Origin of the sequence: Bacteroides sp. 1001136B_160425_E2 (genome assembly GCF_015559655.1) — a bacterium.
Taxonomy (GTDB): Bacteria; Bacteroidota; Bacteroidia; order Bacteroidales; family Bacteroidaceae; genus Bacteroides; species Bacteroides luhongzhouii.
Genome location: NZ_JADMQH010000001.1, coordinates 288,358 through 346,028 on the forward strand (window position 1 = coordinate 288,358; position 57,671 = coordinate 346,028).

Below are 57,671 nucleotides of genomic sequence, written 5' to 3' on the forward strand. Positions count from 1 at the left end.
TTGTAAGACATGGCTGTACTATTAAACAGTGCTTTCTCCCAATCAGTATTAGGATAACGATCCCATTCTTCCGCATTGGCAGGATGACGATACTTATCAATAATAGAAGTCGGAGTATAGTCATTCCAGCCATTAGGATTAAGGCAAGCCTCGCGTTCAATAGAGTTATTCAACAGATAAAAAGTATCGTATGCATCATACTTCTCCGGTAGTTTGGATGCCACCTTAGCTGTTACATTAGCTTTGATTTGCACACTAGCTTTTCCTTCCTTACCACGTTTGGTAGTTATAAGAATTACACCATTGGCACCCTTCACACCATAAACAGCCGTAGCTGAGGCGTCTTTTAACACTGAAATATTCTCTACAGACGAGATATCTACCGAACTCATCTCACGTTCAATACCATCCACCAATACCAAAGGCTCACTATTATTCCACGAGCTCTGTGTACGAATGATAATCTGAGGATCTTCCGCACCAGGCATACCAGAAGAAGCAGAAGTAATAACTCCCGGCAAAGATCCTGTCAGTGCCGAACCAAGACTAGTTACACCACCGGCACGTTCCAACGTCTTGCCACTTGTCTGCGTGATAGCACCAACCACAGATGCTTTTTTCTGTTGTCCGTAACCTACAACCACCACTTCTTCCAGTTGTTTGGTATCATCTTCCAACGTCACTCTAATGAGACCTTTAGAAACCACTTTTACCTCCTGTGGTTTCATTCCTACATACGAAACAATAAGAACTGACTTCTCACTGGGCACGGTCAACACAAAATTGCCATCTATATCTGAGATCGTACCTACTGAATTATTACCTTTTAAAGTTACCGAGGCTCCAATGATTGTCTCACCATTACTGTCAAGAACCGTTCCCCTCACCGTTATCCCTTTCTGTGCTGATGCTGTTACAAAACTAAACAACATAAGGAGAAACAGGTAAGGAATTTTTTGAATTTTCTTCGTTACATTTTTCATTACCATTAGTTTAAGATGTTAATTAACTACATTGTTTTCTAATCATCATTCTTTTTTAATTGCATTAGCTATCATTATAAATATCGCCCATGGTTGCTAGTATTAGATTTATATAAAAAAAATAATTATTTGCAAGTAGCGTATAATCCAATTGTAGTACCGGTAAATCCACCAGCCGTTGCTGTAGAGAGATAACTGGAATCTACATCTTTACAAAGCAGTTTCCAACTTTTTTCGCCATCAACAGAATAATAGAAATCATAACCAATACCTTGAGAAATCAATTTTAAATAAATTTCATTCGTATCTGTTATTATTTCATCAGAAGCCAATGTCTGTTCCTTTTCACCAATTTGTTTCAGAGAAATATTTTTATTCTCACCCACTTTATTCAAGCAAAAGAAATATTGATGCGTCTCATCTTTAAACAACAGCATTCCGGCTGTTTCCTTATCGTTAGAAGGATTGAACAACATACGGGTAGCACATTCAAATTTATGATGTTGTAACCGACGGCAGACAAATGCCGGAGTTTTCTTTTCCGTAGCGCTAATATCTGCACACTTCAAGGTCAGATATCCGGGCGTTTCCGTCAATGAATATAAATCGAATGCAGAAGTTCTCAAAGTCATCCAAGTCATGTCGAGTATAGGAGAATCAAAGTTCTCTATTAACTCGAAATTACCATAAGTAACTGTCGTATCTCGTTTCACCCCTTCACGTCTTATAATCATAGGTACTAAATCATCGCCTTGTGTCATGTACGGGAACCCGTCTTCACTCCATTTCACCGGCATCATAAATGTTTCACGTCCCAAATTCTCAAACTGATTATTGATAGGGCGACAAGCCAGAAAAACAGCCCACCAATCTCCCTCTTTTGTTTGAATCAAGTCTGCATGACCAGCACAAGTTACCGAATTCGGACGATCAGAATTTAAATGTCTTTGCGTCAGAATCGGATTATTTTCCCATGGAAGAAATTTACCCATCGGAGAATCACCACGGAAAATCACTTCCGAATGCCAGTTCCCCGTTCCACCTTCGGCGGACATCAAGAAATACTTTCCATTTATCTTATATAAATGAGGGCCTTCTATCCAAATTGGTTTGTCTGCCGGTTGAGCTCCTTTGTTTACTAGAATTTTACGGGGACCGATCGTCTTATCCGTCTTCACATCAAACTCTTGTATACGTATGGTACGATGCCCACTATATTCAGGCTTATTATCCGGAGCCTCATCATTATTAACAATATATGCCTTACCATCTTCATCAAAAAAGAAAGAAGGATCAATTCCTCCGACTTCCGGCAACATGACAGGCTCTGACCATTCACCAAACGGATCTTGTGTCTTAACAAAGAAATTCCCGGCTCCCACATTGGTAGTCACCATATAGTAGGTCTTATTATGCGGATTATAGGAAATAGCCGGAGCAAAAATACCGCCACTCACTTTCTGTCCTTCCATCTTCACTAATTGCGAAGCACGATTCAACACATGCCCTATCTGTTTCCAATTCACCAAGTCCTTGCTGTGAAAAATAGGAACACCGGGAAAATAAGTGAATGTAGATGTTACCAGGAAATAATCACCTTCTCCATTTGTGCAAACACTAGGATCGGAATACCATCCCGGCAAAATAGGATTATAAAAATAATCTTCACCTGATAGAGGATTGGAAATATAAAAATCATCATTTCCTTTATAAGAAAAATAATCAAAGAGAGCCACAGATTTTCCAATAGTCGGTAATTGTTGTTCTTTCTTTGAGTTACATGACATCATTGCTATCCCCAACATAAATATGGAGAGCCAAACGATTGACATTGATTGTATAACCTGTGTATTCTTCATAATACTTCTTATTTTCTTTATAATCAAATATGAATTACTGTTCTTTCCTGCAAAGATATGCCAGCTCATAAAACTACAGACATAATTATGTTACGGGCTTCTTTTCCCAAATAACATCTTCATTTTCAATGTTACATCTATCTTTCCTCTTGTAGCGCACCCAAACAATCACACTGATTATCAACATATTACAATCTTACTTTTTTTTATAAAAAGCTATTCAAATCCCCAATAATCCAGATTGAAAAGTTTGTTTCCTTTCTCTCCTTTAAAGCAGAAATAAAGATCATGTACACCCTTTGCATTCTTTATCCGGCATGACATCTGTTTATATATATCCAGTCCTCCTGTCGGTGATATACTGACACTGCCTATTACCGGACCTTCTGTGCTGTCCAGACGGATTTCTATCATTCCGCCTTTTTCAACACAAGCTGCGCTTACACTGAATTTCTTTGCTCCCTTCTTGCCAAAGTCGACACCACGCACACACAGATATTCATTATTATCGATATCGGTTATATACAAACCACCATTCTTATGATTTTCAGCTTTAAGACCATATCCCCAAGCCATCGTTTCAGCTTCCACTCTACGGTAAGGATTAAAGTTTTCAATCTGTTCCAGTTTCGTCTCCTGCCAATAAGGAACTTCCTGAATAGTTCCATCCGGATTATAATGCATTTTTGCAACAGACGTGGAACGACGTTCCTTATGATCCAATGTTTCCAAATGAAGCAAATCATAATTTAGGCCAAATACATAAGAGCTACCTTTATAATCGATAATTCCAGGATGATTTCCTCTACTCCGCTCTGTTGGACGCATAATATATCCTTTTGTACTCCATGGTCCGGTAGCTTTGTCGCTCATGGCATAGCCAATCCCTTCCGGGCAACAAGTTGAAGCGAAAGCCATGTAATAATGCCCGTTCCGTTTATACACCCACGGACCTTCCTGATAATGTTCCGGTTTATTTTCTACTTGTACAATTTCCCCCGAATATGAAATCATATCCTCATTCAGTTTCACATAATAAACATTCGGATTGCCCCAATACATATACGCTTGTCCGTCATCATCAATAAATACGGTCGGGTCAATGTCGTACCAATGCTCCTTCTGCCAAACCAACGGTTTGTTCAATGGGTCTTTAAAAGGACCGTAAGGAGAGTCGGAAACCAATACGCCAATACCATTACCGTGAATCGGACAATACATATAAAATTTGCCATTACGTTCGATGACTTGTTCTGCCCAGGCACCGTTATCACGTTTCACCCAATCAAAACTCTTCAGAGAAGCGACCGCTCCATGATCGGTCCAATTGACCATATCGGTGGAAGTATAAAGTAACCAGTCCAACATTTTGAATCCTTCGGCATCATCCTCATCATGAGTTGTATAAAGGAAAACGGTATCATTATATACCATCGGAGCCGGATCAGCGGTATATTTTGTCTGGATAATAGGATTTTGTGCCACTCCTGAAGTGGCGGCAGTCATCGCCAACAGGAGTAATACACCCCCAAAATTCAAGTTTTTCATATTCTATCAGTTTAAACAGTTATTTGGTTATTAATACTCCACCATTGCAAGGAATAGATAGTTGCAATTCTTGTTTCTTTCCTATTCCTATTTGTTTTACGCTACCCTGCAATGCCTTATCATCACTAAATAGTCTCACCTTTTCTCCATTGGAGAACATCGGCAAATTAACTTTAAGTTTCAGTGTTTCCTTCTGCGCATTTACTCCGGCAATATACCATTTGTCGCCATGACGACGGGCAAGAATAACGTATTTACCAGGATAACCGTCAATGAAACGTACCTCGTCCCAAGTCGTTGGAACCTCTTTCATAAAATCAATAGCCCACGACGGAGCATCGGTCAGGTTATTCGGTGCCAAAGCAAAATGCTGTACCGGACTCTGAAATAGAACCGCCGTAGCCAGTGCGTAGACATCTGATGTCACCCGCCGGCTTCCCCGTGGAGCATTATCCGCATTATAATATTTGTTCAATGCACTACCTCCAAAATCCATGCTACCCACAGTGTTACGGATAAACGGATGCAAGGTGGCATTAAAAGCCTCATGATCACAACTGCCTTGAGAAAAATGAAGATTTTCACTAGCCAATACAGCCTCACTCGATGCGAAGTTAGGATACATACGTTCCCAGCCACGAGGCAAAGTACATCCATGGAAAATAACTAAAAGACCGTACTCATTTGCATCCGACAAGATATCCTCATACAACTGCATGGTCATTTGCTTGTCACCTCCGAAAAAGTCAACTTTTATTCCACGGATACCAATGCTTTGCATCCATTTCATCTCCTTACGTCTGGCTATCGCATTATCCATAATACCTCTCGGAGTTTGCGGAGCATCATTCCAATACCCATTCGAATTATACCACAAATAAAGAGCTACCCCTTTGTCCTTCCCATATTTAGCCAATTCTTCAATTTTATCACGTCCTATTTGTTTATCCCACAAGGCATCCACCAACACAGACTGATACCCCATTGCTGCCGAGAAATCAATATACCGGAGTTGCTCTTTGTAATTAGTACTTCCATCCATACCGATAATCCAGCTCCATGAACCCCTGCCATACGTATACTCTCCTTTTGCAGGATAAAGCGGTTTTACAACATCAAAAGGAACCGTTGTCTCCACTATTGGAGCCAAAGTCTTGCCCACAGTAATAGTACGCCAAGGCGTCTCGCCCGGTAATGCTATCCCCGGAGAAACCGTACCATTCCCATTTGCTTCACCTTCTTGCGGAAATCCAATGGTATATGTCCCTACTTCTTGTCCCAACAGACGGCTCGCACAATATCCGCCATTTACTCCCGTTTCGGAAACAAGCGCCCAACCGTTATCTCCATTACGGAACAAACAGGGAAATGTATATCCTTCTCCCCAGCCATTTTTCCCTGCGACATCATCTGCCGTATAAGACGTCTCATAACTTGGAGAAGTACGGGCAAATCCTCCCATCGGTTTACTTTGCGGACAAAGGAAAGTGGTGGTTCCGTCAGGAAATGCAAATCCTGTGACTTCTTGCTTAACCACGCAACTTAGTGTCTCACCTTGCGGATACATCTTATATTTAAAAGCAACATCGTTATTACTTATGCGGAATATAACATCATAAATTGTTTTCCCTTGTTGTGTAAACGAAAATACAGCTTCATTTGCCACATAACGAACCTTGCTCTGCTTAATAGAAGCCAACTCGTATGTTTCATCTATTTTATTTGTTGAAACATTTTTCTCTAGCGACATCCCCGATGAAAAATCTCCTATATTTGCTATAATCCCTAATGGAGATGGCTTCAAAAAGAGAACATTGTCATAACTAACAGAATAAGAGGGTCTTCCATCCATATCTGCGACTGTTACTACCAACTTTCCATCAGGACTTGTTATCTGTTTATTTTCTGCACTTGCAACGCTACTACCCAATAGCATAGCCATTACTATAAAAAACTTCATCATATTTCTACTTTTTAGATTCTTTTCTACTGACATAATCACACATTCTATTACAATCAAAACTTTACAGAAATCGCTTTCCCATTATAATCGACGTTTTTTTGAGTCCCGTCCTGAAGAGTTACAGTAAACTTACGGTTCTTCAACATTCCCTCATACGCACCTTTTCTTGCCCCTATCCTCAATTTACGAGATGCATTATTCCAAGAGATTGGAATTTCCGTATAAGCTCCTTTTTCGTAATTGTAATTATCAAATTCATCTTCATATAAAATGAAGTTTCCATTCGCACCCGCATACACCTTCAATTCAAGATGATCCCACGGTTTTTCAGTTGCATACTGAACTTGTGGACCGACAGGAATAATACTACCCGCTTTTACATACAATGGAATAACATCAAGTGTCGTTTCTTTAGTAATTTCCTTTCCGCCTTCATGTTTCTCGTTCGTCCAGAAGTCATACCATAGCGTTCCTGCCGGTAAGTATATTTTAGTAGATTTCGTTTCCATGAAATCCACAGCAGCGTCAGTTTTTGTTTTTTTCGCTCCATCTCTGTTCCATCCTTCTTCTTCGGAGACTTTTACCACAGCTTCCGGTGTATATTGTGCATGAGCAATCGGAGCCACAAGGATCGATTTTCCAAACATATATTCGTCATTGATATCCCACACCTTTCTGTCATCTACAAAATCCATCATCAAAGCGCGCATAAAACTCGATTGGCGATTGCTCACCTCCCAAGAAGTAGAATAAATATAAGGCAACAGAGAGTAACGTAAACCTATCATCTTCTCGATAGCATCATATACAGGCTCACCCTTCTTTCCGAACTTATAGATTTCCCTATAAACATCCGTCCCGTGCGAACGCATCATCGGATTGAACGTTCCAAACTGCAACCAACGCACATAAAGCTCCTGATACAATGGATTTTTCGAAGCACTATCATCATTCCAGCTTTTATTATAGTGTCCTGCAAAAAAGCCACCAATATCACTGTTCCAATGAGGCATACCACACAAAGAGAAGTTTAATCCGGCAGGAATCTGATTTCTAAAACTCTCCCAGGTGGAAGCGACATCACCACTCCATACATTTGCACCATAACGTTGTTGCCCCAAGAATCCCGAACGGGTTAAAATAAACACACGTTTGTCCGAAGTCACTGCACGCTGATGGTCGTAAACCCCTCCGACAGTCATCAACGGATAAGCATTACGCACCTTACGGAACGAGCCCAGATAGGTTTTGGTATCCATATCCTCCGGCTTCCAGTCCAAATGATCGGGTTCGGTAGAGTCCATCCACCAGGCATCCATTCCCAACTTGAAAATTCCATCATTCAGATATTTCCAATAAATATCACGCGCTTCGGGATTGTAAGCATCATACACCCTTACACCGGAAGGATATTCCATGTTGGGGGGCCATGACTCCAATCCCGATTGCGGCCAGGTAGTGAAGCTAAACAACATCCCTTTTTTGTCCAATTCTCTATAAGGTTTGGTCATCGGTCCGAATGACGACCAGATAGATATAGCCATGTGTGCGTTCATCGCATGAACATCCTCCATCATCTTTTGAGGATTATTGAAAGTCGGATTCTGAAAATCCATCGCATTCCACAAATAGTTATGCCCCCAATATTGCCAGTCCTGAATAATGCCATCCAAGGGAATACCCAATTCACGATATTTACGAACAACGTCTACCACTTCCTCCTGGCTCTTATATCTTTCTTTACTTTGCCAGTAACCATAAGTCCATAAAGGAAACATCGGTGCTTGTCCGGTCAAGCTGCGTACCTGTGCTATTACACCATCGGCATTCTTCCCATACATGAAATAATAGTCCACACAGTCACCTACTTCAGAGCGGAAAGATGTTTCAGTTTCGTTATCTGTAAAAAGAGTCGGCGAATAGTTATCCCAAAACACACCATATCCTTTAGTAGACTGGAAGAAAGGTGACACATCTTCAACATTTCCCTGTATCAGATTTTTAGTCATGTTCCGCTGAATCATCTTTCCATTTTGCAATTGCCCCAAACCATAGATGGCTTCCTCCTTATCTAATACAAAAGGTTGATAAACCTGATAAGTTTTTGTCCCTGCATCATCGAAATCGATAAACTGCACATCGGATTTCTCTGTCAATAGCGCCTTGCCATCCTTTGAGAAAAAAGAAACAACTCCCGTCCCGGCGTCCACACTGACACGTAGTTCACTAGTGTTCAATACAATCTTATTATCTTGTATGTCAGCTTTGAAACTCATCTTTTCAGGTTTGGCAATTACAGAAAGACTCTGTTTTTCATAGGCAACACCTTCCGGAGACTTTATTACTCTCGCCACAGCAGGCGCAAAGAATTGTACTTCTATATCCACTGCATTCACAGTAGTCTTGATACCGGACGATGTTTTCTGATAGTTTTGTGCGAATAAAATATTTGTGTTGAAGCATAAACATATGCCCCAAAATAGATGATGTATTTTCATAATTATAGAATGACAAGGTTTCTAATTAATTACCAGCTGATGTTGCATACAAGCCAATCATTGCTCCTGTAAATCCCTCTGCTACGTTTGTAGAAAGAATATCACCGGAAACGGTTCCTCCTAAATTTATAAAACTCTTTCCATCAGTCGAATAATTAAAACGATAATGATCTCCATTGGCTGTTACTTGCAGTGTCACAGGTCTCTCTACCTCTATCTTTACCTCTCCTAGAACACTTGTTTGACCTTTTTCAGTTCTTTGCAGTATCAGATAATAGTCTTTTCCCTTTTTAGTAATACCGAAGACATAGTGATATCTTTCATTCTGATAACATGTTATACCGGCAAAATCTTTCTCATTTTTCGGTTTGTACTCCATGGTCGCTGCCGCTGTAAATTGATTATGCTGCTGACGGTAGAACAAGGTAGAAGTAGGTTTCACTTCATTGATATTTGAGGTAAAAGGGATGATCCGCAACCCTTTATCGGTCATATCAACGAAATCTTCACGAGGACCTCTAAGACCGATCCATCTAAAGTCTAATGTCTTATCGGAGAAATCATCCTTAAAGACAAAGTTGCCACTAGGCAAATAACCGTTTTTCCCTGTTTGGTTCTCTACTCCCGAAGGCATCTTCAATGTAGGTTTCATAGGGATAAGCCCATTCTCGAAAACGGGAAATGTTCCGCTCCAGTCCACCGGAAGAATAAAGGTTTCGCGTCCGGTATTCACTCTGTTCTTCTCATTGGGGCGTATTCCTAAAAATACACCATAATATTTTCCGTCGGGTCCCTCCACTAAGTCTGCATGACCAGCCCAGTCTACTTTATTCGCTCGGTTTGCAGGAAAATAACGTTGAGTTAAAATAGGATTATTATTTGCCGGAAAATAAGGTCCTTTCGGATGATCACTTACAAAAATGACTTCGCTATGCCAGCCTCCGGTTCCTCCTTCGGCACACATTAAATAATAACGTCCATCTTTCTTATAGATATGAGGAGCTTCAATCCATATCGGCTTTTCTTCTATATTGACGCCACCGTTTACTATGATCCGGTCCGTTCCCGGAACCACTTTATCATTCTCCACATCATAATCCCATATTTTTATGACACGGTGTCCCGAGTAACGCTCGTTTGCTTTAGCAGGAGCATCATTATGTACCACGTATGCCTTGCCATTATCATCAAAGAAAAGAGAAGGATCAATACCTTCAAATTGAAGTTTGATCGGATCACTCCAGCCATTCTCCGGATTCTTTGTCTTTACCACCATATTTCCAAAGCCACCGGAAAATTGAGTCGTTATCATATAAAACGTATCATTATTGGGATTATATCTTATAGCAGGAGCATATACCCCTGCACTAATACCACAATCTTCAACCTTTAATTGTGACGTTCTGTCCAGCACATGACCGATTTGTTTCCAGTTGACCAGATCATTAGAATGGAAAATAGGTACCCCGGGAAACATGGCAAAAGATGAGCACACCAAATAATAATCATTCCCTTTCCGTGTTATACTCGGATCGGGATAGCAACCCTGCAAAATAGGATTATAGAACTCACCCGGCTTTAAAGGATTGTTTTGATAAATAGCATCCTCCCCCTGATAAATAAATTGTGTAAAGACAGGAGCATTTTTCGTTATTTTACCCTTGCCACTCATCTCCATATTAAAAAACAACATAATAAATACGACAAGCCCCACGGATTGCCAGCCCGACAAAATCAATCTTAATGTTCTCATATTATCACTTTTTATTTTCTATAATTTTCTGTTCCATAGTAGTGTTTGCAAATGTATCGATTCGGTTTTATCATATATGTACAATCATGATACAGGCATCTATATACAGGTTACATTTATCACAGACATGTAACATGATTCTTTTCTGATGTAACAAAAAGCCCCAAAACAGAAAAATGGTAAGATAAATGACTACATTACCTATTATTTCAGCACTTTTATCTCCATCATGTAAAAGATTGAATATCAAGCATTAGCAAATATTCATTTTCCTTTAAAAGAAAGCCCCCGTTGGTTTAAAAGAAACGGGGGCTTGGTTTAAAAGAAACGACCCGTTCCTTTTAAAGGAACAAGGTCGTTCTTTCTTTATTCATTCAATAAATAAATCCGGATTGTCTATCTGTAAAAATAAACAAAATTCCAAAGCGGTATTACTGTACGTTCATTACAATCGTTTTCAACTTATTTCTATCAGAAGTTCCTCCATACAGTAATTCATAAGTACCTGCCATCGGATGCATGGTATTAGTCGCCTCATCAAACCATTCGAAACTCTCATGTGTAAGAGGAATGGTTACTGATTTAGTTTGCCCGGCAGGAATGTGGACACGCTTGAAAGCACGCAAGGTATAACGGGGACCGTCTTTATCTGCCGGAGATCGCAGATAAACCTGAACCACTTCATCCCCGTCTCGCTGCCCTACATTACTCACCGGAACAGTCAACATAACAGTTTCTCCATTTCCAATCGTATTCTTACTTAGATCAGCCTCACCATAAGTAAACGTAGTATAACTCAACCCGTGACCGAATGGGAAAAGTGGTTGCTGTTGCATATATCGATAGGTACGCCCCTTCATGGAATAGTCTTCAAAGTCCGGCAATTGATTCACATCCTTATAGAAAGTGACCGGCAGGCGTCCACCGGGATTATACTCTCCCCAAAGAGCATCAACGATAGCTGTACCACCCGCCTGTCCCGGATACCATGCCTGCAGAATCGCTTCACAAGTAGTCGTTTCGGGCACTAGTCCGATAGCTGAACCGGAATAATTGATAAAGACAACCTTTTTACCAGCCTTCTTCAAAGCTTTCAACAAATCACGTTGAACGTCCGGAAGTTCAATATCCGTACGGTCACCACCCTTAAATCCGGGAACTTCTACCGGCATTTCCTCACCTTCCAGACTTGGAGAAATTCCACCTGCAAAAAGAATTACATCAGCATCCATTACTTTCTTCACTGCAAGGTTCAAGTCGATCCCGACCTCTTTGCCCAGATCAAAATCAAGTGTAGCCCTTTCATTCCGTTGTTTGAATAAAATCTCGATATGATACTCTTTTCCAGCTTTCGCCTGTAACGTATAGAGGTTCGTCGGATTCTTAACATATATTTTCTGGGCCACTTGCTCACCATTTATAATAAGAGTCACTTCACCATCCAGTTGGAAACGGAAAGCAACATCACCGGACTGCGAAGGACGAAAGACAGATTCATAACGAGCCGAGAAATTAGTAATTTCCACACCGGGCGCAAATGTAGTAGCCCCTGTTGTCGCAAAATGGAACGGAGTGGAAATCTGATCGGTAGCAGCCACTTCCCCTTCACGATCACGATTATTCCAATATTCTGCCAAGAAACCGGGTTTACCATTTATGCTACATTCATCAAACAGGCTTTGGAGTGTCTTTCCGTCCACACGGTCACAACCCGGTTCGTATATGATTTGTCCTTCCGGTAGTTTGGCACGGACAGCTTCCAATAAGGTAACCGTATGTGCCGGAATACCGTTATAATTTCCCCACTGCATCACGGAGTCATTGGCATTAGGTCCCATAATGGCTACTTTCAGATTGGTATTCAGAGGCAGGATGTTGTTTTTATTCTGCAAGAGCACCAATGATTCACGGGCCATACGCAAAGCCAATGCCTGATGTTCCTTACTATTCAACACAGAGGCTGGAATTTCCGACCAAGCCGGTTGGTCGTCCATTTCTCCCAGTTCAAAACGTGCTGTCAACAAACGTTTCAATGAAATATCTATTTCTTTTTCGTCAATCAAACCGGCTTTTACAGCATCCGCCAGTGAAGCATATTCACCTCCACATTCAAGGTCTGTGCCTGCCCGCACAGCAGCGGCCGAAGCGTGTTCCTTGTCCGGGTGAGTCCCATGCGTTCCCGGTCTATAGAAATCGGAAATCGCTCCACAGTCAGAGACTACAATGCCTTTGTATCCCCATTCATCCCGCAATATTTGCATCAACAGGCGATTACTGCCACAACAAGGCTCTCCCTCAAAACGATTGTAGGCACACATCACTTCCTTTACATGCGCTTTCTGTACCAAATCTTTAAAAGCAGGCAGATAGGTTTCCCATAAATCCCGGGGATCTATATTCTCCGCATCAAAACTATGCCGGTTCCACTCCGGTCCTGAATGAACGGCAAAGTGCTTGGCACATGCGTGCAGCTTATCATATCCGGCATCTTCCGGTCCTTGCAAGCCACGGACTACAGCCATTCCCATTTGTCCTGTCAGATAAGGGTCTTCCCCATATGTTTCTTGACCACGTCCCCAACGAGGGTCACGGAATATATTGACATTCGGTGTCCAGAATGTTAATCCCTGATAGCGTTTCAGCACGCCACTTTCACCGAAAATACGCGATTTTACGCGAGCCTCATCGGAAGTGGCATTGAACACTTCATATAATAATGAATCATTAAAAGAAGCTCCCATACCGATAGACTGGGGAAAAACAGTAGCCAATCCGGCACGTCCCACACCGTGCAACGCCTCATTCCACCACTCATATTCTTTAATTCCCAGTCGAGGGATAGCAGGTGACGCATTTTGCATGATTGATACTTTTTCTTCCAAAGTCAACCGGGGCAACAAATCCTCCGCCCGTTGTTCCGCCGTTAAAGAAGTGTCCTGGTAAGGCAGCAATTGCTTACATGCCGAAAACGATAACACCAAACAAACACCCATAATCGGTATCCAACCTCTTTTCATAATATTATACTTATTAGTTATGATTAATTTGGAAACAAAAATAGCCTATTTCCTAATAAAACAATGTTTTATTGGTTACAAATACATATTTGTGTGTTACATTGACGCATCACAGAACGAATAATCAAAAGAGTCCACATCCACATAACCGCCCACGGAACGTGTAGCATAGTTAAATATGGCAAACTTACTGCCCATGAACATACGGGTGTAGTCAAATTTCATCTTAATAGGCAGACCGACAGGTAGCCATGTTTTCCCATCAAGACTATAAGAAAAACGAGCCTCATCCCGTCCATTGGTAAAGTCACCTTCCACACGCAAGTAGACAAGCTCTTTGTTAAGAGGTATACGGGCTTGTTCGGTCATATCCACACGGCTAATGGCACGCTTCGTTTTCTCAAACACACTTTTCTGTTCACTCATCACAAGAGACAGTTTATTTCCGTTCTTTTCAATCGTAAGCACACCGCTGTCACCATTAAAAGCCGATAATCCTGCACGGTCACCATCTTTCATCCCCCCCAGAGAGAGACTGACAGTGCCCATGCATTTCGGTCCTACCATACGTTGGGTCAACGTATTGGGAGCAACAAACAGGTTATCTACCACACGAGAGGTTTTCAAACGCAGAAATCCGGGACGGTCGGTAAGACTCCATGCCTGATCGACGGGGTTATGATTCCACTGCCAATAGAGGGAAAGCCCGGAAGCGGAAAAATCATCCGAACCGCAGATACCATCCATTGACATATACGATAAAGTGGTATCATTCGGAATGTGCCCGTCCTTGTCTCCCAGCATAGGCCAACCATCTTCCGTCCATGTACAAGGCATGAGACACGGCACACGCCCTACGCCACCACGATCTTGGAAAATGAGTCCGTACCATTCACCGTTTTTCCCGTCTACGATGCATCCCTGACCAACACCGCCATGCCCGTCAAACTCCGTTTCAAGAATGACACGCTTTTCGTAAGGTCCGGTTATCTTATCGGCACGATAGCACACTTCACGACGCAGACGGCCGGGAATACTCCAATCCATAGAAATCATCAGCAAATAATATTTCCCATTATGCTTGATGACGGAACTACCTTCCAACAGACCTTGTTCGTCAGCATCCCGTTCAAATATTTGCTGATTGATGCCACCGGGAAGTACATCGGTCAAATCGGGTTTCAACTCCGTAAGCTGTCCTGTACTGTGAAAGAGATACACCCGCCCGTCATCATCAAACAGAAGCGAACCGTCATGAAAATGCGGGGGACGAGAAAGAAGTTTCCAGGGACCGGCCGGATCTGTCGCAGTATAGACAAACCCACGTCCGGGCGCGCCATTGGCTGTAAACCATACATAGAATTTACCGTCATGATAGCGGATAGATGATGCCCATTGTCCTTGCCCGTAAGCAGTGCCTTCGAGCAGATCATAACGGGGGCCATCGTCAATGCGAGGAAATACGTAGCTGATAGTTTCCCAATGTTTCATGTCCGGCGAACGCATGATAGGCGCTCCCGGCATCAGGTGCATAGTAGTGGAAACCATGTAAAAGTAATCACCTGCGCGACACACCGACATATCGGGCACGTCAGCATAAAGAATAGGATTACGGTATTGTGCTCCGGCTGATAGCGGGAAGAACAATGTAAAAAGAGTACACAGTAAAATAGTGTTGATTTTTGTTTTCAGCATAATCATCGTTTTTTATTAACTGGCTACATTATCTATTATTTGAAAACTAATTATTTAAAATGTTCCTTGTTATCTTCCACATCACAAAAATAGAAAATGCAAACAGATATATTGCCCAAAGTATGCTACATGATTTCTTTGTGATGCTACATATCGAATGAAGAATGTTACATCTATATTTACTCATGTTACATCACCCTATCTCCCAAAGAGAGGAGACTGTATTCAGCCTCCTCTCACTTATTACATACCCGAAACAACAGGTATCAACAACTATTCTTATTACAAGAACTTATCAGAACTCAACCAGTATGCGGAACACCTTTCCCGGATTAGCCGTCCATTCCTGCATAGCTTCCAAAGCTCCTTCCGGTTTGGCAATCTTCGAAATCAGTTCTTCTACCGGACAGTTCCCTTCTTTCATATAATTGATAACTGCACGGAAATCGGCAGGTAACGCATTTCTGGAACCACGGATATCCAGTTCTTTCTGAACGAAATATTTCGTTTGGAAAGCTACTTCGCTCTTGGCATAACCAATGCAAACCACACGTCCTGTAAAACCGACTTCATCCACTGCCATCACGTAAGTGACAGGGCTGCCGACAGCTTCAATCACCACATCGGCACCGAATCCCTCCGTTATCTGTTGCATCCGTTCGTGTACATTCTCCGACTTGGAGTTAATCACATGAGAAGCACCGACCTTTCTCGCCAGTTCCAGTTTCTCGTCATCCAAGTCGACAGCAATGACCGTTGCACCTCTCAAAGCAGCACGCACAATGGCACCGATACCGATCATGCCGCAGCCAATAACCATCACAAACTCATTATCGATTACCTGCGCACGAGATACCGCATGGAATCCGACACTCATCGGTTCAATCAACGCACAATCGCGAGGAGAGATATTACCAGCCGGAATAATCTTCGTCCAAGGTAAAACTGCATATTCGCACATCACTCCATTGCGCTGTACCCCTAACGTTTCATTATGCTCACAGGCATTGACACGACCATTACGACAGGAAGCACATTTACCACAATTGGTATATGGATTCAATGTCACGTTCATCCCTTTTTCGAAGCCAGCCGGAACATCCGGACCGATTTCCTCAATCACTGCTCCTACCTCATGCCCGGGGATTACCGGTAACTTCACCATCGGGTTACGTCCCAAAAAGGTATTCAGGTCAGAGCCACAGAAACCAACATACTTGATTCTTACTAATACTTCACCGGCACCAACGGTCGGTTTTTCCAGTTCAACCACCTTCATTTCGGAGGGATTGACAATTTGAACTGCTTTCATTGGATATGTTTGATAAATAAGTTTATTAATCGATTACTTTATAACCTTTCCAGCCATAATATGCACAGAAGACAAAGCAAATCATCGGTACACAATAGGCCATATAATAGATATGCTCATTGGCATGCATGAAATAAGCCGTCAACTGTGGCAGGCAGGCATTGCCGACAATCGCCATTACCAGAAATGCCGAACCGCTCTTTGTCTGGTTCCCCAGTCCTTTTAACGCCAATGAGAACTGCGTAGGATACATAATAGACATAAAGAAAGAGATGGCCAACATCGCGTATAGCCCGATCATACCTCCCCATATCATCACTACCCCGCACAAAAGAATATTCATCAAGGCGTAAACCAGCAGCATATCCTGTGGACGGAATTTCACCATCAATCCGGTACCGATCCAACGCCCCAGAAGAAATGCGAGCATATACAATCCGAAGAAGGTAGTCGCTGTATCTTCCGGCAATCCGGCATAAGCACAACAGTAAACCAGGAACAGACTGTTTATCGCCGTCTGTCCGCCGTTATAGAAGAATTGCGCGATCACTCCCCACCGCAAGTGTGAGTGCCTCAATACACTGAAGTCTATCAGTTTTTCTTTCCGGCTGCCGTCTTTCGTTTTACCCGAAGAGATCGTTTTACCGGAAGAAGCCGCTTCTCCTTCGTCCCCAATCTTCGGCAATTTTGAAAAGACGAAGATGACAGCTATGCCAATCAACAGTATAGCCAATATCAGATAAGGAAGTTTCATTGCATCCGTTTCCAGTTGGATATAGGCCTGCCAGCCTCCCGGATAATCTACAGGAAGGGTATCTCGCGTGTAATGAGTTCCGCTAAGAATGAGCTTACTCAAAAACATGGCAGCGATAAAAGCTCCGAGTCCATTGAAAGACTGCGCCAGGTTCAATCGGCGGGGAGCGGTTTCGGGTGCTCCTAAAACCGTCACATACGGATTGGCAGCTGTCTCCAGGAAGCACATTCCCGTAGCAATAATAAAGAAGATACAGAGGTAAGCCCAATATTCTTTTAAAATGGCGGCGGGAAAGAAAAGCAGGCCTCCGATTGCAGCTAATACCAATCCGAAAATAATTCCTGCCTTATAGCTGTAACGTTTCATAAACATAGCTATGGGGATTGGGAAAATAAAATAAGCCAACCAGTAGGCAGTCTCGGTAAAGGAGGCTTCAAAGGTATTCAGTTCACATGTCTTCATCAATTGCCGGATCATCGTGGGAAGCAGATTGCTGCTTATCGCCCACAGAAAGAAAAGGCAGAAAACTAACGCTAAAGGTATTGTATATGTATTCTTTTTCATGGTATAAATCCAGTTTTACGATAAGGTTGTTTTCTCCATCATTCGGACATGTTCTTGATGTAAGGAAGTACGGGGAGATCTGTAAATCCATAGAAGTTCCGGGCATTTTCTCCCAAAAAGAGTCTTTTGTCCTCTTCCGTCAACTCGGAAGACTTCACCACAAAATCGTATGACATCTTGTAGGTGATTGCTGTAATGGTGCGCGGATAGTCCGATCCCCACATCAGTTTCTCCATGCCAACTAAATCCGCCGCTTCCCGAATGGCTTTCACTGCTCCATTGAAAGGATAAAACTCATCATTGAAAAGCCAGGTGATTCCTCCGGATTCAATCATCACATTGGAATGACGTGCCAGGCTGATTTGTTTTTTCCAGTCCGGACGTGTGACCATTCCGAAGTGTCCGATCGCTATCCGCAAATTCGGACATTCCTGAATAACCTCTTCCATCTCGGAAACCTGTGTTGCTCCGTCAGCCAAATCGATGGAGAGCATGACATTCCGTTCTTCCATATGATGAAACATCTGCATCATTTCTTCACTATTCAGCATTACCCGTCCCTCTTTTAACAACAAGCGTTGGGCAGGTATTTTTATAGCCTTAAAACCTTTGGCAATAAGCTCTTTCGCCTGCTCCAAAAATCCAGGTTTGCGAAACTCACACATTCCGCAAACAAAGAAACGGTTGGGATAATGGGAAACGACTTCCGACAGATAATCATTCTGAATACCGTCAATAAACTCTTGGGTAATAACAGCCGCAGCCACTTGCGCATAGTCCATATTCGAAAGAAAAACTTCCGCGCTATTCACACCGTCTACCATAAAGGGCGGAACCATTTGCCGGATTTCTCCCATAAATTCCGAACGGCCATTTTCCAAAGTCCGGATAGGCAATCCGTCCACAACAGTATCCTGCCGTAACCACAGATGGGCGTGTGCATCAATAATTGTATAGTCCATACGAATGACTCTGTTTTATGAGTTTGCCCAACTTACACGTTTCTGCTCTCCGATGATCTCCTGCACTTCCCGAACGAGTTCCCAGTCAATAGGTTCTTCGATGAAAGAGATGTTCTTTTTCACATTCTCCGGATTAGTCGTACTAAATAAAGTCGTTGCTATACGGGGATTGCTGACGGAGAACTGCATAGCCAGTTTCTCAATCGGATAATTCTTAGCTTTGCAATGTTCCATTGCTTTACGGCAAGCCTCTACCAATGGTTTGGGAGCCGGATGCCAGGCAGGAACACCACGTTCACTCAACAGTCCCATTGAAAGCGGAGAAGCATTAATCACACCGATTTCTTTGGATTCGAAGTAGTCCAGGAAGTCTGCTAATTTATCATCACACAGGCAATAATGGCAGAAGCTAAGCACAGATTCAACCGTACCGCTTGGTGAATGGTCGATTACCCATTTCAGGTTTTCGAGTTGCAAGTCGGTAATTCCAACGTGTCCTACCACTCCTTTTTCACGCAGCTCGACTAAAGCCGGCAGAGTTTCACTTACAACCTGATTCAAATCGGCAAACTCCACATCGTGCACATTAATCAGGTCGATAAAATCTATATTCAGACGTTCCATGCTCTCATACACACTTTCTGTCGCACGTTTTGCAGAGTAATCCCACAGGTTCACTCCATCTTTTCCATAACGTCCCACTTTGGTAGAAAGATAATAACGGTCGCGAGGAAGATCTTTGAGTGCCTTTCCTAAAACAGTTTCCGCTTTATAATGTCCGTAATAAGGAGACACATCGATAAAGTTCATTCCTGCCTCAACAGCAGTAAACACAGCCTGGATGCCTTCTTTTTCTTTCAAATCATGGAAAACTCCTCCTAAAGAAGAAGCTCCAAAACTAAGAGATGATACTTTCATCCCTGTCTTTCCGATTTCATGGTATTGCATACTTTTAGGTTTTAAATCATTTTGTATGCGGCAAAAATAGGTCAGTAATAGTTTCAGTGCAGCAGAGAGCGGTCGAAAAACCAACGTAACGGTTTACGTAAAAAATATTGCTTCAGATGCTTTTAATTTTCCGGGAATGTGCTTTCTTTGTAAAAAGAATCTAAGTTGCAGACTTTCAAATGGAAAACCGGAAACATACTTCACTCAAAGATCTCGCCCAAGCATTGGGGGTGTCGATTCCTACTGTATCCAGGGCACTAAAAGATAGTCCGGAAATCAGCCGTGAACTTTGCGCCAAAGCAAAGGCACTGGCTAAAGAGATGAACTACCGTCCCAATCCTTTTGCCATGAGCCTGCGGAAGAATGCACCACGTATCATCGGAGTGATCGTCCCGGATATTGTCACTCATTTCTTTGCATCGATTCTGAATGGAATAGAAAATATGGCTATTGCCAACGGGTATTTCGTGATTATCACGACCTCGCATGAGTCTTACGAGCACGAAAAAAGAAATATTGAGAATCTGGTCAATATGCGCGTAGAAGGTATCATCGCCTGTCTGTCTCAAGAAACAACCGATTTCTCCCACATCTCCGCCTTGAAAGACATTAATATGCCACTGATCCTGTTCGACCGTGTTTGCCTGACCGACCAATTTTCATCGGTGATAGCAGATGGGGCCCAATCCGCACAGATGGCTACACAACATCTCTTGGATAATGGAAGTAAACGGGTAGCTTTTATCGGAGGAGCCAATCATCTGGATATTGTAAAGAGAAGAAAACATGGCTATCTGGAAGCCTTGCGTGAGAATCGTATTCCCATCGAAAAAGAGTTGGTAGTTTGCCGGAAGATTGATTATGAGGAAGGCAAGATTGCCACAGAAACTTTACTGTCACTTCCACAGCCTCCGGATGCTATTCTTGCCATGAATGACACATTGGCTTTCGCAGCAATGGAAGTTATCAAAAAACATGGCCTCCGGATTCCGGATGATGTGGCAATCATCGGGTATACGGACGAGCAGCACGCTAATTATGTAGAGCCGAAATTATCTGCAGTGTCACATCAGACTTATAAAATGGGAGAAACTGCCTGCCAACTACTTATCGATCAGATAAAAGGAAATAAGACTATCAAGCAGGTGACGATTCCGACACATTTGCAGATTAGGGAGAGTAGTATAAAAAAATCAAAAATGTAATCTTCTGCAATATAAGCAAGAAGGAACAAAACAAAAGGAATAATTCCTTATATACTTTTAGAAAAACGATATTGCATAATCTCTAAGAAGGCAATTCCGTTATTATTATGAAAAATATAGGTGTTGTATCATTTAGACCCAACACCTATATTCATATTTATTATATTGTTATAAGATTATCTCTCTACAATCTTCTCTAACCTAACATTATATACTAATGCCGAATAAGCTTGGAGAGAACCATCATTACCAGTGCCTGAACCATAACCACTCTGATAGGGGATATACAAAGTCCAAAAATCACCAGCTACCATATGAATCAACGTATAAGACCAACCGGAAATAACACCATTCAATGTAAAATTTGCCGGAGAATCAAACTCTGTAGGCTCTGTTCCTGTATAAGTCTGTTGAACTACATCTCCATTGAAATAAGACATACGATAATGTGCACTTACTGTAGAAGTATATTTAGGAGATTCTGTACCTTCCCCTTTTTTTATCTTCTTTACATATATAGTCTGACTATTCGTCGGATCTGGAAAAGCATGAAGTTTCTCCGGATCATCATTAGCTAAAGCCTGATTTTCAGGACTATTATACACATTGGCGATCGAGTCTATAAAAGCCACACTACGTGCCTGCCAATTATCATAACGGCTAGTCTCTTCCGTTTCACTGCAAGCAGTGAACGCAAGAGCCAGCAATACTAAGGAGAATAAATAGATCTTTTTACTCATTCGTCAAAGGTTTATTGTAAAGTTTTCAATAGAGAAGTGATGCTTACTCTGTCTGCGATGATATTATTCAGTTCAGAGATAGCTACACGCTCTTGTTGCATGGTATCACGGTTACGCAATGTCACGCAGTTATCTTCTAATGTTTGATGATCGACTGTCACACAGTACGGAGTACCAATAGCATCCTGACGGCGATAACGCTTACCGATACTATCCTTTTCGTCATATTGGCAATGGAAGTGGAACTTCAGGCTGTCAATAACTTCACGGGCTTTTTCAGGCAGACCGTCTTTCTTTACCAACGGCATAACTGCCAGTTTCACCGGAGCCAAAGCAGCAGGCAATTTCAGAACCACACGGCTTTCACCATTTTCCAGCTGTTCTTCGCAATAAGACGCGCTCATGATGCTAAGGAACATACGGTCAACACCGATAGAAGTTTCGATTACGTACGGAGTATAAGATTCGTTCAGTTCCGGATCGAAGTATTTGATGCTCTTGCCGGAGAACTTCTCATGTTGAGACAAGTCGAAGTTAGTACGAGAGTGGATACCTTCCACTTCTTTGAATCCGAACGGCATCAGGAACTCAATATCAGTAGCTGCATTTGCGTAGTGAGCCAGTTTATCGTGGTCGTGATAACGATAGCTTGCATCGCCGAATCCAAGAGCTTTATGCCATTTCAGACGGATTTCTTTCCATTTCTTGAACCAGTCAAGTTCAGTTCCCGGTTTTACAAAGAACTGCATTTCCATCTGTTCGAACTCACGCATACGGAAGATGAACTGACGGGCAACGATCTCGTTACGGAAAGCCTTACCAATCTGTGCGATACCGAAAGGAACTTTCATACGACCCGTTTTCTGTACATTGAGGTAGTTTACAAAAATCCCCTGCGCAGTTTCCGGACGAAGATAAATTTTCATGGCTCCGTCGGAAGTAGAACCCATTTCAGTAGAGAACATCAGATTGAACTGACGAACTTCTGTCCAGTTCTTTGTACCGGAGATCGGGCATACGATTTCTTCATCAATAATGATCTGACGCAATTCTTCCAGATTACCATCGTTCAGAGCTTTAGCAAAACGAGTGTGAAGTGCGTCACGTTTTGCCTGATGCTCCAATACACGTCCGTTGGTAGAACGGAATTGAGCCTCATCAAAAGATTCGCCGAATCTCTTGGCAGCTTTCGCTACTTCTTTATTGATTTTATCGTCATACTTAGCCAGCTGATCTTCGATCAACACGTCAGCACGATAACGTTTCTTAGAGTCTTTATTGTCAATCAAAGGGTCATTGAATGCGTCTACGTGTCCGGAAGCCTTCCAGATAGTAGGATGCATAAAGATGGCAGAGTCGATACCGACAATGTTCTCGTGCAACAGCACCATGCTGTCCCACCAGTATTTCTTGATGTTATTTTTCAATTCAACGCCCATCTGACCGTAGTCATACACAGCGCCTAGTCCGTCGTAGATATCGCTCGAAGGGAATACGAAACCATACTCTTTGCAATGCGATACAAGCTTCTTAAAAACGTCTTCTTGTGCCATTTTCTTTTCTATATCTATTAATTTGAATTTGCTTTTTTCGTAAAAAGTGCCACAAAGATAGGGATTTATCTCATAAATAAGACAGGGAGGGTATTAATTTATCTTATTCCTGAACTTCTTCATCGATTTCCGGTGCCACCATACGGTCATATTCTTCCCGCTCCTGCTCCCGGTCCGCTTTCTTCATTTCTTTGGTCAGCATCTCTTCGGGCATATATAGATTAAAAGGAATACGCATGCATTTCATCTTTTTCACTTCCCGGCTAAATTCAGGACAAGCCACGAAATAGACACGTGATACGGACACCTTTCCCGGAGTTACCTGTTCGGGGCGTTCAAATCCCGGACTGGTCAGTGACGTATGAAATGTGCCAAGTCCTTCGATAGTAACCGGCTGTCCGATAGACAATAAAGTACGGATAGCATCAACCATTTCCGTCAATATACCATCTATCTGCCCGCGATGAAATCCACTCCGTTTTTCCATGTACTCAGCAAATTCTCTATTCCGAATCGGATCTATCAGTTTTTTGGGTACACCATACCATAATTCTTTTCTTTCTCCCGATGTTAAATCGGCTTTTTTTCTCACTACATAAGGCACTGCCATCGTCTATACTCCTTTCTTTTTTCGTTTATACTCGTGTTCTATCTAACACCCGGGTGTCAACACCATTGAGACCCGGGTGTCAGATAAGTGTTGGCTGCAACAAAATTAAGTCTTTATTGCGAGAGAACAAAAGAATTCTTCTATATTTGTGCATCCCTACATTATACTAAAGAAAAACATAGAACTATGATTAAGATTCTTCTATTGATAGACTATTCAAGCGAATTTGACAGGAAACTGCTACGGGGACTTGTCCAATACTCCAAAGAAAACGGCCCCTGGCTCTTTTATCGGCTACCTTCTTATTATAGCGCAATGTATGGGGAACAAGGTATTCTGAAATGGGCGAAAGAATGGAAAGCGGATGCCATTATTGGTCAATGGAATAACGACACGATCGATTTGCAGAAAGAGTTGAATATTCCGGTAGTGCTACAAAACTATCATCACCGAAGTGTTACTTACTCCAACCTGACAGGTGATTATAAAGGTACAGGAAGAATGGCAGCCCAGTTTTTTGCCAAAAGAATGTTTCGCAATTTTGCTTATTTCGGTGTTAAAGGAGTCGTATGGTCTGACGAACGCTGCGAAGGTTATCGGCAGGAGGTAAAACGTATCGGAGGCGAATTTTTCAGTTTCGAATCGGATAAGCAGGAAGACGAGATAAGAATGGAAGTAAGCCAGTGGTTACAGGAACTTCCCAAGCCTGTCGCTCTGTTTTGTTGTGACGATGCGCACGCCCTGTTCATTTCTGAAACTTGCCGGATGAACAACATTCATATCCCGGAAGAAATCGCTCTATTGGGTGTAGATAACGACGAACTAATGTGTAATATTTCCGACCCGCCTATTTCATCCATAGAGCTTGAAGTAGAAAGAGGAGGCTATTCTATCGGCAGGCTCATCCACCAGCAAATAAAGAAGGAACATGAAGGTACTTTCAATATTGTTATCAACCCCATCCGCATCGAACTACGCCAATCAACAGAGAAACACAATATTAAAGACCCTTATATTCTCGAAGTGGTGAAATATATAGATTCACATTACAGTTCCGACCTGACGATAGAATCTTTGCTTGCCAACATTCCGTTATCCCGCAGAAACTTTGAGGTGAAATTCAAGAATGCACTGAACACCTCTATATATCAGTATATCCTGAATTGTCGTTGTAACCATCTGGCAGATTTATTACTCACGACAGATCGTCCATTGGCCGATTTAGCAATAGAGGTGGGGTTCAAAGATTATAATAATATCTCGCGTGTCTTTAAAAAATATAAAGGTTGTTCACCTCTGGAATATCGCCAAAAGAAGACTAGTCATATTTAATTTTCGTTTTTTGAATAGCACTTTTCGTTTTTACTATAAAAACTATTATAGAAACAACCTACTTTTGTCATAAAAGTTAATACTCTCTCAATTTAACGAAGAATGTATTAGCTATACCCAATCTTTGTTATATCCTTAAATAAATATACTATATATAATTTCTAAAATGTCAAATACCATTCAAAAACACAGCAAAAGGAAAATGCAGCTAACAATAAAGTTCGGATTTTCCAAACAGTTTTTTATATACTATATAATTATCTGCATAGGGTTCTGCACAGCTAGTTGTATAGAGAATAAACAAACTAATTCACTGCAATATAATACAAAAGCATGGAATAAAATAAAAGATTATTTCAATCCGCCAGTGATATATAAAGATAATTATGGAAATTATCGTTCCCCTCTGTTACTGAATAATGGAGACACTATCAAGAATGTAAATGATTGGAATAAAAAACGAAAAGAAATAAAAGATACATGGATGAATTTAATGGGGAAATGGCCTCCTATAATTAAAAATCAAAAATTTGAAATATTAGATACGCTTAAACGTGAGAACTTCTATCAATATCGTGTCCGCTTCTATTGGGTTCCTAATGAACAAACAGAAGGGTATTTACTAATCCCTGATAAGAGAGGGAAGAAGCCTGCTATTATTTCTGTTTTTTATGAACCTGAAACTGCCATTGGAATCGGTGGAAAGCCTAACCGTGACTTCGCTTATCAACTTACTAAAAGAGGATTTATCACCCTGTCATTAGGAACAACCCAAACAACGAAAGAAAAAACATACTCCATATATTATCCGACGATCAATAATGCTTCTCTACAACCTCTATCAGCATTAGCCTATGCAGCTGCCAATGCATGGGAAGCATTAGCCAAAGTCCCTGATGTAGACTCTACTAAAATTGGCATTGTCGGACATTCATATGGAGGAAAATGGGCAATGTTTGCATCTTGCCTCTATGACAAATTTGCATGCGCTGCATGGAGTGACCCGGGTATTGTTTTTGATGAAACAAAAGGGGGATACATCAACTATTGGGAACCTTGGTATCTTGGCTATTACCCTCCGCCCTGGAAAGATACCTGGAACAAAAACGGATATACTAAAGCAAAAGGAATTTATTCGCAGTTACGTAAAAATGGGCATGATTTACATGAAATTCATGCACTTATGGCTCCCCGCCCTTTTCTTGTTTCCGGAGGCTTCTCTGACGGACCTGAAAGATGGATACCTCTAAATCATACAATACTCATTAATCGAATTCTAGGGTATGAAAACAGGGTAGCGATGACCAATAGAGCGAAACATGATCCTGATCCCGAATCAAATGAAATCCTTTACAATTTCTTCGAGTGGTATTTATGTCCCACTAATTGACAAAAAACATTACATAATAAAAAATATCTTATGAAAAACTCAAAAATTAATTGCAGAGCCACTATCAATCGATTCATTTTGCTCTCTCTCACTTTATGCTATATTTTCACAGCATATTGTAGTAATAAGGAACAGGAAATAAAACAATTTCTCATTTATGATGCTATGTCATACATCGGCAAACCAGACTTAAGTCACTATGGTCTTCAGCCTGTTTATCTAATGTATGAAGTAACCTTGACAAAAAAACACTCCGATCATTCTTCAAAAGCCATACTTGACTTCAACAAAATCGAGAAACAAGCCAAACTTGCATCCTTATTTCCGAGAACTATGATTTCAACGGATATAGAACAATGGTATTACGAGCCTTCACTTACAGACCAGGAAATAGAACAAAGATTCGACACATTATTTAGTTACTTTAGACAAAAAATTTCACCAAACATAACAATCGGCAACTATGGAGCCGCTCCTACAGCCTTATGTGTACACCGATACTACCATTCCAAAATGTCAGAAGATAGTATATTGATGACTTGGCGAAAAAGCAATAAAAAACGTTGGGCTGCACTCAAATACGCAGATGTAGCTCAACCCTCTCTTTACATTGCCGAGCCTAATATCGAATCTTGGATAAAAGATCTGCAAATAACAGTAAAAGAAATAAAAAAACACTACCCTAATAAAAAAATTATAGCATATATTTGGCCCCAATACTATGATAAAAAAGATAGTCCATATTATAAACAATTCATTTCCCCCCACATTTGGAAACAAATGCTAGAGGCTACTTATACATATTGTGATGGAAGTATCATATGGTCAAGTAGAACTGATGAAAATGATCAATCAGTATTCTGGGAGGATCTTCGGGTGCAACAAATCTGGGAAGTAACAAAACATTTTATCCATTCCCACAAAAGACAGATTGTGTTTCCTGAAAAAGAAAACTTGTCTATATTGACTTCTACTCCACAAAAATTCAATATATATTTAAACACAAATCATCCCCAATTAGCCCAATATGGAGTTCAGACGATACAAATGATTAATGAAAAAGATTTGGGAAACTGTAGCAATGAAACTTTTGTTCTTGATGTAGACAAAGTGAAACAACTTGCCATACAAACTCCAAAATCCTCCAATACGCCTATATGTATTGCACCGATTAATAAAAAGAGTGATACATCAGATTATCAAGAAATTTACAAGCTATTAAAAAAAGACAATGGTAATCAAATATGGCAAATACCCTCCACAAGTTTAGGTAAACTAAGGCTTCATAATTCAAATATGCATGTCAACATGGGAAGTTGGGCAATAAATACAATGAATTCTCCGCAAGAGCCGGAAAAATTCACAGATGCCATTATCATAAATGCCCCTATCGTTGATAATGACACAATCACTTGGAAGAAAGAATTATACATTACTATAAAAGAAGCACAATTCAAATCTGAAGGAAAACCAATATATGTATATTTGCCAACCGCCTCGCTTAATAACAATCATACAATAAAAGCAACGGAATGGAAAACTGCATTGAAAACCGCCCACCAATGGTGTAACGGTATAATAATACATGATATAAACAACAATCTACCTGACACGAATACAGCAATATGGCAAGAAACTTTAAAATTCATAAGAGAAATGAAGAATACAGTAGATTAAACTTACGTTTTTTGAGGACTAGTCTGCGTAAAATCAAATCGACACCTTGACATATCAAGCTATATTTGCACTATTAGGATATCCAATCAATAAACTGCAATGCCAAATTTAAATTTAATACAAGATGAAAATGAAACTATTGAAAAGCAAAATTCTGCGAGATGCATCACGAATAAAATTTTTACCGATATGCATCTTTATGTTCTTTTTCCTTTTTACTCCCTTTGTTTATTCCCAGAGTAGAAAGCAAATAACAGGAAGCGTACAAGATGTTCAAGGAAACCCTCTTATTGGAGTTAGTATCTTGGAAACCGGAACATCAAATGGGACCATCACAGATATGAATGGTACCTACTCTCTCAATATAAGTTCCACAAATGCAACACTAAGATTTTCATATATTGGCTATGAAGAACAACTAATTAAAATACAAGGTCGAAATGTCATCAATGTAAAGATGAATGAAGAAACTAGCAATTTAGATGAAGTCGTAGTGGTTGGCTATGGAGTACAACGAAAGTCCGACTTAACCGGAGCTATATCTTCCATTAATGCAGCTGAGACTCTAAAAAAAATGCCTGCGGCCCAAGTAGCTGATTTACTTCAAGGACGCATTGCCGGGCTTAGTATTGTAAACTCATCCGGAGCTGCAGGGGCTACCCCTACGCTACGTGTCCGCGGTGTAAACTCCATAAAAGCAGACGGTGGCCCATTAGTCGTTATCGATGGTTTTCCTGGTGGTAACCTCAGTGCTATAAATCCCGCAGATATAAAATCTATTGAAGTACTAAAAGATGCCTCATCAACAGCAATATATGGTTCAAGAGGAGCCAACGGTGTCATCTTGATTACAACAAAATCTCCTAAAGAGGGCAAATTATCAGTAGACTACAATGGTTATGTTGTTGCCGGAACACCAGCCGACAAACCTTCCATCATGCCCGTAAATGAGTTCGCCCGTATGGCCAATGATTGGAATCAGGCATATTATGGTAAAGACCTATATACAGAAAGACAAATCACTAATTTCACCAATGGATATGATACTTATGATTATATGGGAAATATCATCAATGATTATGCCATCAGCCATTCTCATGACATCAGCATCAAAGGAGGAAATGATAAAATGAGCTTCTTATTTTCCACTCAATATATTCATAATAAAGGAATTGCCGGGCATTCCACAAATGACAGATGGAACTATCGTTTAAAAGTGGATGCTAATATCACTAAAAAACTAAAATTTGGAGCTAATTTTTATGGAATGATTAATAGTGCTGCAGGAAATAACTTCTCTGGACAATACAGTCTACTCACTTTGGCACAACAATTTCCGCAAACTGTACTTCCGTATGATAAAGAAGGAAACCTCACCCAAGGAACTATCGACAATACCGGTATTTACAATCCAATAGGTTTCATTGATGAACAAAAAAAGAATAACAACGAGGATATGACTTTTAATAACTGGTTACAGGCATATATCAGTTATGAAATTATTCCTGGATTAACATTCAGAAATGAACAGCAAATAAATATAGGAAACCGTTTTTATGGAACCACAAGCAGCAAACAAAGTATGAATGGGTTCCTAAAAGGAAAATCATTAGCTACATATTATGATGCAAATTCATGGGGGTGGCGCATGACAAATACACTTAACTATACAAAGGAACTAAACAAAAATAATCGCCTCAACGCTACTATTGGTGTAGAAGAAAGCCTATCACGTTCATACATCATGAGGCAGACTGCAGAAGGATTAACTTCCGAAAGCATCGGCTGGAAAAATATGATGTTGGCAGAAACCAGCAAACTAGAAGACAATGAGGTTAGCAAGACAACAGCCATATCGTATTTCGGACGAATCAACTATGTCTTAATGAACCGCTATATGGCCACAGTAACATTCAGAAGAGACGGTTCTTCCTTGTTGTCTTACGACCATAGATGGGATAACTTTCCTTCTTTCAGTCTGGCTTGGAATCTAAAAGAAGAATCATTCCTTAAAAATATTAATTCTTTAGACCAATTGAAACTAAGATATGGATATGGAGTTTCCGGAAACCAGGCAGTAGCAGCTTATTCGGCATATACACAATATAATGCAACAATAGGAAACGGCCAAATAGCTTATACGCTTGTCCCGGGTAATCCTATATTAAAATGGGAAAAAACACATCAACATAACTATGGGATCGATGCTGCTTTTCTAAATGGCAGAATTTCATTCACATTCGATTATTACGACAAAAAAACAAAAGATGCCATTAATACTGTAGTTCTCCCGGCAGATACAGGTTTATCATCCGGACTAAGAAACGCTGCTGAAATCAGCAACAAGGGGTTTGAAATTACTTTGGGAATCACTCCGCTTACGACAAAAGACTTCTATTGGAAAGCCGACATTTCATTGGCTCATAATAAAGCTAAAATTGAAAAATTAGGAGATATAGATTCGGATTTCATGGAAATAGGCACAGGATGGGGAAATTCATTCTATCGTTACTTTGTAGGAGAACCGATCGGTGCAATCTACGGTCTTCAATCCACGGGAGTATGGAGTACCGAAGAGTATAATAACCCTGATATTAAAAAACCAACTTCTCCTACAGTAAGACCCGGCTCTTACAAATACGTTGATCAAGACGATAGTGGAACTATAGATGCAGATGATTATGTCATTATTGGTAACGGGCAACCCAAATTCAATTGGGGAATGAATAATTCATTTACCTATAAAAACTTTGACTTGAATATTTTCTTAATCGGTTTTCATGGATTTGATATTTACAATTACCCAAGAGCCAGACTTACAAGTTCCTTATCTCCATTCCCCGAATTAGCCGAACGCTGGATTGCAGGCAAAAATGAGAATGCAATTATTGCCGGATTCGGTAAGGACCGGGACGCTATAACAAGCCCTGAAACGGTAGCATCATCTACATTTATAGAAAAAGGAGATTTCGTAAAATTGAAAAGTATTACTTTAGGTTATAATTTCTCCAAAGGTTTATTGTCAAAAATAAATCTAAGTGCAGCGAGAGTATATTTTTCGATAAAGAATGTTTGTACAATCACCAAATATTCCGGAAACGATCCTGAATTGTCAATAAGTAACCCTCTACGCCCCGGACTTGATATGGGAACTTATCCCAGTCAAAGAGAATATCTACTTGGCTTAAATGTTTCATTCTAAATACAAGAATACAATGAAAAAATATATATTCATACTTCTGACAAGTTTTTCTTTAACTTCTTGCGTAGACTTATTGCAAGAACCGCAAAGCAAATTAACGCCTGCCACCATCGAGTTGACAGAACAAACTCTTGAAAGCATGACCAATGGGCTTTACAAAGATTTATGGGGAGAAAATTTCGGCTTTAACTGCCGGTTGGCATCACTCGCATTGGCTGGTGACGATATGACTTCAGGTGCTTTGGACAAAGTAAGGAATGTTTTGGACGATCAACTAAAAGTTCCAATAGATAATGCAGATGTGCTAAATTTATGGAAATATTTTTATCAAACAATATACTCTGCAAATAATATAATATATCTAATCAATGAAAACGAAAATCTCGACACCCAAATAAGTAATAAGTATTTAGGAGAAGCCTATTTCTTCAGAGCCTTATCCTATTTCTATATCGTAAGATATTGGGGAGATGCTCCTGCTATTACAGACCCTAACTCAAGTACAGACATAGATGGGAGTAGTAATATGCCACGTAAACCGGTGAAAGACATCTATGAAAGAATAATTCTTCCTGATTTAAGTAATGCAATCAACCTGCTACCATTACAAAGCCGTGACAATAACAATCAGGCTCCAACCACCTGGGCCGCCAAGACTTTGCTTAGTGACGTATATATAACCATGGCTGGATGGCCATTAAAAGAAGAAAATTATTATGCAGAAGCTGCTAAAACTGCAAAAGATATCATCGAAAACGGACCTTACGATCTGGTCGGTGAATATAAAGATCTTTGGATGAACGCTAAAAAGACGGATAAAACTGAACATATATTCGCACTACAGCATTCACTGTCTTATTTACCAAGCCAATACGGCATATCCTATCTTGGAAAAGAAGAAAATGGCTGGTATGACTATGTAGGTGATCCTGTATTCTTCAAAAACTTCCCTAATGACAAAAGAAAAGAATTCTGCTATATTACATCAACCGTGGATACTAAAGGAAATCGGATTGACTGGGAAGACTTTGATATAGGCGCACCTTTTATCCGGAAATACAGGAACTATGGAGGCTGTGGAACATACGGTATTGATGGAAACACCTCTACACGTAGTTCACTTTCAGAAGGTCTCACTCCTATTTACAGATTTGCAGACGTATTGCTAATTTATGCCGAAGCCAGCAATAAAGCAGAGGGTTCCCCCAACACTCTTGCGTATAAATGTTTAAATAGAGTCAGAGACAGAGCATTTGGAGATCAAAGTCATCAATATGCAGGTTTAACACCAGAAAAATTTGCAGATGCGGTATTCGATGAATTTGGCTGGGAAAATGTATTTGAATTCAAAAGATGGTTCCAATTGGTAAGAACAGAAAAAGTAGACGAGGCTATAGGCAAGAATGCAGCAATTGGAGCGAGATTAAACGCTAATAAAGAGAATTATCTTTTCCCGATACCTGTAAGACAATGCGAACTCAGAGGTTGGAAAAACAACCCTGGCTATTAAGTAATTTATCACAAAATCAAGAACTATATGAAAACATCAGAGATTAAATGGTTGACCATGTTACTATTCACTGCCATGCTGTTCATTACTGCATGTAGTGACGACACCATTCGTCCTCCTTATTTAGAAGAGGAAATTGAACCTACTCCGGAAACAAAAGAATTTGTTGTTTACGATGCGATGAGTTATAAGAATAAACCGGATCTTACATCGGATATGATCTCTAACATACGCTTAATTTATGAAGCTTTCTTGTTAACTAATGAAGAGATTGATATGGATAAAGTTGCTACTCAAATCAGTATCACAAAAACATCCAATTATCAAGCCGTCAGCACTGACATTGAAGCTTGGTATTCAAACAAGACCGATGAAGAAATTAAAACCGGATTGAAAACCGTATTTGACGCTTTTAAAAAAGAAATTCCCAGTTGTACTGTCGGTAATTATGGTATACCTGTGAGCGATTTAAATGTTTTCAGATATAATAGAACTGAACCAGAAGAAGAGATTATTAAATTATGGAAGAAAAACAGCGAAAGAAGGCTCTCTGCCGGTGAAGTTTCAGATGTTCTTTATCCCTCATTATATATCATGACTCCGGACGTAGATCAATGGCTGAAAGATTTGAAAACGACAGTAGAATATATCAAAGAGAAATTTCCTGATAAAAAGATTATCGGATATATCTGGCCGCAATATTATAATCTCAAAAACAATCCTGACTATATGAAATTCATTCCTGCTGAAAAATGGGATAAGATACTGGAAGGATGTTATACATATTTAGATGGAGCAGTGATATGGTCGAATGGAAAAGGTGAAGATGGTGAAACTGACGTTGCGTGGAATGACACAAAAGTCCAGGCAATGTATAGTGCTACAAAAACATTTATCGAACGGCACAAAGCTAACATTAAATTAGACAAGCCGATAGGCGGTGGCGATGATGGCGGATCAGAGCCTACAGAATTCTATGTATATGGTTCATTAAATTTCCAGAATACTCCTTCAAATCTATTAAGCTATGGTATACAACCCATATCAGTAATCAGTGAAGCTAATGTTTCCGAAACAGAAAAGCAAGGTAGTGTATATCCTCCTGTCATCGACAAGATCAAGAATTTAGCAACTGACGCCACACATCCAGTTTGTATATCTATCAGTACATGGCATGCGGACCGTTCTACAGATAATAGTGCAATGATGTCACGTTTCCAAACTGTATATAGCACATTCAAAGATAATAACTCAAAAGTTACAATCGGGTATCGTGGTGTTGGTCCCACAAGCCTCACCTCTCTCAGAGTCACCAACTATACTCAATCTGATTTTCAAAGAAATGACTCATGGCAGAGATACGCGGTAGAACCCATGAGAGGAATCAGGGAATATGCGGATGTATTATATCCTGAAGTTACAATCATCAATGACGATTTGGATACCTGGAAACAAGATTGCTCCGCAATTCTGGAAGAAGCTAAGTGGAACAATCCAAACAAGAAAATATTCGCCTGTATCATGACTAATTATTTCAACAAGACAGGAACTATACCAGAAGACTATGAAGCTTTTGCCGATGCATACAAGCCAATCAAGGAAGCTACCTGGTTGAATGCTCTTGAATATTTGTACCGAAGATGTGATGGTATTGTCATTATCGGTAATTGCCAAAAAAATGACCCTATCGAATATAGTGAAAACTTAGGTATCATGAAGGCTACAAAAACTTTCTACGAAAATCATAAAAATATTATCGACAAGACATTACCCGAAGAAGAAAAGCCTGCTACTGATAACCTAATTACAAATGGCGGATTTGAGGATAAGATAGAGCCATCTTCCATAGCCCCCGTTGTACATACAAACGAACTTGTCCGCCCTCTAAGGCTTAGCGGTTTCTTTGATACTACAGCACAAAAAACATTTCCTACAGCAGATGGTGCCATTACTGTTCCTGATAATGTCTGGTTCCATAGATGTAACAATAACTCATGGTTCTGGTTTACCTATATTGATGATACATCTATTACCTATGCAGGTGGCGGGACACCAATCTCACATTCTGGGAACAAATCTGTAGTTATTTATACTGCAGCTAATGCTGATGCTGCTAAATATAGCAGTCATGCCAATAATTTAGAACACCTTCAGGGAGTTGCACAACGTTTATCCCTGGATGACAGCAAAAAATACAAACTACAATTTTTCTATTATCGTCCAAATCTTGTTTGGGGTACAACGAATGTTGCTGCAAATATAAACCATGCAGAAAAAATAGTCGTGGGAATTGTGTCCTCAACAGGAGCAAACGTAAATACAGACTATACGTATGAAAAAGTTATCACGTTAGAAAAAACAGAAGGTTGGAAAGAATATAATATCACTTTTGATCTTCCCGATATTATCCAGAAAAATCCAGGTAAAAGTTTTGAGAAATGTGCCATATTTTTCAACATTGTACCGGAGATAGACAGTGCACAAAAAACACTGAAAACATTAGTCAATCTAGATGACATCAGTTTGACAGAAACGAAATAACAGAACATTCTTTAATTACAGTTTAATATAAATGGAATCTTAACTCATTTATATTAAACTGTAATATTCTTCATTTTATCCGATAAAAACATGAATAAAATTCTTCTAATATTATTTCTCATTGGAAACATATTAAATACTACCATCATACGTGGACAGAATACTTGTCCTCTAATTCCATGTCCACAAAACAGTAGTAGGATAAATGAAACATTCCAACTATCAAACAGATGTGTTATTGTATATAACGAAGAGTTTGAACCTCAAGCTTACCTTTTACAGAAAGAACTTCTCCGATATACTTCAATCGCCGTAAGCACACTTCCTGATAAAGAAACTCAGAATTCAAACATAGTATACAATATTATAAAACTCAAGAAAGGCTATAAATTCAAAACAGAAGGATATTCTTTAAAAATGCATACCAAAGACATAACTATTACAGCCGAACAACCAAGCGGAATGATAAATGGTATCATGTCTCTAATTCAATTAACTAGATTATCCACGCAACAAGACACCCTTGTACCTATCGAGTGCTGGGAAATAGAGGACAACCCTTTATATGCCTGGAGAGGTTTTATGTTAGATGAGGCCCGTCATTTCTGGGGTATAAAAAAAGTAAAACAGATTTTAAACTGGATGGCCCTTTATAAACTAAATAGGTTCCATTGGCATCTAACCGATTCCCAAGGTTGGAGAATAGAAATAAAAAAATATCCCAAACTAGCCCTCATAGGAGGAATCGGCAATTATGGAGAAGAATACACTCCTGCTCAATTCTACACACAAGAAGAAATAAAAGAAATCGTAACTTATGCTCTAGAACGAAACATCCACATTATACCTGAAATCGATATGCCGGGACATGCATCTGCAGCTTCTAAAGCATATCCGGAATTTAGCGGTGGCGGTTCTCCTAAATATCCTGGATATACCTTTAATCCCGGGAAAGATTCCGTATACACTTATTTAACGGACATCCTAAAAGAAGTAGATGCGCTGTTCCCCTCGCAAGTAATCCACCTTGGAGGAGATGAAGTACATTATGGCAATCAGGATTGGAATACTAACAAGGATATCCAAGACTTGATGAAACATGAAAAAATGAAGAATTTAAAAGACGTAGAAAATTACTTTTTTCAAAGGATGGCTGATTCTCTTCTGCTTATTCATAACAAAGTTGCAGCTTGGGACGAAGTTGCTGATTCCCAATTATCTCCTGAACATACCATCGTATTTTTCTGGAGACAGAATAGACCTGAACAACTCCAGAAATCATTAGCTAGAAAATTTAATATTGTATTATGTCCACGATTACCAATGTATCTTGATTATGCACAAGACACTTTACAAGTACATGGGGTTGACTGGAGAAAATTTTCATGCAACTCTTATCAGAAAGTATATTCTTTCAGTCCACAAGATATACCAGTCAAATATCCTAAAAATTGTAACATACTAGGAATACAAGCTAATCTATGGACAGAACGTATTGAAACAGAGGACAGACTCGATTATATGCTATTTCCTCGGATAGCAGCACTAGCTGAAAATGCATGGACAAAAGAAATGAATAAGAATATCAATTCTTTCAATATACGTCTAAAAAAACAATTTGATTTATATAAGAAAGATCATATCTACTATTCAGATCCTTTTGCCCCTAAAGAGACCGGAGAACCAGTTAGATAAAATCAACAATCAAAAAAATGAGCAGAGTTAATATTTACACGTTTCTATTTTGTACGATATTCCTTGCAATAGGATGTTATGCTCAACAGGCATCTTATCCCAAATCAAAGATATTACAAAAAAACTTTTCCAACAATCTTAAAGATCAATTAAGAGAACTAGAAAAAGATTCTTTCGTACAATATTTAAACGAATGCCGGGAAGAATGGAAGAACAACCCCTACAGACCAATCTATCACTTTTCTAGTCCGGAAAGTATTTTGCACGATCCTAACGGTTTATGCTATTGGCAGGGAAATTGGCATTTATTTTATCAATATTTGCCCTCTAAAGATTTTAGACAACACTGGGGACATGCAGTCAGTCATGATTTAATTCACTGGAAAGATCTGCCCATAGCTTTATATCCCAGCCCGGAAAACATGTGTTATTCCGGTGCCACCCTAGCCGAAAAAGACAAAGTCATAGCTATGTATTATGGAGTTGACTTAGGAGATATTGTGGCTACATCCAGCGATCCGTTATTACTAAACTGGGAAAAGGTAGCAACACCGGGCATTCCAAGAGTAAAATCAGGAGAGACTCTGCCATACTATGTGTTTGACCCTGCCATTTGGAAAGAAGACAGCATATACTATGCCGTGACGGGAGGACGGACAAATACAGGTCCTGGTAACAAAGCGATGCGATCAACTTCTCTTTTCTCTTCAAAAGACTTAAAAAACTGGAAATACGAACATAACTTCATGAAAAATGAATGTTTCTTACCACCAGGAGAGGATGCTTCATGTCCATACTTTTGGCCAATAGGAAACAGATACATCTTTTTATTTTTTAGCCATACAACCGGTAGCCAGTATTTATTAGGAGACTACGATAAAGAAGAACATTGTTTTTATCCAACATTTCACGGACGTTTCAACTTCATGTCTTTTCTCCCCGGAGGGGTACATGCTCCAAGCGCAACGAGTGATGGCAAAGGAGGAGTTATAGTTATACATAACATGCATACAGGCAAAAAATCTCCCGGCTGGAGAGGTATTACAACACTTCCGAGAAAACTCACATTAGACAAATGTGACACAATCAACATACAACCTTATGGAGATTATAAATCACTCCGTACCCACCATCAACATATAGATAAGACCCATCTACCGGCAAACAAAGAAATCATAATCGATAACATACAGGGAAATGCACTTGAAATCAAAGCTGAGATCAATATAAAATCTTCACCAATGATAGAAATGAATGTTCTACGTTCACCTGATAAAGAGGAATTTACTTCTATCAAATTTTTCAAAGATAGAGGAGTTGACTTAGTCAGAACAAATCCTGCACTGAAAAATCAAAGATGGAGTTTGATTTCACTTGAAACCGCCCACTCTTCCATACTCCCGGATGTAATATCCAGAGCACCAGAACTTGCTCCTGTATATCTTAAGCCGAACGAAACGCTTAAGTTACATATATTTATAGACAAAAGTATTATTGAAATCTTTGTTAATGACAAACAAGTAGTAACAACCCGAGTTTATCCAGGCAAAAAAGAAAGTGTAGGGATTTCTCTAAAATCACAGGGAAGAGATGCTACTCTTATTAGTATGGATGTCTGGCAAATGAAAAGCATATACAAAGAGCTACAGAATGATTTTATAAAATAATACTTGATAAGAATACGTTTTTTGAATATGATTTTTCGCTTTTTCATCAATCCATAAACCAAAGAAAGCATACTTTTGCTTTAAATAATTACTCAATAGAACATAGTTACTATGAAAAATAAGAACCTATCAAACGAAAAAAAGACCTACTACATCTCAATAGCCATTCTAGCCGGAATGTTCTTTATTTTTGGATTTGTATCCTGGGTCAACTCCATACTCATTCCTTATTTCCGTATATCCTGCGAACTTACACATTTCGAATCCTACTTTGTAGCATTTGCTTTCTACATTGCCTATTTTGTGATGGCTGTTCCATCAGGGATACTATTAAAGAAAGTAGGCTTCAAACGAGGAATCATGTATGGCTTTATGTTAACCGCATTAGGAGCCTTCATATTTGTTCCAGCCGCTTTAGCTCGACAATTCGAAATTTTCCTGATCGGTTTGTTCTCCATAGGAACAGGTCTGGCAATCCTGCAAACGGCAGCTAATCCGTACGTAACCATTATTGGTCCGATTGACAGCGCTGCCCGCCGTATCAGTATCATGGGTATATGTAACAAGTTTGCCGGAATTATCTCTCCTCTCATTTTCGCCGCATTGATTCTAAAAGCTGATGACAGCGAACTTTTTGCCCTGATAGAATCGGGTACACTGGACGCAATAACCCAAAGTGTTATGCTTGACGAACTGATACAACGTGTCATCGTTCCGTACACTATACTAGGAATACTACTTTTATTAGCGGGTATCGTCATTCGATATTCTGTCTTACCCGAAATTAATACGGATGAACAGAACGCGACAGACGAAAAAGAAAGCGGTCATAGTAATCAGAAAAACATTTTTGGTTTTCCATACCTTATTCTAGGCGCATTGGCTATCTTCTTTCACGTAGGAACACAAGTAATAGCCATTGATACCATCATCAATTATGCCAATTCCATGGGCATGGATCTATTGGAGGCAAAAGCATTTCCCTCATATACTCTGGCATGTACGATGATCGGCTATATATTGGGAATCATCGTAATTCCTAAATATATCTCACAGAAAAACGCACTGATTATATGTACAGTACTAGGATTATTCCTTTCATTCGGAGTTGTATTTGCCGACTTTAATGTAACCCTTTTCGGCCATCAAGCCAATGCCTCCATCTTTTTTCTCAATGCATTAGGCTTCCCAAATGCACTGATTTATGCAGGTATCTGGCCGTTATCCATTCATGGCTTGGGAAAGTTTACCAAAACAGGTTCCTCACTGTTAATCATGGGACTCTGCGGAAATGCAATCCTTCCGTTAGTTTATGGTCATTTTGCTGAAATATACGATTTACGTATCGGCTATTGGGTATTAATCCCCTGCTTCCTTTATCTTGTATTCTTTGCTGTCAAAGGACACAAAATCACTTCATGGAGATAAAAAACAAATGAATAAACCTCAAACAATATAAAATGAAGAGACTAATCATTCTAAACGGACAACTCATCTTTCCTGATCGCATAGATACGGGCAAGGCATTGATTTGCAAAAACGGAAAGATCGAACAAATCCTTGCCGACAAAATGCTTGAGATAACCCCAGACGACCAAATAATAGATGCCAAACAACAGTATGTATCTCCTGGTTTTATCGATATGCATGTTCATGGAGGTGGCGGACATGATTTCATGGATGGAACAGTAGAGGCATTTCTAAGAATAGCAGAAGTTCATGCGAAGTATGGAACAACAGCTATGGTGCCTACAACTCTGACCTGCACCGATGAAGAGTTAATGAATACTTTTACAATTTATAAAAAAGCGAAAGTTCTGAATAATAAAGGCGCTAAATTTATAGGTCTACATCTTGAAGGTCCTTATTTTTCACCTTCCCAGTGTGGAGCACAAGACCCCAATTATCTTAAAAAACCATGTCCGAAAGAATATAACCATTTTATAAATATCTCACAGGATATTGTACGCTGGAGCGTTGCGCCAGAATTGGAAGGAGCTATCGAAATGGGGGAAGAGTTGCAAAGACAGCATATCCTCCCTTCCATTGCACATACTGACGCAACCTATGAAGAGGTGGAAAAAGCAAACAAAGCCGGGTATACTCATATAACTCACTTATATTCGGCCATGTCATCCGTAACACGCAGAAATGCTTTTCGACATGCAGGAGTAGTGGAAGCTGCCTATTTGATTGATGATATAACAGTCGAAATCATCGCTGACGGTATACATCTCCCCAAGCCGCTCCTTCAATTTGTTTATAAATTCAAAGGACCTGACAAAACCGCACTCTGTACCGATGCAATGCGAGGCGCTGGAATGCCAGATGGAGAGTCCATTCTAGGAAGCCTGACTAACGGACAAAAAGTTATTATTGAAGATGGCGTTGCAAAAATGCCGGATCGTTCTGCTTTTGCAGGTAGTGTAGCCACCACTGACCGTTTAGTTAGAACCATGGTACAATTAGCTGGCATCCCCCTCACCGATGCTATCCGCATGATGACACTCACCCCTGCCCGCATTTTACACATTGACTCATCAAAAGGTTCTCTTGAAGCAGGTAAAGATGCTGACATTATCATTTTCGACAATCAAATCAATGTTATTAACACAATATCAGAAGGCCATGTTATCTATAGTAAATGAATCTGAAACCAAAGTATTTCAACAAGAGCTATTAACCATTAAAATTTACCCCACTCTCCAACAAATGGGCAATGAAGCCGCAAAGGAAGTAGCTGACAGAATCTGCAAGCTCTTGGAAGAAAAGGCTGAAATCAATATGATCTTTGCCGCCGCTCCCTCACAAGACGAATTTTTAAATCATCTAATCCATGATAAGCGAATAGATTGGACCAGAATCAACGCCTTCCATATGGATGAATACATAGGTATTCATCCGGACGCGCCACAAAGTTTCGGGCATTTCCTCCGTATTCGTATCTTTGACAAAGTTCCTTTCAAAAAGGTGAACTACCTGAATGGACGCGCAGAGAGTCTTGAAGAGGAATGCAAACGATATGCCGATCTGCTTACTAAATATCCAGTAGACATTGTTTGCCTGGGTATCGGAGAAAATGGACATATTGCTTTCAATGATCCGGATGTAGCTGATTTCAATGATCCCAAACTGGTGAAAATCGTAAAACTTGATCCGGTATGCCGCCAACAGCAAGTTAACGAAAAATGCTTCGAAAGATTAGATTTAGTACCTAAAGAAGCTTTGACACTAACAATACCTGCTTTGCTAAAAGCCGAATGGATGTTTTGTATTGTCCCTTTCAAGAATAAAGCCCACGCAGTATATCGGGCCATTTATGGTGAAATTTCAGAAAAATGTCCGGCAAGCATATTGCGAAGAAAAGAAAAATCTTCGTTATATTTGGACACTGAAAGTGCAGAACAGATAAATTTATAACCAATCATGAAAAACAGAATCACTTTTTTCTTTATATTACTGATGATCAGTGTCGGTATATACGCACAAAAAATAATGAAAATAGGAATCATCGGTTTGGATACTTCCCATTCTACCGCTTTTACAGAATTGATCAATAGCGGCTCCGATGAAACTTTTTCTCAAGGATTCCGGGTAGTAGCCGCTTATCCGTATGGTTCTAAAACAATTCAATCCAGCTACGAACGTATTCCCGGATACATTGAAAAAGTAAAGACACAAGGAGTAGAAATCGTCTCTTCTATAGCAGACTTATTGGATAAAGTGGATTGTGTACTTCTGGAAACGAATGACGGACGACTTCATCTGGAGCAAGCAATGGAGGTCTTCAAAGCTGGTAAGATCTGCTACATAGACAAGCCTATCGGAGCTACATTAGGAGATGCTATTGCTATCTATGAGATGGCGGAAAAATACAACATACCGATCTTCTCATCCTCTGCTTTACGATTTACTCCTCAAAATCAGAAACTGCGGAATAATGAACTAGGCAAAATCCTAGGAGCTGACTGCTATTCTCCGCATAAAGTGGAACCCACTCATCCGGATTTCGGTTTCTATGGAATCCATGGGGTTGAAACTTTGTACACAGTCATGGGTACGGGATGCGAGTCTGTCAACCGCATGTCTTCCGACAGAGGAGATGTTGTAGTAGGACGTTGGAAGGATGGAAGAATCGGCATATTCCGGGGAATCACTAAAGGACCGCAAATTTATGGAGGGACAGCCTTTACCTCCAAAGGAGCAATAGCCGTAGGAGGATATCAGGGCTATAAAGTACTTCTTGAACAAATCCTAACATTCTTCCGAACTGGAGTTGCACCTGTTTCAAAAGAAGAAACGATTGAAATATTCACTTTTATGCAAGCTTCTAATATGAGTAAAGAACAAAATGGCAAAATTGTCACACTAGAAGAAGCTTACCAGAAAGGCTGGAAAGATGCACAGAAATTGATCAAGACTTGTAATAAGAAATAAAAGAATGAAATTTATATACAATAACATCGGACTTTTAGTACTTTCATTGGTGGTTGTCTCATGCTCTTTATCTAAAAGGCAGACTGCCAATGAAGCAAACGGTTCTCATAAAATAAAACTGATCGTTCTCGATCCGGGACATTTCCACGCCAGTTTACTCCAGAAAGATACGCTGACAGATGTCAACGATACAATTCACGTATATGCTCCCGAAGGGACAGGCTTTAACCAATATATGGAAAGTATCAACTCTTACAACCAACGTACAGAGGCCCCCACCTCATGGGTAAGCCAGGTGTATACAGGAGATGATTATCTTTCCCAAATGCTCGCCGGACAGAAAGGAGATGTTGTTGTTTTGGCAGGAAACAATCAAAAAAAGACACAATATATAATACAATCTATCAAAGCAGGATATAACGTTCTTTCTGATAAACCTTTAGCAATCAATCAAAAGGATTTCAACTTGCTGGTTGAAGCTTATCGGCTGGCAAAAGAAAAAAATCTTCTTTTATATGACCTGATGACAGAGCGATATGATATTCTCAACATTGTAGAAAAAGAACTATTACAAAAAAAGGAACTGTTCGGTGAACTGCAGCAAGGTTCACCGGAGAGTCCTTCTATCACCATGGAAAGTGTTCATCATTTCTTCAAGAACGTATCCGGCAAACCGTTGATCAGACCTGCCTGGTATTACGATACAGCACAACAAGGTGAAGGTATTGCTGATGTAACGACCCACCTTATCGATCTGGTGCAATGGCAGTGCTTTTCGGATGAAACGATCCGCTACCAGTCGGATGTAAAAGTAACAAACGCCACCCACTGGCCTACTTCAATCACATTGCCAGAGTTCAGCCAATCAACTCAAATAGATTCTTTTCCTCCTTATCTTGACAAATACGTAAAGAATAACATATTGGAAGTATTGGCAAACGGAACATTGAATTTTACGATTAAAGGAATTCATATAGGAATAAAAGTCATTTGGAATTATGCTCCACCAACTAATGGAGGAGACACTTTCACTTCCACTAAGAAAGGTACTAAGGCCACATTAAAAACAGTTCAAAATAAAAAGAACGGATTTACAAAAGAACTCTACATTCAAAAAGGACAGAACATTGACAGTGCCACATTCAGGATTCAGTTACAAAAAACCATTGAAGAATTACGAGACACTTATCCGTTCTTATCTGTAAAAGAAGAAAACAACGAGCTTTATCTGATTGATATTCCACAAGAACACAGATCAAACCATGAAGCTCATTTCAGTAAAGTAGCCAAGACATTCTTGCATTATCTTCAATACAAAGATATGCCAGAATGGGAAAATGAAAATATAATCTCTAAATATTATATCACTACCACTGCGGTAGAAATGGCAAAATTGGAGAATAATTGAAAGGCTCAATAAGGTGTTAGAAACAAGATACAAATATTATAATAATGAATCCATGTTTCATGGATTCATTCCTCATATCATGGGGACACGCTTTGACATCCTGATCATTCATTCCGATTTCACCTTATTAAATCGAATATGGGCAGTTATTATAAACGAAATAGAACACTTAGATAAAATACTGAACCGTTTTGATCCGAAAAGTGAAGTAAGCAGACTGAACAGCTTGAAATCTCAAAGCCCTATCCCTATCAGCACAGAATTAGAAGAAATTCTTCAACTCTGCCAATATTACTATGAGCGTACTTTCCATCTCTTTGACATTACGATGAAAGATTTCTCCCTAATAAAATTCGGCAACCGGCATATTTTCTTACCTGCACTCGGACCTACACTCGACTTTGGAGGTTTTGCCAAAGGGTATGCTTTGAAGAAAATCAAAAAACTCATAGAACAAGAGAACATCAACCATGCATTTGTCAATTTCGGTAATAGCTCCATTTTGGGCATGGGACATCATCCTTATGGAGACAGTTGGAGAGTAAGTTTTCTGAATCCTTATAATCAGTCTCTTTTAAATGAATTCGATCTTAAAAATACAACATTATCCACTTCCGGTAATACGCTTCAATATACCGGACACATTATGAATCCACTTACGGGTCTATTTAATGAACAACGAAAAGCAAGCTCTATCATATCTACAGATCCGTTAGAGGCTGAAATTCTAAGTACCGTATGGATGATCGCGAATAAAGAACAACAACTATTACTCACTGAGAATTTTAAAAATATACAAGCAACCATATATGACTTATAATATGAAAGAACATAAAGAAAAAGGAGTAGACTTAGGACTCAGACAATTTATAAAAAGCCTGGGATATGTTGCCGGAGGGACCGCTTTATTAGCTACCACTCCCTGGCTTACTTCCTGTACCCCTGAAAAGCTAAAAGAGATCAAGCATGAAAAAGCACGAATCGCTTTAATTGGCACTGGTTCCAGAGGACAATACCACATTCATAACCTCAAAGAAATTCCACACGCGCAAATTGTTGCCGTATGTGATAATTATGCTCCCAATCTTCAGCAGGCATTGGAGCTTTGCCCGGATGCCAAGTCCTATACAGATTACCGTAAGCTGCTGGAATCGAAAGATATCGATGGAGTCATCATATCCACACCACTAAACTGGCACGCCCCCATTGTACTGGATGCTTTGGCTGCAGGCAAACATGTTTTCTGCGAAAAAGCAATGGCACGTACTTTAGAAGAATGCAAGGCAATTTACGATGCATATCAAGAGACCAATCAAGTCCTCTACTTTTGTATGCAACGAATGTATGACGAGAAGTATATCAAAGGGATGCAAATGATTCATTCCGGACTGATCGGAGATGTGGTAGGAATGCGCTGCCATTGGTTCAGAAATGCAGACTGGCGTCGTCCTGTACCTTCACCGGAATTGGAGCGCAAAATCAATTGGAGATTATATAAAGAAAGTTCGGGTGGACTAATGACTGAACTGGCTTGCCATCAATTGGAAGTATGTAACTGGGCAGCTAAAAGAATACCGGTAAGTATCATGGGAATGGGTGATATTGTTTACTGGAAAGACGGTCGTGAAGTATACGATAGTGTAAATGTGACTTACCGATATTCCGATGGAACCAAGATTGCCTATGAATCTTTGATTTCCAATAAGTTCAATGGTATGGAAGATCAGATTCTAGGTCACAAAGGTACGATGGAAATGGCTAAAGGTATTTATTACCTGGAAGAAGATCATTCTACTTCGGGTATCCGCCAATTAATCGATCAGGTAAAAGACAAAGTTTTTGCCGCCATCCCAACGGCAGGCCCCAGCTGGCGACCGGAAACGAAAATGGAATACACTCCACATTTCATTATTGACGGAGATATTCACGTTAACAGTGGATTAAGTATGATCGGAGCAGATAAAGACGGTTCAGATATCATTCTGTCCTCCTTCTGTCAATCGTGCATTACTGGAGAGAAAGCACAGAATATAGTAGAAGAGGCTTACTGTTCTACAGTCCTTTGCTTACTTGGAAATCAGGCAATGGATGAGCAACGTCACATCCTCTTCCCCGACGAATATAAAATACCTTATATGAAATTCTAAACCATGAAAGATATTATTATCACATCAAAAAAGTTAAAACAAGAAAGGAACATCTATCTTCTAAGTTTCCTGCTTGCATTTGTCATCAATGTTATTGCAATCATTGTCTATTCCCGCCCATGGATTGAAATAGTATCCCAAATCGGATATGTCATCGTGATTAGTTTTTTCATCTATCTTATATTATGGATTCCCCGAGGAATCATAACATTCTCAATCCACCTTTTCCGAAGAAAAAAATAAGAGATTGACGTTTTTTGAAGGAGAATTGACGGAAATACTCATTCACATATTCTAATAACAACCTAATTTTGGAGAAAAATAGATACTATGACAACAAGAAGAGATTTCATCAAAAAAACAGTAGCAGGTACAGCTGCGCTTTCATTAGGAAGCATACTTCCAGGATTCGGTTCAAGCCGTTATCAAGATATTCTGGGAGCTAACGAAAAAATACGCATCGGAGTCATTGGAGTGAATTCGAGAGGTAAGGCCTTGGCGCAAGGATTTGCCAAACTACCAGATTGTGAAGTTACTTACATCTGTGATGTAGACTCAAGAGCATTAGAAAAATGTCAGGCTGCTATCCACAAAATTACCGGACGTACTCCCAAAGGAGAAAAAGACATTCGTAAAATGTTAGAGTCAAACGATTTTGAAGCAGTGGTGATTGCTACCCCTGACCATTGGCATGCCAAAGCAGCCATTATGGCTATGCAGGCTGGAAAGCATGTTTATCTGGAAAAACCGACCAGTCATAATCCGGCAGAAAATGAAATGCTGGTTCGAGCCACTTTGAAATATAACCGGATTGTTCAAGTAGGTAACCAACGCCGTTCCTTTCCCAATGTAATTAAAGCTATGGAAGAAATAAAATCCGGTTCTATCGGAAAAGTGAGATATGCCAAATCTTGGTATGTCAATAATCGCCCTTCCATTGGAACAGGGAAAGTTGTTCCTGTACCTGATTATCTGGATTGGGATTTATGGCAAGGTCCTGCCCCACGTGTTGCAGATTTCAAAGATAATTTCATCCATTATAACTGGCATTGGTTTTGGAACTGGGGAACAGGTGAAGCACTCAACAATGGAACTCACTTTGTTGATATGCTCCGTTGGGGGTTAGGTGTGGATTATCCTACAAAGGTTGATTCTATCGGAGGTCGGTATCGTTTTCAAGACGACTGGCAAACTCCTGACACACAACTTATCACCTTCCAATTTGGCGACGAAGCATCTTTTTCATGGGAAGGACGTAGTTGTAATACGATGCCGGTAGACGGATATGGAGTAGGAACCGCATTTTATGGAGAAACCGGAACTCTCTTCATTGGCGGTGGCAATGAATATAAAATTGCAGATATAAAAGGGAAAACAATTAAAGAGGTAAAAAGTGATTTAAAATTTGAGACCGGCAATCTGTTGAATCCATCCGAAAAGTTGGATGCCTTCCACTTCCGAAACTGGTTTGATGCCATTCGTAAAGGAACAAAGTTAAATTCCGGAATTGTAGACGCCTGTATCAGTACCCAGTTAGTACAATTAGGTAACATTGCCCAACGTGTTGGACATTCATTACAGATTGATCCGGGAAGCGGACGAATTCTTAACGATTTGGAAGCCAATAAGCTTTGGGGAAGAGAGTACGAAAAAGGTTGGGAAATACGGGTTTAAATCATGTCCCCATTTCTCGTTTTTTCATCAGGTTATAATTTTACAGAAAGGCATGTCTTTGATAAGATATGCCTTTCTGTTTTCCTTCCGTAAAGCTGATTTATACCCTTTTAACACACGGAATATTCATCGTTTTTCATCGAAATCTCGTTTATTTTTGTATTTTTGCCTGCGTATGCGTAAAATTATAGTATATATACGAATTTATGAGTGACGAAATCAACGAGATAACGGAAGAACATTCAGACTACAAACCGACGGACGCGCGGGACGAAAGCGTAAAACATCAGTTAACAGGCATGTACCAGAATTGGTTTCTGGACTATGCTTCATATGTTATTCTGGAACGTGCCGTACCTCACATCAATGACGGTTTAAAGCCTGTACAACGTCGTATCCTGCATTCTATGAAACGTCTGGATGACGGACGGTATAATAAAGTGGCAAATATTGTGGGACACACCATGCAGTTCCACCCGCATGGGGATGCTTCTATCGGGGATGCCCTGGTACAGTTGGGACAGAAAGACCTGTTGATTGACTGTCAGGGTAACTGGGGTAATATTCTCACCGGAGACGGTGCTGCTGCTCCCCGTTATATCGAGGCACGTTTATCCAAGTTTGCGCTGGATGTTGTCTTCAATCCCAAAACTACCGAATGGAAATTGTCTTATGACGGACGAAATAAGGAACCAGTCACTCTTCCTGTGAAATTCCCATTGTTACTGGCACAGGGAGTGGAAGGTATCGCTGTCGGACTTTCTTCCAAGATATTGCCGCATAACTTCAACGAACTTTGTGATGCTTCCATCAGCTATCTACGTGGGGAAGAATTCCAATTGTATCCCGATTTCCAGACAGGTGGCTCAATCGACGTAGCCAAATACAACGACGGAGAACGTGGCGGAGCAGTGAAAATACGTGCCAAGATCAACAAGATTGATAACAAAACACTTGCAATTACAGAGATCCCTTATGGGAAGACCACTTCAACAGTAATCGATTCTATCCTGAAAGCAGTTGATAAAGGAAAAATCAAAATCCGCAAGGTAGACGACAACACAGCTGCCAACGTAGAAATATTAGTGCATTTGGCACCTGGTACATCATCGGACAAAACAATCGATGCATTGTACGCATTCACCGATTGCGAAGTAAGTATCTCACCCAACTGCTGCGTGATTGATGACAGCAAACCTCATTTCCTCACTGTCAGCAAAGTTCTGAGAAAGTCGGCAGACAACACGCTGGATCTGCTAAAACAGGAACTGGAAATCAAGAAAAACGAAATATTGGAAGCGTTGCACTTTGCTTCGCTCGAAAAGATATTTATCGAAGAACGCATCTATAAGGACAAAGAGTTCGAACAATCCAAAGATATGGACGCAGCCTGTGCACATATTGACGAACGCCTGACGCCTTACTATCCGAAATTTATCCGCGAAGTAACCAAAGAGGATATTCTCAAACTGATGGAAATCAAAATGGGACGTATTTTGAAATTCAACTCGGACAAAGCGGATGAACTGATTGCCAGAATGAAAGAAGAAGTGGCCGAGATTGATAATCATCTGGATCACATCGTAGATTATACTGTCAACTGGTATCAGATGTTGAAGAACAAATACGGCAAGAACTTCCCGCGCCGTACGGAACTACGTAACTTCGACACCATCGAAGCTGCCAAAGTAGTAGAAGCAAACGAAAAACTTTATATCAACCGCGAAGAAGGATTTATCGGAACAGCCTTGAAAAAAGACGAGTTCGTTGCATGTTGTTCGGATATCGATGATGTCATTATCTTCTTCCGCGACGGTAAGTATATCGTTACTCCTGTTGCCGACAAGAAATTCGTCGGCAAAAACGTTCTCTATGTCAATGTATTCAAGAAGAACGATAAACGTACGATCTACAATATAGCTTACCGCGACGGAAAAGAAGGAACGACATACGTAAAACGTTTCGCCGTGACCTCTGTAGTTCGCGACCGCGAATATGATGTCACCCTGGGAACTCCCGAATCACGGATTACCTATTTCAGTGCCAACCCGAATGGAGAAGCCGAAATCATCAAGGTGACATTGAAACCGAATCCGCGTGTACGCCGTATCATTTTCGAGCATGACTTCAGTGAAGTCAGCATCAAAGGACGCCAGGCACGAGGTGTGATTCTCACCCGCTTGCCGGTACATAAGATATCCCTGAAGCAAAAAGGAGGTTCTACGCTCGGTGGACGTAAAGTATGGTTTGACCGTGACATACTCCGCCTCAACTATGACGGACGAGGTGAATATCTGGGTGAATTCCAAAGCGACGACAGCATATTGATTGTTCTGAACAACGGTGATTTCTATACTACCAACTTCGACTTGAGCAATCACTATGAAGATAATGTAAGCATCGTGGAGAAGTTCGATCCTAACAAGATATGGACTGCCGCGCTTTACGATGCCGACCAGCAGAATTATCCGTATCTGAAACGTTTCTGTTTTGAGTCCTCCAACCGTAAACAGAACTACTTGGGAGAAAATAAGAACAACCGTCTGATCCTATTGACCGACGAGTACTATCCTCGCCTGGAAGTAATATTTGGCGGACACGACAGTTTCCGGGAACCACTGAATATCGACGCGGATGAATTCATTGCTGTAAAAGGTTTCAAAGCTAAAGGAAAACGTATCACGACCTATGCAGTGGAGACGATCAATGAGCTTGAACCAACTCGCTTCCCCGAACCCTCACAAGAGCAACAGGAAGTTCCTGAAGAGGAACCGGAAAACCTGGACCCGGACAGCGACAAGAGCGAAGGCGATATTATCGATGAGATCACCGGGCAGATGAAATTATTCTGATGAAGAAAAGACTAATATACCTGGGGCTGACTGGTTTCATCCTGTTCGCCCTTAGCACAAGATTACAAGCGCAGATCGACAGTCTGCAAACCCATCGGTATGTAACACGTGCCACCATGTATGGTGTCGGATTTACGAACGTTTTCGACACCTATCTTTCACCGCAGGAATACAAAGGAATCGACTTCCGTGTTTCCCGTGAGCTGATTCGGATGACCAAGTTATTTGATGGAAATGTGTCTGTGCAGAACTTCTTTCAAGCCGACATCGGCTATACGCACAACCGCGCCGATAACAATAACACCTTCTCCGGATTAGTCAACTGGAACTATGGATTACACTACCAGTTTCGCCTGACGGAGAATTTCAAATTATTGGCCGGAGGATTGATAGATGTCAACGGAGGCTTTGTCTATAATCTCCGAAATACCAACAATCCGGCATCCGCACGGGCATACGTCAATCTGGATGCCTCCGGAATGGCCATTTGGCACCTAAAAATCAAACGTTACCCGATAGTACTGCGCTATCAGGTCAATCTGCCGGTTATGGGAGTGATGTTCTCCCCCCACTACGGACAATCTTATTACGAAATATTTTCTCTAGGAAATTCGAGTGGAGTGATAAAATTTACCTCCCTGCACAATCAACCTTCGTTGCGACAGATGCTCTCTGTCGACCTACCGATAGGATATACCAAAATGCGCTTCAGCTACCTGGCTGATTTGCAGCAATCCAACGTTAACAATATCAAGACACATACCTACTCACACGTATTCATGGTAGGATTTGTGAAAGACCTATACCGTATCCGAAATAAAAAAGGAACTGCTCTTCCTTCATCGGTTGGAGCATACTAAGAGAACAAAATTTAATGTTGAAACTTCAAGTGAGAGATCAATTAATAATGAGAAATAAGATTAGACAAATACTTTGGCTGTTCTGCTGCCTTCCGGTGCTGACCGGTTGCATTGGGGAAGATGACTACGCCAATGATCCCAGAGGTAATTTCGAACAACTATGGAAAATCATTGACGAACAGTATTGTTTCTTGGATACAAAAGGCATTGATTGGGATGCTGTTCATAACGAGTACAGCAAACTGATTATTCCGTCGATGTCCAATGATGACCTGTTCGACATCCTAAGCCAAATGCTTTATATCTTGAAAGACGGGCATGTCAATCTATCTTCTGCCAGTCGTATTTCTTATTACGACGCATGGTATCAGGGCTACCCTTGGAATTATAGAGAAGATATTCTTTATAACTATTATCTGGGTAGTGCCAATTCAGGCTATCGCACATCCGCCGGTCTTAAATATAAAATATTCGACAATAACATAGGATACATACGTTATGAAAGTTTCAGTGCTGGAGTTGGAGATGGCAATTTGGATGAGGTCCTTTACTATCTACAAATCTGCAATGGATTAATTATCGATGTCCGTGATAACGGAGGAGGTAATCTAACCAATTCTTCACGCATAGCTGCCCGGTTCACTGATAAACTGGCATTAACAGGATATATCCAACATAAGACAGGTCCGGGACACAATGATTTCTCAGAGATGGAGCCCATTTATTTAGAACCCTCCAACAGTATTCGTTGGCAAAAAAAGGTCGTGATACTAACCAATCGTCGATGTTATAGTGCCACAAATGATTTTGTTAACGTAATGCGCAGCTTAAACAATGATAACGAAGATAAAAGAATCATCCAGCTGGGCGACCAGACTGGTGGTGGATCAGGGCTACCATTTTCATCAGAATTACCCAATGGTTGGAGCGTCCGCTTCTCTGCCAGCCCCCACTTTGATAAATATGGAAAGTCATTGGAGGATGGAATAAAACCTGATGTATACGTAAATATGGATAAGATTCTGGAAGAAGGGATAGAGCAAGGCGACATAGAATCACAGAAGAAAGATCCACTGATTGAAAAGGCATTCGAAATCTTAAGTGAATAACTTTATTGTCGAATTATTTGCCAAATCAGAAAATCTTCCTATCTTTGCACCGCTAAACAAAAAAAGCTACACATGCGGATGTGGCGTAATTGGTAGCCGCGCCAGACTTAGGATCTGGTGCCGTGAGGCGTGTAGGTTCGAGTCCTATCATCCGCACTAAAAATAAACTAGAAGCCTTCAAGATACAATCTTGGAGGCTTTTTAATTGGTTAGACATGAATAAACATCAACTTTGCTGCATCGGTCACATCACATTAGACAAAGTAGTCACTCCCCAAAACACTGTCTATATGCCGGGAGGTACGGCTTTTTATTGTTCACATGCCATCCGCCATTTTAACGACATCGATTACGCTTTAGTAACAGCAGTCGGTGCCACTGAAATGAACGTTGTGGAGCAACTACGTGAAATGGGTATTCATGTAACCGCTTTACCAAGCAAATATTCCGTATACTTCGAGAATATCTATGGCGCCAATCCGGACGAACGCACTCAACGTGTATTAGCAAAAGCCGATCCGTTCACTGCCGGTCAGCTGAAAGATATAGATGCGCAAATCTACCATCTCGGCTCTCTACTGGCAGATGACTTCTCATTGGAAGTAATCAAAGAACTATCCCAAAAAGGGTTGATTGCAGTAGACTCGCAAGGCTATTTGCGTGAAGTGCGTGACACCCACGTCTATCCGGTGGACTGGACAGATAAGCGGGAAGCTTTGCAATATATCCATTTCCTGAAAGTCAACGAGCATGAAATGGAAGTGCTGACCGGTCTTTCCGATCCACAGGAAGCTGCCCGTCAATTACATGAATGGGGAGTGAAAGAAGTACTGGTCACATTGGGAAGCATGGGTTCATTCATCTTTGATGGAAAAGAATTCTATCGCATTCCGGCATATAAACCCAAAGAAGTGGTAGACGCAACAGGATGCGGAGACACGTATACCATCGGATATTTATACCAACGGGTATCGGGTGCCAGCATCGAAGAAGCCGGACGTTTTGCAGCCGCCATGTCAACTTTAAAAATTGAGAAATCAGGTCCTTTCAGTGGCAGCAAAGAAGATGTCATTCAATGTATGACCACTGCGGAGCAGATGTTTTAAAACAGGAAATCATAGAACGAACAGCGTATACATAGGATATACCTCCCTCAATGGAGAATCCCCATCCTATTATCCAGGCACGAACGACATCGGTTCGTGCCTGATTTTTTTCAACAGTTACCTCCCTTTTAGTGTTAAAATCAACCATTCCCTCTTTTTTCCAAAATCTTTTTTGAATTTCGTTTGTTTCCTTTGTTACTCTTGCCAAAAGACGGCAGAAAAAAGACTTCAACCTAAATAATAACAAATGGAAAAATTTAATGCAATGAGGACTAGACTTTTACAACATCTTCAGAAAAAAGCCATCAGGTCAAGGAGCATCATGACGCTTGTTTGCCTGCTACTGGCCTCTGCATCAGCCTTTGCACAGACAAAGACGGTGACAGGAACAGTGACGGACGCTGCCAATGAGCCATTGATCGGTGCATCGGTACTCGTACAAGGAACTTCCACCGGCACCATCACGGACATGGACGGTAAATATTCAATCTCTGTCACTCCGGAGGACGTACTGGCATTTTCATATGTGGGAATGACCTCGCAAACCGTTAAAGTGGGGGCACAAAATGTCATCAATGTCACTTTAAAAGAAGATTCACAAGTACTAGCCGAAACAGTCGTTATCGGATACGGTAGTGCAAAGAAAAGAGACTTGACAGGTTCTATCACCAATGTCAAAGGAGAAGAGTTAGCCAACAAACCGGCAATGAATCCGCTGTCTTCCCTTCAGGGGAAAGTGGCAGGTGTACAGATTGTAAACTCCGGACGGGCCGGATCAGACCCGGAAATCCGTATTCGTGGAACAAACTCCATCAACGGGTATAAACCGCTGTACATTGTCGACGGATTATTCAATGACAACATCAATTTCCTGAATCCGGAGGACATCGAATCTATGGAGATTCTGAAAGACCCGTCATCTCTGGCTATCTTCGGTGTTCGCGGAGCGAATGGTGTTATCATCATTACCACAAAGAAAGCCAAAGAAGGACAAACGTTGGTTAATATCAATACTTCTTTCGGTTTCAAGAAAGTGGTAGATAAAGTGAAATTGGTGAACGGTTCACAATTCAGGGAACTATACAGCGAACAGCTCGCCAATCAGAAAGATGACCCTTTCGATTATACCGGCTGGGATGCCAATACCGACTGGCAGGATGAAATTTTCCAGACTGCTTTCATTACAAATAACAATATCAGTATTACAGGGGCTTCCCCCAAACATAGTTTCTATCTGGGAGTAGGTTACTCTTACGAACAAGGAAACATCGAACATGAGAAATTCAGTAAGGTAACCATCAACGCAAGTAATGATTATAAGATTACGGACTTTTTGAAAGTCGGTTTCCAATTCAACGGAGCACGTATGCTTCCTGCAGATTCCAAACAGGTGTTGAATGCTCTGCGTGCAACTCCTATCGCTCCGGTATATAACAATGAATACGGATTATATACGGCTCTGCCCGAATTCCAGAAAGCACAGATCAACAACCCGATGGTAGACGTCGAATTGAAAGCGAATACTACCAAAGCAGAGAACTACCGGGCATCCGGTAACATTTATGGTGAGGTAGACTTCCTGAAACATTTCACGTTCAAAGCGATGTTCTCCATGGATTATGCGTCGAACAACGGACGGACGTATACACCGATCGTAAAAGTATACGATGCCACTGTCAACGGAGGGATCTCTACTTTGGGAACAGGAAAGACCGAGGTCAGCCAGTTTAAAGAGAATGAAACAAAAGTTCAGAGTGACTACCTGCTGACATATACCAACAGCTTTGACAACGGCAACCATAACCTGACGGCCACCGCCGGTTTTACTACTTATTACAATTCGTTGAGCCGGTTGGACGGAGCACGCAAACAAGGAGTAGGTTTGGTCATCCCGGGCGATCCGGACAAATGGTTTGTCAGCATCGGCGATGCGGCCACCGCTACCAATGGAAGTACTCAATGGGAACGCAGCACGCTATCCGTACTTGCACGTGTGATTTACAACTATAAAGGCAAATATCTGTTCAACGGTTCTTTCCGTCGGGATGGTTCCTCCGCTTTCTCCTATACAGGAAATGAATGGCAGAACTTCTTCTCACTGGGTGGAGGTTGGTTGATGTCTGAAGAAGAATTTATGAAAGACATCAAATGGCTGGATATGTTGAAAATCAAAGCATCTTACGGTACGTTAGGAAACCAGAATCTGGATAAAGCCTATCCTGCCGAACCTTTATTGACCAATGCTTATTCGGCCGTATTCGGTAAACCATCCATCATTTATCCCGGATATCAACTGGCCTATCTGCCTAATCCTAACCTGCGTTGGGAAAAAGTAGAAGCCTGGGAAGCGGGATTTGAAACGAACCTACTTCGCAACCGCTTACATTTTGAGGGTGTTTACTATAAGAAGAATACCAAAGATTTGTTAGCCGAAGTTCCCGGAATTTCCGGAACTATCCCTGGTATCGGTAACTTGGGAGAGATTCAGAATAAAGGAGTGGAAATGGCTGTAACCTGGCGCGATCAGATTGGCGATTGGGGATATTCCGTCAGTGCCAACCTGACTACTATCAAGAATGAGGTCAAAAGTCTTGTTCAGGAAGGATATTCCATCATTGCCGGAGATAAGCAGCAAAGCTATACAATGGCAGGTTATCCTATCGGATATTTCTATGGTTACAAGGTGGCAGGCGTTTATCAGTCACAAGCGGATATTGACGCGTCACCCAAAAATACACTGGCTACCGTCACCCCCGGTGACCTGAAATTCGCCGATGTGAACGGTGACGGCGAAATCACCCCGGAAGACCGTACCATGATAGGTAACCCGACTCCAAAGGTCACTTACGGTTTTTCTCTTGGAGTAGACTACAAGAATTGGTCGTTAGGCATCGACATGATGGGACAAGGTGGAAACAAGATTTTCCGCACATGGGATAACTACAACTTTGCCCAGTTCAACTACCTGGAACAACGCCTGGATCGCTGGCACGGAGAAGGTACGTCCAACACCCAGCCGTTGCTGAACACCAAACATTCCATCAACAACCTCAACTCTGACTATTACATTGAGGACGGCAAATTCTTCCGTATCCGCAAC

38 protein-coding genes and 1 tRNA gene (2 of these 39 only partly in view) are annotated in these 57,671 nt (G+C 40.7%); 24 read left to right on the plus strand and 15 right to left on the minus strand.

The features are described from left to right. The 12 genes from I2I04_RS01025 to I2I04_RS01080 all read right to left on the minus strand — a co-directional run. On the minus strand, positions 1-989 hold the beginning of the coding sequence (locus I2I04_RS01025) for a SusC/RagA family TonB-linked outer membrane protein (protein WP_195654070.1). Its footprint begins 2,164 nt before the window's first position; the window shows 989 of its 3,153 coding nt (coding positions 1-989); it begins with the start codon at positions 987-989; its stop codon lies beyond the left edge, outside the window. A gap of 119 nt (positions 990-1,108) precedes the next feature. After that, positions 1,109-2,842, minus strand: a complete 1,734-nt coding sequence (locus I2I04_RS01030; RefSeq protein WP_195654071.1) for a glycoside hydrolase family 43 protein — start codon at positions 2,840-2,842, stop codon at positions 1,109-1,111. 216 nt (positions 2,843-3,058) lie between these two features. Next, entirely contained in the window at positions 3,059-4,390 is a 1,332-nt protein-coding gene (locus I2I04_RS01035; protein WP_195654072.1) for a glycoside hydrolase family 43 protein, read from the minus strand. A gap of 19 nt (positions 4,391-4,409) precedes the next feature. Next, entirely contained in the window at positions 4,410-6,386 is a 1,977-nt protein-coding gene (locus I2I04_RS01040; protein WP_195654073.1) for a glycoside hydrolase family 97 protein, read from the minus strand. Between the two features lie 20 nt (positions 6,387-6,406). Beyond that, a complete protein-coding gene (locus tag I2I04_RS01045) occupies positions 6,407-8,851 on the minus strand; it encodes a TIM-barrel domain-containing protein (protein ID WP_195472237.1) in 2,445 nt (814 codons plus the stop codon). Positions 8,852-8,876: 25 nt separating this feature from the next. Beyond that, positions 8,877-10,604 carry a glycoside hydrolase family 43 protein gene (locus I2I04_RS01050; RefSeq protein ID WP_195654074.1) on the minus strand — a complete coding sequence of 576 codons (1,728 nt, stop codon included), beginning with the start codon at positions 10,602-10,604 and terminating at the stop codon, positions 8,877-8,879. Between the two features lie 431 nt (positions 10,605-11,035). Continuing rightward, entirely contained in the window at positions 11,036-13,621 is a 2,586-nt protein-coding gene (xyl3A, locus tag I2I04_RS01055; protein ID WP_195654075.1) for a xylan 1,4-beta-xylosidase, read from the minus strand. 96 nt (positions 13,622-13,717) lie between these two features. Beyond that, positions 13,718-15,316, minus strand: coding sequence for a glycoside hydrolase 43 family protein (locus I2I04_RS01060; RefSeq protein ID WP_143256930.1), 1,599 nt, complete (start codon positions 15,314-15,316; stop codon positions 13,718-13,720). 295 nt (positions 15,317-15,611) lie between these two features. Continuing rightward, positions 15,612-16,628 carry a zinc-binding alcohol dehydrogenase family protein gene (locus tag I2I04_RS01065; protein WP_195472250.1) on the minus strand — a complete coding sequence of 339 codons (1,017 nt, stop codon included), beginning with the start codon at positions 16,626-16,628 and terminating at the stop codon, positions 15,612-15,614. Positions 16,629-16,653: 25 nt separating this feature from the next. Continuing rightward, positions 16,654-17,946 (minus strand): L-fucose:H+ symporter permease, encoded by a 1,293-nt coding sequence (gene fucP, locus I2I04_RS01070; RefSeq protein WP_143256928.1) that lies wholly within the window; start codon positions 17,944-17,946, stop codon positions 16,654-16,656. A 38-nt stretch (positions 17,947-17,984) separates the two neighbouring features. Next, entirely contained in the window at positions 17,985-18,908 is a 924-nt protein-coding gene (locus I2I04_RS01075; RefSeq protein WP_195654076.1) for an amidohydrolase family protein, read from the minus strand. Between the two features lie 15 nt (positions 18,909-18,923). Continuing rightward, on the minus strand, positions 18,924-19,856 hold the full coding sequence (locus tag I2I04_RS01080) for an aldo/keto reductase (protein WP_143256926.1): 933 nt from the start codon (positions 19,854-19,856) through the stop codon (positions 18,924-18,926). A 179-nt stretch (positions 19,857-20,035) separates the two neighbouring features. On the opposite strand from I2I04_RS01080, the gene I2I04_RS01085 reads away from it, so the two are divergent. Beyond that, a complete protein-coding gene (locus tag I2I04_RS01085; protein ID WP_195654077.1) occupies positions 20,036-21,061 on the plus strand; it encodes a LacI family DNA-binding transcriptional regulator in 1,026 nt (341 codons plus the stop codon). 176 nt (positions 21,062-21,237) lie between these two features. On the opposite strand, the gene I2I04_RS01090 is transcribed toward I2I04_RS01085, so the two are convergent. The 3 genes from I2I04_RS01090 to I2I04_RS01100 form a co-directional block, all read right to left on the minus strand. Beyond that, positions 21,238-21,801, minus strand: a complete 564-nt coding sequence (locus tag I2I04_RS01090) for an FKBP-type peptidyl-prolyl cis-trans isomerase (protein WP_195470172.1) — start codon at positions 21,799-21,801, stop codon at positions 21,238-21,240. 11 nt (positions 21,802-21,812) lie between these two features. Continuing rightward, positions 21,813-23,354 carry a glycine--tRNA ligase gene (locus tag I2I04_RS01095; RefSeq protein WP_074559048.1) on the minus strand — a complete coding sequence of 514 codons (1,542 nt, stop codon included), beginning with the start codon at positions 23,352-23,354 and terminating at the stop codon, positions 21,813-21,815. A 103-nt stretch (positions 23,355-23,457) separates the two neighbouring features. Further along, positions 23,458-23,964 (minus strand): HU family DNA-binding protein, encoded by a 507-nt coding sequence (locus I2I04_RS01100; RefSeq protein ID WP_195654078.1) that lies wholly within the window; start codon positions 23,962-23,964, stop codon positions 23,458-23,460. 186 nt (positions 23,965-24,150) lie between these two features. Here I2I04_RS01100 and I2I04_RS01105 point away from each other — a divergent pair, with 186 nt between their 5' ends. The 23 genes from I2I04_RS01105 to I2I04_RS01210 all read left to right on the plus strand — a co-directional run. Beyond that, on the plus strand, positions 24,151-25,296 hold the full coding sequence (locus tag I2I04_RS01105; RefSeq protein WP_195654079.1) for a XylR family transcriptional regulator: 1,146 nt from the start codon (positions 24,151-24,153) through the stop codon (positions 25,294-25,296). Positions 25,297-25,474: 178 nt separating this feature from the next. Further along, a complete protein-coding gene (locus I2I04_RS01110) occupies positions 25,475-26,686 on the plus strand; it encodes an alpha/beta hydrolase family protein (RefSeq protein WP_410489748.1) in 1,212 nt (403 codons plus the stop codon). Positions 26,687-26,716: 30 nt separating this feature from the next. Next, positions 26,717-28,363 (plus strand): hypothetical protein, encoded by a 1,647-nt coding sequence (locus I2I04_RS01115; RefSeq protein ID WP_195654081.1) that lies wholly within the window; start codon positions 26,717-26,719, stop codon positions 28,361-28,363. A 199-nt stretch (positions 28,364-28,562) separates the two neighbouring features. Then, positions 28,563-31,565: a SusC/RagA family TonB-linked outer membrane protein gene (locus I2I04_RS01120; protein WP_229126901.1), complete on the plus strand. Its 3,003-nt coding sequence runs from the start codon at positions 28,563-28,565 to the stop codon at positions 31,563-31,565. 13 nt (positions 31,566-31,578) lie between these two features. Then, a complete protein-coding gene (locus tag I2I04_RS01125; RefSeq protein WP_195470167.1) occupies positions 31,579-33,075 on the plus strand; it encodes a RagB/SusD family nutrient uptake outer membrane protein in 1,497 nt (498 codons plus the stop codon). A 27-nt stretch (positions 33,076-33,102) separates the two neighbouring features. Continuing rightward, the gene (locus I2I04_RS01130) at positions 33,103-35,616 is read left to right on the plus strand and encodes a hypothetical protein (RefSeq protein WP_195470166.1); all 2,514 of its coding nucleotides are present in this window, start codon (positions 33,103-33,105) and stop codon (positions 35,614-35,616) included. Between the two features lie 90 nt (positions 35,617-35,706). Further along, positions 35,707-37,311: a beta-N-acetylhexosaminidase gene (locus I2I04_RS01135; protein ID WP_195654082.1), complete on the plus strand. Its 1,605-nt coding sequence runs from the start codon at positions 35,707-35,709 to the stop codon at positions 37,309-37,311. 17 nt (positions 37,312-37,328) lie between these two features. After that, positions 37,329-38,978, plus strand: coding sequence for a glycoside hydrolase family 32 protein (locus tag I2I04_RS01140; RefSeq protein ID WP_195470164.1), 1,650 nt, complete (start codon positions 37,329-37,331; stop codon positions 38,976-38,978). 111 nt (positions 38,979-39,089) lie between these two features. Next, on the plus strand, positions 39,090-40,406 hold the full coding sequence (locus I2I04_RS01145) for a sugar MFS transporter (RefSeq protein ID WP_195470163.1): 1,317 nt from the start codon (positions 39,090-39,092) through the stop codon (positions 40,404-40,406). Between the two features lie 32 nt (positions 40,407-40,438). Continuing rightward, entirely contained in the window at positions 40,439-41,626 is a 1,188-nt protein-coding gene (gene nagA, locus I2I04_RS01150) for an N-acetylglucosamine-6-phosphate deacetylase (protein ID WP_195470162.1), read from the plus strand. Further along, the gene (locus I2I04_RS01155; RefSeq protein ID WP_032848442.1) at positions 41,607-42,398 is read left to right on the plus strand and encodes a glucosamine-6-phosphate deaminase; all 792 of its coding nucleotides are present in this window, start codon (positions 41,607-41,609) and stop codon (positions 42,396-42,398) included. The genes nagA and I2I04_RS01155 overlap by 20 nt, the downstream gene beginning before the upstream one ends. Before the next feature lie 6 nt (positions 42,399-42,404). Next, entirely contained in the window at positions 42,405-43,415 is a 1,011-nt protein-coding gene (locus I2I04_RS01160; RefSeq protein WP_195470161.1) for a Gfo/Idh/MocA family protein, read from the plus strand. Positions 43,416-43,419: 4 nt separating this feature from the next. Beyond that, positions 43,420-44,823 (plus strand): putative oxidoreductase C-terminal domain-containing protein, encoded by a 1,404-nt coding sequence (locus I2I04_RS01165; RefSeq protein WP_195470160.1) that lies wholly within the window; start codon positions 43,420-43,422, stop codon positions 44,821-44,823. Between the two features lie 52 nt (positions 44,824-44,875). Next, on the plus strand, positions 44,876-45,643 hold the full coding sequence (locus I2I04_RS01170) for an FAD:protein FMN transferase (protein ID WP_195470183.1): 768 nt from the start codon (positions 44,876-44,878) through the stop codon (positions 45,641-45,643). Position 45,644: 1 nt separating this feature from the next. Further along, entirely contained in the window at positions 45,645-46,970 is a 1,326-nt protein-coding gene (locus tag I2I04_RS01175; RefSeq protein WP_143256917.1) for a Gfo/Idh/MocA family protein, read from the plus strand. Positions 46,971-46,973: 3 nt separating this feature from the next. Continuing rightward, entirely contained in the window at positions 46,974-47,213 is a 240-nt protein-coding gene (locus tag I2I04_RS23445; RefSeq protein WP_074909940.1) for a hypothetical protein, read from the plus strand. 87 nt (positions 47,214-47,300) lie between these two features. Further along, on the plus strand, positions 47,301-48,644 hold the full coding sequence (locus I2I04_RS01180; RefSeq protein ID WP_195470159.1) for a Gfo/Idh/MocA family oxidoreductase: 1,344 nt from the start codon (positions 47,301-47,303) through the stop codon (positions 48,642-48,644). A 206-nt stretch (positions 48,645-48,850) separates the two neighbouring features. Further along, complete coding sequence (locus I2I04_RS01185; protein ID WP_143256915.1) at positions 48,851-51,496, plus strand: DNA gyrase/topoisomerase IV subunit A; 2,646 nt, start codon at positions 48,851-48,853, stop codon at positions 51,494-51,496. Next, positions 51,496-52,356: a DUF3316 domain-containing protein gene (locus I2I04_RS01190; protein ID WP_195470158.1), complete on the plus strand. Its 861-nt coding sequence runs from the start codon at positions 51,496-51,498 to the stop codon at positions 52,354-52,356. The genes I2I04_RS01185 and I2I04_RS01190 overlap by 1 nt, the downstream gene beginning before the upstream one ends. A gap of 47 nt (positions 52,357-52,403) precedes the next feature. Continuing rightward, positions 52,404-53,465: a S41 family peptidase gene (locus I2I04_RS01195; protein WP_143256913.1), complete on the plus strand. Its 1,062-nt coding sequence runs from the start codon at positions 52,404-52,406 to the stop codon at positions 53,463-53,465. A 74-nt stretch (positions 53,466-53,539) separates the two neighbouring features. Continuing rightward, a tRNA-Leu gene (locus I2I04_RS01200) sits at positions 53,540-53,621 on the plus strand. Positions 53,622-53,680: 59 nt separating this feature from the next. Next, entirely contained in the window at positions 53,681-54,571 is an 891-nt protein-coding gene (locus tag I2I04_RS01205; RefSeq protein WP_195654083.1) for a carbohydrate kinase family protein, read from the plus strand. Between the two features lie 247 nt (positions 54,572-54,818). Then, positions 54,819-57,671, plus strand: partial view of a SusC/RagA family TonB-linked outer membrane protein gene (locus I2I04_RS01210; protein WP_195470157.1) — the 5' portion only. The gene runs 213 nt beyond the window's last position; only the first 2,853 of its 3,066 coding nucleotides appear in the window; it begins with the start codon at positions 54,819-54,821; its stop codon lies beyond the right edge, outside the window.

What these genes read in the sequence shown, in the direction of transcription:
- I2I04_RS01030 (WP_195654071.1), bottom strand. Translation starts at nt 2,842, where the DNA reads ATGAAGAATACACAGGTTATACAATCAATGTCAATCGTTTGGCTCTCC.
- I2I04_RS01035 (WP_195654072.1), bottom strand. Translation starts at nt 4,390, where the DNA reads ATGAAAAACTTGAATTTTGGGGGTGTATTACTCCTGTTGGCGATGACT.
- I2I04_RS01040 (WP_195654073.1), bottom strand. Translation starts at nt 6,386, where the DNA reads ATGTCAGTAGAAAAGAATCTAAAAAGTAGAAATATGATGAAGTTTTTT.
- I2I04_RS01045 (WP_195472237.1), bottom strand. Translation starts at nt 8,851, where the DNA reads ATGAAAATACATCATCTATTTTGGGGCATATGTTTATGCTTCAACACA.
- I2I04_RS01050 (WP_195654074.1), bottom strand. Translation starts at nt 10,604, where the DNA reads ATGAGAACATTAAGATTGATTTTGTCGGGCTGGCAATCCGTGGGGCTT.
- xyl3A (WP_195654075.1), bottom strand. Translation starts at nt 13,621, where the DNA reads ATGAAAAGAGGTTGGATACCGATTATGGGTGTTTGTTTGGTGTTATCG.
- I2I04_RS01060 (WP_143256930.1), bottom strand. Translation starts at nt 15,316, where the DNA reads ATGCTGAAAACAAAAATCAACACTATTTTACTGTGTACTCTTTTTACA.
- I2I04_RS01065 (WP_195472250.1), bottom strand. Translation starts at nt 16,628, where the DNA reads ATGAAAGCAGTTCAAATTGTCAATCCCTCCGAAATGAAGGTGGTTGAA.
- fucP (WP_143256928.1), bottom strand. Translation starts at nt 17,946, where the DNA reads ATGAAAAAGAATACATATACAATACCTTTAGCGTTAGTTTTCTGCCTT.
- I2I04_RS01075 (WP_195654076.1), bottom strand. Translation starts at nt 18,908, where the DNA reads ATGGACTATACAATTATTGATGCACACGCCCATCTGTGGTTACGGCAG.
- I2I04_RS01080 (WP_143256926.1), bottom strand. Translation starts at nt 19,856, where the DNA reads ATGCAATACCATGAAATCGGAAAGACAGGGATGAAAGTATCATCTCTT.
- I2I04_RS01085 (WP_195654077.1), top strand. Translation starts at nt 20,036, where the DNA reads ATGGAAAACCGGAAACATACTTCACTCAAAGATCTCGCCCAAGCATTG.
- I2I04_RS01090 (WP_195470172.1), bottom strand. Translation starts at nt 21,801, where the DNA reads ATGAGTAAAAAGATCTATTTATTCTCCTTAGTATTGCTGGCTCTTGCG.
- I2I04_RS01095 (WP_074559048.1), bottom strand. Translation starts at nt 23,354, where the DNA reads ATGGCACAAGAAGACGTTTTTAAGAAGCTTGTATCGCATTGCAAAGAG.
- I2I04_RS01100 (WP_195654078.1), bottom strand. Translation starts at nt 23,964, where the DNA reads ATGGCAGTGCCTTATGTAGTGAGAAAAAAAGCCGATTTAACATCGGGA.
- I2I04_RS01105 (WP_195654079.1), top strand. Translation starts at nt 24,151, where the DNA reads ATGATTAAGATTCTTCTATTGATAGACTATTCAAGCGAATTTGACAGG.
- I2I04_RS01115 (WP_195654081.1), top strand. Translation starts at nt 26,717, where the DNA reads ATGAAAAACTCAAAAATTAATTGCAGAGCCACTATCAATCGATTCATT.
- I2I04_RS01120 (WP_229126901.1), top strand. Translation starts at nt 28,563, where the DNA reads ATGTTCTTTTTCCTTTTTACTCCCTTTGTTTATTCCCAGAGTAGAAAG.
- I2I04_RS01125 (WP_195470167.1), top strand. Translation starts at nt 31,579, where the DNA reads ATGAAAAAATATATATTCATACTTCTGACAAGTTTTTCTTTAACTTCT.
- I2I04_RS01130 (WP_195470166.1), top strand. Translation starts at nt 33,103, where the DNA reads ATGAAAACATCAGAGATTAAATGGTTGACCATGTTACTATTCACTGCC.
- I2I04_RS01135 (WP_195654082.1), top strand. Translation starts at nt 35,707, where the DNA reads ATGAATAAAATTCTTCTAATATTATTTCTCATTGGAAACATATTAAAT.
- I2I04_RS01140 (WP_195470164.1), top strand. Translation starts at nt 37,329, where the DNA reads ATGAGCAGAGTTAATATTTACACGTTTCTATTTTGTACGATATTCCTT.
- I2I04_RS01145 (WP_195470163.1), top strand. Translation starts at nt 39,090, where the DNA reads ATGAAAAATAAGAACCTATCAAACGAAAAAAAGACCTACTACATCTCA.
- nagA (WP_195470162.1), top strand. Translation starts at nt 40,439, where the DNA reads ATGAAGAGACTAATCATTCTAAACGGACAACTCATCTTTCCTGATCGC.
- I2I04_RS01155 (WP_032848442.1), top strand. Translation starts at nt 41,607, where the DNA reads ATGTTATCTATAGTAAATGAATCTGAAACCAAAGTATTTCAACAAGAG.
- I2I04_RS01160 (WP_195470161.1), top strand. Translation starts at nt 42,405, where the DNA reads ATGAAAAACAGAATCACTTTTTTCTTTATATTACTGATGATCAGTGTC.
- I2I04_RS01165 (WP_195470160.1), top strand. Translation starts at nt 43,420, where the DNA reads ATGAAATTTATATACAATAACATCGGACTTTTAGTACTTTCATTGGTG.
- I2I04_RS01170 (WP_195470183.1), top strand. Translation starts at nt 44,876, where the DNA reads ATGTTTCATGGATTCATTCCTCATATCATGGGGACACGCTTTGACATC.
- I2I04_RS01175 (WP_143256917.1), top strand. Translation starts at nt 45,645, where the DNA reads ATGAAAGAACATAAAGAAAAAGGAGTAGACTTAGGACTCAGACAATTT.
- I2I04_RS23445 (WP_074909940.1), top strand. Translation starts at nt 46,974, where the DNA reads ATGAAAGATATTATTATCACATCAAAAAAGTTAAAACAAGAAAGGAAC.
- I2I04_RS01180 (WP_195470159.1), top strand. Translation starts at nt 47,301, where the DNA reads ATGACAACAAGAAGAGATTTCATCAAAAAAACAGTAGCAGGTACAGCT.
- I2I04_RS01185 (WP_143256915.1), top strand. Translation starts at nt 48,851, where the DNA reads ATGAGTGACGAAATCAACGAGATAACGGAAGAACATTCAGACTACAAA.
- I2I04_RS01190 (WP_195470158.1), top strand. Translation starts at nt 51,496, where the DNA reads ATGAAGAAAAGACTAATATACCTGGGGCTGACTGGTTTCATCCTGTTC.
- I2I04_RS01195 (WP_143256913.1), top strand. Translation starts at nt 52,404, where the DNA reads ATGAGAAATAAGATTAGACAAATACTTTGGCTGTTCTGCTGCCTTCCG.
- I2I04_RS01205 (WP_195654083.1), top strand. Translation starts at nt 53,681, where the DNA reads ATGAATAAACATCAACTTTGCTGCATCGGTCACATCACATTAGACAAA.